This window comes from Micromonospora sp. NBC_00362, from assembly GCF_026342155.1.
Taxonomy (GTDB): Bacteria; Actinomycetota; Actinomycetes; order Mycobacteriales; family Micromonosporaceae; genus Micromonospora; species Micromonospora hortensis.
Genome location: NZ_JAPENH010000001.1, coordinates 3,038,070 through 3,095,740, shown reverse-complemented (window position 1 = coordinate 3,095,740; position 57,671 = coordinate 3,038,070). Strand labels below are relative to the sequence as shown.

53 protein-coding genes and 1 pseudogene (1 of these 54 only partly in view) are annotated in these 57,671 nt (G+C 72.5%); 38 read left to right on the top strand and 16 right to left on the bottom strand.

Annotated elements, in window-relative coordinates; genetic code table 11:
- Positions 1–10 precede the first annotated feature (10 nt).
- Positions 11–472 (top strand): GNAT family N-acetyltransferase, encoded by a 462-nt coding sequence (locus OG992_RS14000; protein ID WP_238684621.1) that lies wholly within the window; start codon positions 11–13, stop codon positions 470–472.
- 148 nt (positions 473–620) lie between these two features.
- Here the strand turns inward: OG992_RS14000 and rpmB are convergent, their stop codons facing one another.
- The gene (gene rpmB / locus OG992_RS13995; RefSeq protein ID WP_011905179.1) at positions 621–812 is read right to left on the bottom strand and encodes a 50S ribosomal protein L28; all 192 of its coding nucleotides are present in this window, start codon (positions 810–812) and stop codon (positions 621–623) included.
- Positions 813–1,099: 287 nt separating this feature from the next.
- Here rpmB and OG992_RS13990 point away from each other — a divergent pair, with 287 nt between their 5' ends.
- Entirely contained in the window at positions 1,100–2,716 is a 1,617-nt protein-coding gene (locus OG992_RS13990) for a DAK2 domain-containing protein (protein WP_266303432.1), read from the top strand.
- On the top strand, positions 2,713–4,911 hold the full coding sequence (gene recG, locus OG992_RS13985) for an ATP-dependent DNA helicase RecG (protein ID WP_238684619.1): 2,199 nt from the start codon (positions 2,713–2,715) through the stop codon (positions 4,909–4,911). Before OG992_RS13990 ends, recG begins: the two co-directional genes overlap by 4 nt.
- A gap of 76 nt (positions 4,912–4,987) precedes the next feature.
- On the opposite strand, the gene OG992_RS13980 is transcribed toward recG, so the two are convergent.
- Positions 4,988–6,172, bottom strand: coding sequence for an LPXTG cell wall anchor domain-containing protein (locus OG992_RS13980; protein WP_266303431.1), 1,185 nt, complete (start codon positions 6,170–6,172; stop codon positions 4,988–4,990).
- 398 nt (positions 6,173–6,570) lie between these two features.
- Between OG992_RS13980 and rsmD the strand changes: the two genes are divergently transcribed.
- The 9 genes and pseudogenes from rsmD (at position 6,571) to OG992_RS13935 (ending at position 14,548) form a co-directional block, all read left to right on the top strand.
- Positions 6,571–7,134: a 16S rRNA (guanine(966)-N(2))-methyltransferase RsmD gene (gene rsmD / locus OG992_RS13975; protein ID WP_266303430.1), complete on the top strand. Its 564-nt coding sequence runs from the start codon at positions 6,571–6,573 to the stop codon at positions 7,132–7,134.
- Positions 7,131–7,613, top strand: a complete 483-nt coding sequence (gene coaD / locus OG992_RS13970; protein ID WP_030335289.1) for a pantetheine-phosphate adenylyltransferase — start codon at positions 7,131–7,133, stop codon at positions 7,611–7,613. The genes rsmD and coaD overlap by 4 nt, the downstream gene beginning before the upstream one ends.
- A gap of 253 nt (positions 7,614–7,866) precedes the next feature.
- Entirely contained in the window at positions 7,867–8,364 is a 498-nt protein-coding gene (locus OG992_RS13965) for a hypothetical protein (RefSeq protein ID WP_238684616.1), read from the top strand.
- A gap of 109 nt (positions 8,365–8,473) precedes the next feature.
- Complete coding sequence (locus OG992_RS13960) at positions 8,474–9,037, top strand: DUF177 domain-containing protein (protein WP_238684615.1); 564 nt, start codon at positions 8,474–8,476, stop codon at positions 9,035–9,037.
- 5 nt (positions 9,038–9,042) lie between these two features.
- On the top strand, positions 9,043–9,216 hold the full coding sequence (rpmF, locus tag OG992_RS13955; protein WP_030335284.1) for a 50S ribosomal protein L32: 174 nt from the start codon (positions 9,043–9,045) through the stop codon (positions 9,214–9,216).
- A gap of 114 nt (positions 9,217–9,330) precedes the next feature.
- The gene (locus OG992_RS13950) at positions 9,331–10,314 is read left to right on the top strand and encodes a phosphate acyltransferase (protein WP_266303429.1); all 984 of its coding nucleotides are present in this window, start codon (positions 9,331–9,333) and stop codon (positions 10,312–10,314) included.
- Positions 10,311–11,018: pseudogene (gene rnc / locus OG992_RS13945) on the top strand (ribonuclease III); the annotation flags it as partial. The gene OG992_RS13950 and the pseudogene rnc, both read left to right, overlap by 4 nt.
- Positions 11,019–11,250: 232 nt before the next feature.
- Positions 11,251–12,108 (top strand): bifunctional DNA-formamidopyrimidine glycosylase/DNA-(apurinic or apyrimidinic site) lyase, encoded by an 858-nt coding sequence (gene mutM / locus OG992_RS13940; RefSeq protein WP_238684613.1) that lies wholly within the window; start codon positions 11,251–11,253, stop codon positions 12,106–12,108.
- A 220-nt stretch (positions 12,109–12,328) separates the two neighbouring features.
- Positions 12,329–14,548 (top strand): MMPL family transporter, encoded by a 2,220-nt coding sequence (locus OG992_RS13935; RefSeq protein ID WP_266303428.1) that lies wholly within the window; start codon positions 12,329–12,331, stop codon positions 14,546–14,548.
- Between the two features lie 154 nt (positions 14,549–14,702).
- Here the strand turns inward: OG992_RS13935 and OG992_RS13930 are convergent, their stop codons facing one another.
- Together OG992_RS13930 and OG992_RS13925 are read right to left on the bottom strand one after the other, a co-directional pair.
- Positions 14,703–15,545: an endo alpha-1,4 polygalactosaminidase gene (locus OG992_RS13930; RefSeq protein WP_266303427.1), complete on the bottom strand. Its 843-nt coding sequence runs from the start codon at positions 15,543–15,545 to the stop codon at positions 14,703–14,705.
- Between the two features lie 116 nt (positions 15,546–15,661).
- Positions 15,662–16,828, bottom strand: coding sequence for a CAP domain-containing protein (locus OG992_RS13925; RefSeq protein ID WP_266303426.1), 1,167 nt, complete (start codon positions 16,826–16,828; stop codon positions 15,662–15,664).
- A 372-nt stretch (positions 16,829–17,200) separates the two neighbouring features.
- Here OG992_RS13925 and OG992_RS13920 point away from each other — a divergent pair, with 372 nt between their 5' ends.
- The 3 genes from OG992_RS13920 to OG992_RS13910 all read left to right on the top strand — a co-directional run bounded on the left by OG992_RS13920 (position 17,201) and on the right by OG992_RS13910 (position 21,978).
- The gene (locus tag OG992_RS13920; RefSeq protein ID WP_030487463.1) at positions 17,201–17,395 is read left to right on the top strand and encodes a hypothetical protein; all 195 of its coding nucleotides are present in this window, start codon (positions 17,201–17,203) and stop codon (positions 17,393–17,395) included.
- A 348-nt stretch (positions 17,396–17,743) separates the two neighbouring features.
- A complete protein-coding gene (gene smc, locus OG992_RS13915) occupies positions 17,744–21,358 on the top strand; it encodes a chromosome segregation protein SMC (protein ID WP_266303425.1) in 3,615 nt (1,204 codons plus the stop codon).
- Positions 21,358–21,978, top strand: coding sequence for an HAD family hydrolase (locus OG992_RS13910; protein WP_238684608.1), 621 nt, complete (start codon positions 21,358–21,360; stop codon positions 21,976–21,978). The genes smc and OG992_RS13910 overlap by 1 nt, the downstream gene beginning before the upstream one ends.
- A 7-nt stretch (positions 21,979–21,985) precedes the next feature.
- Here OG992_RS13910 and OG992_RS13905 read toward each other — a convergent pair whose 3' ends face one another.
- From OG992_RS13905 to OG992_RS13885, 5 genes are all read right to left on the bottom strand, one after another.
- Positions 21,986–22,507: a DinB family protein gene (locus OG992_RS13905; protein WP_238684607.1), complete on the bottom strand. Its 522-nt coding sequence runs from the start codon at positions 22,505–22,507 to the stop codon at positions 21,986–21,988.
- A gap of 44 nt (positions 22,508–22,551) precedes the next feature.
- A complete protein-coding gene (locus OG992_RS13900; protein ID WP_210784405.1) occupies positions 22,552–23,040 on the bottom strand; it encodes a universal stress protein in 489 nt (162 codons plus the stop codon).
- Between the two features lie 15 nt (positions 23,041–23,055).
- Complete coding sequence (locus tag OG992_RS13895) at positions 23,056–24,675, bottom strand: MDR family MFS transporter (RefSeq protein WP_238684605.1); 1,620 nt, start codon at positions 24,673–24,675, stop codon at positions 23,056–23,058.
- A gap of 167 nt (positions 24,676–24,842) precedes the next feature.
- Positions 24,843–25,283, bottom strand: coding sequence for a MarR family winged helix-turn-helix transcriptional regulator (locus tag OG992_RS13890; protein WP_238681244.1), 441 nt, complete (start codon positions 25,281–25,283; stop codon positions 24,843–24,845).
- Between the two features lie 10 nt (positions 25,284–25,293).
- Entirely contained in the window at positions 25,294–27,021 is a 1,728-nt protein-coding gene (locus OG992_RS13885) for an alkaline phosphatase D family protein (protein WP_238684604.1), read from the bottom strand.
- A gap of 182 nt (positions 27,022–27,203) precedes the next feature.
- Here OG992_RS13885 and ftsY point away from each other — a divergent pair, with 182 nt between their 5' ends.
- The 9 genes from ftsY to OG992_RS13840 all read left to right on the top strand — a co-directional run bounded on the left by ftsY (position 27,204) and on the right by OG992_RS13840 (position 38,844).
- Complete coding sequence (gene ftsY, locus OG992_RS13880) at positions 27,204–28,385, top strand: signal recognition particle-docking protein FtsY (protein WP_112603473.1); 1,182 nt, start codon at positions 27,204–27,206, stop codon at positions 28,383–28,385.
- Positions 28,386–28,391: 6 nt separating this feature from the next.
- Complete coding sequence (locus tag OG992_RS13875) at positions 28,392–29,255, top strand: aminoglycoside phosphotransferase family protein (RefSeq protein ID WP_181518597.1); 864 nt, start codon at positions 28,392–28,394, stop codon at positions 29,253–29,255.
- A 276-nt stretch (positions 29,256–29,531) separates the two neighbouring features.
- Complete coding sequence (locus OG992_RS13870; protein ID WP_238684603.1) at positions 29,532–30,941, top strand: ammonium transporter; 1,410 nt, start codon at positions 29,532–29,534, stop codon at positions 30,939–30,941.
- A 25-nt stretch (positions 30,942–30,966) separates the two neighbouring features.
- On the top strand, positions 30,967–31,305 hold the full coding sequence (locus OG992_RS13865) for a P-II family nitrogen regulator (RefSeq protein ID WP_172862163.1): 339 nt from the start codon (positions 30,967–30,969) through the stop codon (positions 31,303–31,305).
- Between the two features lie 16 nt (positions 31,306–31,321).
- Positions 31,322–33,652 (top strand): [protein-PII] uridylyltransferase, encoded by a 2,331-nt coding sequence (locus OG992_RS13860; RefSeq protein WP_238684602.1) that lies wholly within the window; start codon positions 31,322–31,324, stop codon positions 33,650–33,652.
- Between the two features lie 556 nt (positions 33,653–34,208).
- A complete protein-coding gene (locus OG992_RS13855; protein ID WP_266303424.1) occupies positions 34,209–35,372 on the top strand; it encodes a sensor histidine kinase in 1,164 nt (387 codons plus the stop codon).
- The gene (locus OG992_RS13850) at positions 35,369–36,025 is read left to right on the top strand and encodes a response regulator transcription factor (protein ID WP_112678685.1); all 657 of its coding nucleotides are present in this window, start codon (positions 35,369–35,371) and stop codon (positions 36,023–36,025) included. Before OG992_RS13855 ends, OG992_RS13850 begins: the two co-directional genes overlap by 4 nt.
- Before the next feature lie 114 nt (positions 36,026–36,139).
- On the top strand, positions 36,140–37,699 hold the full coding sequence (gene ffh / locus OG992_RS13845; RefSeq protein WP_238686666.1) for a signal recognition particle protein: 1,560 nt from the start codon (positions 36,140–36,142) through the stop codon (positions 37,697–37,699).
- 65 nt (positions 37,700–37,764) lie between these two features.
- Positions 37,765–38,844, top strand: coding sequence for an amidohydrolase family protein (locus OG992_RS13840; RefSeq protein WP_266303423.1), 1,080 nt, complete (start codon positions 37,765–37,767; stop codon positions 38,842–38,844).
- A gap of 679 nt (positions 38,845–39,523) precedes the next feature.
- Here OG992_RS13840 and OG992_RS13835 read toward each other — a convergent pair.
- The gene (locus OG992_RS13835) at positions 39,524–40,120 is read right to left on the bottom strand and encodes a TetR/AcrR family transcriptional regulator (protein ID WP_266303422.1); all 597 of its coding nucleotides are present in this window, start codon (positions 40,118–40,120) and stop codon (positions 39,524–39,526) included.
- 238 nt (positions 40,121–40,358) lie between these two features.
- Between OG992_RS13835 and proS the strand changes: the two genes are divergently transcribed.
- From proS to OG992_RS13775, 12 genes are all read left to right on the top strand, one after another.
- On the top strand, positions 40,359–41,765 hold the full coding sequence (gene proS, locus OG992_RS13830) for a proline--tRNA ligase (RefSeq protein ID WP_266303421.1): 1,407 nt from the start codon (positions 40,359–40,361) through the stop codon (positions 41,763–41,765).
- Positions 41,766–41,814: 49 nt separating this feature from the next.
- A complete protein-coding gene (locus OG992_RS13825) occupies positions 41,815–42,435 on the top strand; it encodes a DUF402 domain-containing protein (protein WP_266303420.1) in 621 nt (206 codons plus the stop codon).
- Between the two features lie 229 nt (positions 42,436–42,664).
- Positions 42,665–43,165 (top strand): 30S ribosomal protein S16, encoded by a 501-nt coding sequence (rpsP, locus tag OG992_RS13820; RefSeq protein WP_091400275.1) that lies wholly within the window; start codon positions 42,665–42,667, stop codon positions 43,163–43,165.
- Positions 43,140–43,400, top strand: a complete 261-nt coding sequence (locus OG992_RS13815) for an RNA-binding protein (RefSeq protein ID WP_186718042.1) — start codon at positions 43,140–43,142, stop codon at positions 43,398–43,400. The genes rpsP and OG992_RS13815 overlap by 26 nt, the downstream gene beginning before the upstream one ends.
- Positions 43,400–43,993, top strand: a complete 594-nt coding sequence (gene rimM, locus OG992_RS13810; RefSeq protein WP_266303419.1) for a ribosome maturation factor RimM — start codon at positions 43,400–43,402, stop codon at positions 43,991–43,993. Before OG992_RS13815 ends, rimM begins: the two co-directional genes overlap by 1 nt.
- A gap of 13 nt (positions 43,994–44,006) precedes the next feature.
- On the top strand, positions 44,007–44,780 hold the full coding sequence (gene trmD / locus OG992_RS13805; RefSeq protein WP_266303418.1) for a tRNA (guanosine(37)-N1)-methyltransferase TrmD: 774 nt from the start codon (positions 44,007–44,009) through the stop codon (positions 44,778–44,780).
- A 143-nt stretch (positions 44,781–44,923) separates the two neighbouring features.
- Complete coding sequence (gene rplS / locus OG992_RS13800; protein ID WP_030335223.1) at positions 44,924–45,280, top strand: 50S ribosomal protein L19; 357 nt, start codon at positions 44,924–44,926, stop codon at positions 45,278–45,280.
- Positions 45,281–45,463: 183 nt separating this feature from the next.
- The gene (gene lepB, locus OG992_RS13795) at positions 45,464–46,333 is read left to right on the top strand and encodes a signal peptidase I (RefSeq protein WP_266303417.1); all 870 of its coding nucleotides are present in this window, start codon (positions 45,464–45,466) and stop codon (positions 46,331–46,333) included.
- A gap of 10 nt (positions 46,334–46,343) precedes the next feature.
- A complete protein-coding gene (gene lepB, locus OG992_RS13790; protein ID WP_238686885.1) occupies positions 46,344–46,979 on the top strand; it encodes a signal peptidase I in 636 nt (211 codons plus the stop codon).
- Between the two features lie 53 nt (positions 46,980–47,032).
- A complete protein-coding gene (locus OG992_RS13785) occupies positions 47,033–47,566 on the top strand; it encodes an NUDIX hydrolase (protein WP_266305203.1) in 534 nt (177 codons plus the stop codon).
- The gene (locus OG992_RS13780; protein WP_238686884.1) at positions 47,560–48,372 is read left to right on the top strand and encodes a ribonuclease HII; all 813 of its coding nucleotides are present in this window, start codon (positions 47,560–47,562) and stop codon (positions 48,370–48,372) included. Before OG992_RS13785 ends, OG992_RS13780 begins: the two co-directional genes overlap by 7 nt.
- Positions 48,369–48,692: a DUF2469 domain-containing protein gene (locus OG992_RS13775; RefSeq protein WP_007075222.1), complete on the top strand. Its 324-nt coding sequence runs from the start codon at positions 48,369–48,371 to the stop codon at positions 48,690–48,692. Before OG992_RS13780 ends, OG992_RS13775 begins: the two co-directional genes overlap by 4 nt.
- A gap of 63 nt (positions 48,693–48,755) precedes the next feature.
- On the opposite strand, the gene OG992_RS13770 is transcribed toward OG992_RS13775, so the two are convergent.
- The gene (locus tag OG992_RS13770) at positions 48,756–49,898 is read right to left on the bottom strand and encodes a sulfite oxidase (protein WP_266303416.1); all 1,143 of its coding nucleotides are present in this window, start codon (positions 49,896–49,898) and stop codon (positions 48,756–48,758) included.
- Positions 49,899–50,141: 243 nt separating this feature from the next.
- On the opposite strand from OG992_RS13770, the gene OG992_RS13765 reads away from it, so the two are divergent.
- Positions 50,142–50,885, top strand: coding sequence for a murein hydrolase activator EnvC (locus tag OG992_RS13765; protein WP_266303415.1), 744 nt, complete (start codon positions 50,142–50,144; stop codon positions 50,883–50,885).
- Here OG992_RS13765 and OG992_RS13760 read toward each other — a convergent pair.
- The 5 genes from OG992_RS13760 to OG992_RS13740 all read right to left on the bottom strand — a co-directional run bounded on the left by OG992_RS13760 (position 50,806) and on the right by OG992_RS13740 (position 56,656).
- Positions 50,806–51,987, bottom strand: coding sequence for an aminotransferase class V-fold PLP-dependent enzyme (locus tag OG992_RS13760; protein ID WP_266303414.1), 1,182 nt, complete (start codon positions 51,985–51,987; stop codon positions 50,806–50,808). The genes OG992_RS13765 and OG992_RS13760 overlap by 80 nt on opposite strands.
- A 72-nt stretch (positions 51,988–52,059) precedes the next feature.
- Positions 52,060–53,172 (bottom strand): tyrosine recombinase XerC, encoded by a 1,113-nt coding sequence (locus tag OG992_RS13755; protein ID WP_266303413.1) that lies wholly within the window; start codon positions 53,170–53,172, stop codon positions 52,060–52,062.
- A gap of 365 nt (positions 53,173–53,537) precedes the next feature.
- The gene (gene dprA / locus OG992_RS13750; RefSeq protein WP_266303412.1) at positions 53,538–54,749 is read right to left on the bottom strand and encodes a DNA-processing protein DprA; all 1,212 of its coding nucleotides are present in this window, start codon (positions 54,747–54,749) and stop codon (positions 53,538–53,540) included.
- On the bottom strand, positions 54,746–56,266 hold the full coding sequence (locus tag OG992_RS13745) for a YifB family Mg chelatase-like AAA ATPase (RefSeq protein WP_266303411.1): 1,521 nt from the start codon (positions 56,264–56,266) through the stop codon (positions 54,746–54,748). Before OG992_RS13745 ends, dprA begins: the two co-directional genes overlap by 4 nt.
- A gap of 30 nt (positions 56,267–56,296) precedes the next feature.
- Positions 56,297–56,656, bottom strand: a complete 360-nt coding sequence (locus OG992_RS13740; RefSeq protein WP_238686877.1) for a YraN family protein — start codon at positions 56,654–56,656, stop codon at positions 56,297–56,299.
- Between the two features lie 391 nt (positions 56,657–57,047).
- Here OG992_RS13740 and OG992_RS13735 point away from each other — a divergent pair, with 391 nt between their 5' ends.
- Positions 57,048–57,671, top strand: the 5' portion of a protein-coding gene (locus OG992_RS13735) for a hypothetical protein (protein ID WP_266303410.1). It continues 603 nt past the right edge of the window; only the first 624 of its 1,227 coding nucleotides appear in the window; the start codon lies at positions 57,048–57,050; its stop codon lies beyond the right edge, outside the window.

Sequence of the window (57,671 nt, the reverse complement as noted above, 5' to 3'; positions counted from 1 at the left end):
CCTGGATACCGTGAGTGAGATCGAGATCCGGGTGGTGCGGTTCGACGCACCGGTGGCGCAGCACCTGATCATCGCCGCACTGGCCGACCTCGGTGCCCGCTACGGTGGCACCGGCGACGACACCCCGGTGGACGCGGCCGAGTTCGAGCCGCCCGATGGGGCGTTCCTGGTGGCCTACCTGGCCGGCGAGCCGGTCGGCTGCGGTGGCTGGCGCAGCCACGGCGCGGACAGCGCGGAGCTGAAGCGGATGTACACGGCCCCGGCGGCACGGGGGCGGGGGGTGGCCCGCGCGGTGCTGGCGGCCGTCGAGCGCTCCGCCCGCGAGCACGGCCGCAAGCGAGTGGTCCTGGAGTGTGGCGACAAGCAGCCCGAGGCGATCGCCATGTACGGCTCCGCCGGGTACGAGCGGATCCCGAACTTCGGCTTCTACAAGGACGCGGAGGGTTGCGTCTCCTTCGGCCGCACCCTCTGACCTGCGCGCCGGGCCCCGCCGGGTCCGGTCTGGCCGACGTGCCAGGCCCCGGCGGGCCGGTGTGCGGCGTCTGCCTGGGAACACGACAGAGCCGGCGGACCCTCTGGGTCCGCCGGCTGAGCCGAACGAAAAGGTGGGTGCTACCGCGTCAGGCGCGGGTGACCTTGCCGGCCTTGATGCACGAGGTGCAGACCTTCAACTTCTTGGTGTTGCCGCCACCGGCCGGGGTACGCACCGACTGGATGTTCGGGTTCCAGCGGCGGTTGGTCCGCCGGTGCGAGTGGGACACGTTGTGGCCGAAGCCCGGTCCCTTGCCACAGACGTCGCACACGCTAGCCACGGGATACTCCTGGGATTGATACGTTCATGAGGTCGCCGGCAGGTGCTGCCCGGGCAACCTGGTCAGGTTACCCGATGACTCGCCGACCCGGCCAACCGGCCCGGTCCGGCGCTCGCCCGTGCTCCGGCTTCCGCCTGGTCGTGGGCCCGCCCGCCCAGCGGTGGGCCGGCCCGGCGGCAAGGGTACCGGAGGCGCTCCTCCCCGCCACGGCCAGCGCCGCCGCGGGCCGGCGAGGACACGCCGGACGAGTCCGACGGGTGTCGGTGCGCGCCAGTAGGCTTCTGCCCGTGCTGGACACCCTCGACGCCGCCGCGGTCCGCCGCTGGTGCGCGAGCGGGCTGGCCGCACTGAAGCGCCACCAGGGCGAGATCGACCAGCTCAACGTCTATCCGGTGCCCGACGGCGACACCGGCACCAACCTGGTGCTCACCCTCACCTCGGCGCAGCAGGCCCTCGCCATGGATCTGGACACTCTCCCCGACAGCGGGCCGACGGCGCACGGGCACGCGCTACGGCTGATGGCCCAGGGCGCGTTGCTCGGCGCGCGGGGCAACTCCGGGGTGATCCTCTCGCAGATCCTGCGTGGTTTCGCCGACCAGGTCGCCGGGGTGCCGGCGGTGCGTGGCAGGGAATTGGCCGCCGCGCTGCGCTCCGGCACCACCGCCGCGTACACAGCGGTCTCCCGGCCGGTCGAGGGCACAGTGCTCACCGTTGTCGCGGCGGCCGCCGCCGCGGCCGAGGGCGCGGACAGCGACGACCTGCCGACGGTGGCCGGTGTCGCGGCCCGGGCGGCGGCCGAGGCGCTCGCCCGCACACCGGAACAGCTACCGGCGCTGGCCCGCGCCGGTGTGGTCGACGCCGGTGGTCGAGGGCTCTGCGTCCTGCTCGACGCCCTGGTCGAGGTGCTGACCGGGGAGCGCACCGCCCGGCCCGCGCCGACGCCGCGCTCCGCCGCCCGCCCGGCGGCCACCGTCGCCCGCGAGACCGGTTCCGACGAATACGCGTACGAGGTGCAGTTCCTGCTCGACGCCCCGGCCGAGGCGGTCGCCGGTCTGCGGCGGGCGCTCGACGCCCTGGGAGATTCGCTGGTCGTCGTCGGCGACGGGCGCGAGCCGGAAGGCACCTGGAACGTGCACGTGCACGTCAACGACGTGGGTGCGGCGGTCGAGGCCGGTGTTGCCGCCGGCCGCCCCTACCGCATCTCGGTCACCCGGTTCGCCGACCAGTCGGAGTCGCCCTCCGGCCCGGTGGTGGCCGGCCGGGCCGCTGTGGTGGTGGCCACCGGCGGCGGCATCGCCGACCTGTTCGCCGCGGAGGGCGCCACGGTAGTGCCGGGCAACCCGTCCACAGGTGAGCTGCTGGACGCCGTCCGCAGCACCGGCGCGGCCCGGGTGGTGGTGCTGCCCAACGACGCCAACACCGAGGCGGTCGCGAGCGCGGCCGCCCGCGAGGCCCATCGGTACGGCATCAAGGTGAGCGTGGTGCCGACCCGCTCACCGGTGCAGGCCCTCGCAGCCCTCGCGGTCCGCGACGGTGACCGCCGTTTCGAGGACGACGTCATCGCGATGGCCGAGGCGGCCGGCGCCTGCCGCTACGCCGAGGTCTGCCATGCCAGCCGGGAGGCGCTGACAGTGGCCGGCCCGTGCCGTCCCGGTGACGTGCTGGCGCTGGTGGAGGGGGAGGTGCACCTGATCGGCACCGACCTCACCGACACCTGCGCCGCGGTGGTCGACCGGATGCTCGGCGGTGGTGGCGAGATGGTCACCCTGCTGGCCGGGGTGGACGCCCCGGCCGGGCTCACCGACGCCGTCCGCGCGCACGTCGCGCGGCGCTGGCCGTTCGTCGAGGTGCACACGTACCCGGGCGGCCAGCCGTTTTATCCGCTCCTGGTAGGGATCGAATGAGCGAACCAGCCACTGTGGACACTCCGCTGAAGAAGCTGGTCGGGGACAAGACAGCCAAGGCGCTGGCCTCGCACCTCGACCTGCACACCGCGGGTGACCTGGTCTACCACTTTCCGCGTCGCTACGACGAGCGTGGTGAGCACACCGACATCCGCTCACTGGACGTCGGTGAGCAGGTCACCGTGTTGGCCCAGGTGCAGCGCACCGCGGTGCGCCCGATGCGTCAGCGGCGGGGCAATCTGCTGGAGGTGACAGTCGGCGACGGCTCCGGCGGGGTGCTGACGTTGACCTTCTTCGGCAACCAGGCGTGGCGCGAGCGAGAGCTGCGCCCGGGCCGGTGGGGTCTGTTCGCCGGCAAGGTCACCGAGTTCCGGGGCAAACGGCAGCTCAACGGCCCGGAGTACGTCCTGCTCGGCGAGGGTGGCGACGGCGAGGCGGCGGTCAGCGACGACATCGAGGAGTTCGCCGGGGCGTTGATCCCGGTCTACCCGGCCGCCGCGGCCGTGCCGACCTGGGTGATCGCGCGCTGCGTGCGCGTCGTACTGGACACCTTCACCCCGCCGGACGATCCACTGCCGAGCGCCGTGCGGGCCAGCCGCAAGCTGGTCGGGCTGGGCGCCGCGCTGACCGAGATCCACCGGCCGTCCAGCAAGGAGGCGCTGCACCAGGCGCGGCGGCGCCTCAAGTGGGACGAGGCCTTCGCCGTCCAGGTGACCCTGGTGCAGCGCAAGCACCGGGCGGCCGACTGGCCGGCCCGGCCCCGCCCGGCGCACCCTGGCGGGCTGTTGGAGGCCTTCGACGCCCGACTCCCGTACGAGCTGACGGCCGGTCAGCGGGAGGTCGGTGTGGAGATCGCGGCGGACCTGGCCACTCCGCACCCCATGCACCGTCTGTTGCAGGGCGAGGTGGGCTCGGGCAAGACGGTGGTGGCGCTACGGGCGATGCTTCAGGTGGTCGACGCGGGCGGGCAGGCCGCGCTGCTGGCGCCCACCGAGGTGCTGGCCGCCCAGCACCACCGGGGCATGCTCGACCTGCTCGGGCCGCTCGGGCGAGCCGGTGAGCTGGGCTCCGCCGAGCACGCCACCCGGGTCGAGCTGGTCACCGGCTCGCTGGGCGCGGCGGCCCGCCGCCGGGCGCTCGGCGAGGTGGCCAGCGGCGCCGCCGGCATCGTGCTCGGCACCCACGCCCTGCTGTACGAGGGGGTCGACTTCGCCGACCTCGGCCTGGTGGTGGTCGACGAGCAGCACCGCTTCGGCGTGGAGCAGCGCGACGCCCTGCGGGCCAAGGCCGACCAACCGCCGCACGTGCTGGTGATGACGGCCACCCCTATCCCGCGCACTGTGGCGATGACCGTCTACGGCGACCTGGAGGTCTCCACGCTCTCCCAGCTGCCCCGGGGGCGGTCGCCGATCACCTCGCACGTGGTGCCGGCCGCCGAGAAGCCGGCCTACCTGGACCGGGCCTGGCGTCGACTGCGCGAGGAGGTGACCGCCGGCCACCAGGCGTACGTGGTGTGCCCGCGAATCGGTGACGGGCCGACCAGCGACGAGGAACCGCCACCCGAGGACGACAACGGCCGTCGGCCGCCGCTGGCGGTGACCGAGGTCGCCCCGCTGCTGGCCGAGGGCCCGCTGCACGGCCTGCGGATCGGCGTGCTGCATGGTCGCCTGCCGGCCGACGAGAAGGACGCGGTGATGCGGTCCTTCGCGGCCGGCGACCTGGACGTGCTGGTGGCGACGACAGTGATCGAGGTCGGCGTCGACGTGCCGAACGCCACAGTGATGATCGTGCTCGACGCCGAGCGGTTCGGCGTCTCCCAGCTGCACCAGCTGCGGGGCCGGGTCGGCCGGGGCGCCGCCGCCGGGCTGTGCCTGCTGGTCAGCGAGGCGGCCGAGGGTTCGTCGGCGCGGGAACGATTGGACGCGGTGGCGTCCACGAGCGACGGTTTCAAGCTCGCCGAACTGGATCTGGAGCAACGCCGCGAGGGCGACGTGCTGGGTGCCACCCAGTCCGGGCACCGCTCGCACCTGCGGTTGCTGTCCCTGCGACGCGACGCCGACCTGATCCGCGACGCCCGCGCCGAGGCGATCACCCTGATCGAGGACGACCCGGAGCTGGCTCACAGCCCGGCACTTGCCGCCTCGGTGGCCGCACTGGTGGACGAGGACCGCGCAGAATACCTGGAAAAGGGCTGACCGCGCAGGTCGTCACATGGTTGAGGGCGCGCCGACCGGGGGGTCGACGCGCCCTCAACTGTCAGAGCGTGTTGGTTCAGGCGGTGAAGCGAACCCGACGACGACGGGCCACCACGAACAGGGCGGCACCGGCGGCCAGCAGCACCGCGGCACCGGCGATGATGCCGCCGGTGGCAGCACCGGTCAGCGGCAGGGCCGGCTCGTCCTTACCGCCACCCTGACCCGGGGCGCACTCGGCCGGCTTCTCCCAGGCGATCGGGCTGGTGTCGTCGAGGCCCTCGGCCGCCGGCGTCACGGTCAGACCCTCGAACGCCTTGAACTCGACGACCACGGTCTTGCCCGGCTCGACGGTCCGCTTCTGGGCCTCACCCTTGTTCGGGGTCAGGGTCACCTCGAAGGCCTTGCCGTCCTCCGGGTTGGCGAAGCCGAAGATCAGCTTGTCGCAGGTGGACTCGTAGCCGGCCTGGGGCTCGCCCGGCTTGACGCAGTCCTCGGGGGTCGCCCAGGTGTAGGGCTCGCCGACCGGCTTGTCACCCTCGCTGACGGTGATCTCGCCGGCCTTGGCCGGAACGACGATGTCCTTCTTGCTGTCGCCTGGCTTGACGGTGTAGGTCTTCGAGAAGCCCTTGGCCTTGACGGTGAGCTTGGCGTCGGTCGTGGCGTCCGCGCCGTTGGCGAGCGTCACCGTGACGGCGCCCTCACAGTCGGAGGCGAAGCTGGCGGTGGGGATGGACACCGCCGGCGGCGGCGTCGGCGTCGTCGGCGGCGTGGTCGGCGTGGCGCTCGGCGTCGGCTCCGGCGACGGGCTGGCCGGCGGCGCGTCCTTCTCGCAGGTGCCCTCGAACGTCACCTTCGCCGTGCGGGCGTCCTTCTCGGGGTAGCCGTCGTCCCAGCGGGCCTTCACGGCGAGGGTGGCCTCAGTGGCCGAGCCGGGCACCCGCTGCACGCCGGTGATCGGCGTGTTGACGTCATACGGGTAGGAGGACTTGTCCGACGCCGCGACGATGTTGGTCACCGTGGTGTTGGCGGGGGTGAGCGCGACGCTCGACAGCTGGAAGCTCTTCGAGGAGTAGTGGTAGACGCTCTTGACGGTCCAGTTCACCACCCACTCTCCGGTGGTGGTGTCGCAGACCGCTTGGCCGCTCGGCTCGGTGTAGTGGGCGCTCGCGGGGCTCGCGAAGACGCCGATGCCGGCGAGGCCGATCAGCGCGCCCGCGGCGATGGCCGCGACGCGCCGGAACGGAGACTTGGGAGGGTTCACGCCTGCTCCTGGTGAGGGGGGTACGGATCGCGTGGCGGGAGGCCGGGAGACATCGTGACCGGGGAGTCACCTGCTCACCGGGGCGTCGCGCGACGCGGTGGCGTTCCCGCGGCGAAAGCGGGGACAGGGGGAGACTGTACTGATGGGTGGTTAATGAGGGGAGTTCAGATCATTGCCATCCGGCAATGTAGTCGATTCGTGATCTTTGATGCACCGATGGTGTCGGTCCGGTCACTGGGGACGGTCTTGTCCGCCGTGGCTCCACGGTGGATGCCGCGCCGTCGGGGCTGCTCAGGTGCTCCCCGTCGTGGCTGGCCGGCCCACTCCTCGGATCTGCGCCGCGCTGACCGGGTCCGCGCCGCATCGCGTAGCGTCGCGGGCATGAGCAGGAGGAAACGGTGACCCGGATCGTGGCCGGGACGCTCGGTGGCCGGCGGATCGCCGCGCCGCCCGGCGCCGGCACCCGACCCACCTCGGACCGGGTCCGGGAGGCGCTGTTCAGTGCCGTCCAGGCCGAGGTCGATCTCGACGGCGCCCGCTTCGCCGACCTGTACGCCGGCTCCGGCGCGGTCGGTCTGGAGGCGCTCTCCCGGGGTGCCCGGCACGTGTTGCTTGTCGAGTCCGACCCGCGGGCGGCCCGGGTGATCCGGGAGAACGTGGCGGCCCTCCGTGCCGGTCCGGCGGCCCGTCTGGTCACCGGCAAGGTGGCGACGGTGCTGGCCGCCGGACCCGACGGTGAGCCGTACGACGTGGTCTTCGCCGACCCGCCGTACGCCGTGCCGGACGAGGAGATCACCGCGCTGTTGGCCGCGCTCGTCGACGGCGGCTGGCTGGCGCCCGACGCCTTGGTGGTGGTGGAGCGGTCCCGTCGCACCAGGGAGTTCGACTGGGTGGAGGGGATCACCCCCGAGCGCAGTCGTCGTTACGGCGAGACCACCCTTTGGTACGGTCGCCGATCATGAGACGTGCGGTGTGCCCCGGTTCGTTCGACCCGGTCACCAACGGACACCTCGACATCATCGGGCGGGCCAGTCGGCTCTTCGATGAGGTGATCGTCGGTGTGCTGGTGAATCAGTCGAAGAGTGGCCTGTTCACCGTCGAGGAGCGCATCGAGATGCTCCGCGAGGTGACCTCGTCGTACGGCAACGTGCGGGTCGAGTCGTTCCGAGGGCTGCTGGTGGACTTCTGCCGGGCCCAGCAGGCCAGTGTGCTGATCAAGGGCCTGCGGGCGGTCAGCGACTTCGACTACGAGTTGCAGATGGCCCAGATGAACATCGGTCTGGCCGGCGTCGAGACGCTCTTCATGCCGACCAATCCGCTCTACTCGTTCCTCTCCTCGAGCCTGGTCAAGGACGTGGCCAAGTGGGGTGGCGACATCTCCGCCCACGTCCCCGACCCGGTCCGCGAAGCCCTCCAGGCCCGCCTGGGCCCCCGCCGCTAAGCGGACCCTGGCGTCCCCTTCCATCCTCGCGATCTTGCACTTACGGTGCCCGCATCGCCCCTTTCGGCGTGGTTTGACGCGACCGAAAGTGCAAGATCGGCGTGGTGGGAGCCGGGGGTGACTATGTCGCGACTCGCCGGGTTGGGGTGAGTGGGGCGGCGGTGGGGCCGGCACGACATGATTGGTGGCGCGGGGAACGGCCGTAGCCCGCATCATGGAGGTCGGCCGACGAACGACAGGAGTGAGGTAGCCGGTGGACCCGCTCGATCGCATCGACGAACTGATCGCCATCCTGGAGCAGGCGCGCTCCGTCCCGATGTCGCGCAACAACTGCATGGTCGACCGGGGTGAGATGATCGCTGCCCTCGATGAGATGCGTGTCGATCTCCCCGCCGACCTGCGTCGCGCCGCCGCGCTCCTGGAGGAGCGCGACAAGATCATGGAAGCCGGCAAGCGCGAGGCGGACCGGATCATCAGCGAGGGTGAGGCAGAACACGCCCGCCTGGTCTCGGTGAACGAGATCACCGTGTCGGCCGAGCACGAGGGCGCCCGGATCATCGGCGAGGCCCGCGCCGAGGCGCAGCGCCTGCGTGAGGAGGTCGACGACTACGTCGACACCGCGCTGGCCAACTTCGAGCAGTTCCTCACCCGGGCGCTGGCCTCGATAGAGCGCGGCCGCGACAAGATGCACGCGCTACGGGAGATCGGCACCTTCGGTGGGGATGAGGCGGAACGCCCGCTACCCTTCTGAGCGGCACCTCACCAGCCGACTTCTCAGGCGGGCGTCGCCCCCGGTTCGACGGGCCGGCGGTCGTCCAGGTAACCTTTTTTGTCGGCCTCTCACCGGCCGGAGTCTAACTATGCCCAAGCACTCGCCATCGACACTCAACCCCAGGGCGCCGCTGGTCCTCGACACGAGGGACCTGCCGCGTCGCCCTGGCGCGTTGCGTGAGGTCCAGCGGGTCGTGCCGGCACCGGCGGACCTCGGTGTGGAGTTGATCGGCGTGCCGGAGGGCGCGGACCTCGACCTCGATCTGAGGTTGCAGTCGGTGTCCGAGGGCGTGCTCGTCTCCGGGACCATCACCGGTCCCGTCCGGGGCGAGTGCGGCCGTTGCCTGCGCGAGATCAACGACTCGATGGGCGTGACGATCCAGGAGCTGTACGCGTACGAGGACAGCACCACGGACGCCACGACCGACGAGGACGAGGTGGGCCGGATGCAGGGCGATCTGATCGACCTGGAGCCGGCGCTGCGGGACGCGTTGGTGCTCACGCTGCCGACCAACCCGCTCTGCCGGGAGGACTGCCCAGGACTGTGCCCCGAATGCGGGGCGCACTGGGACGATCTGCCGGCCGACCACAGTCACCAGCAGATCGACCCGCGTTGGGCGGGCCTGTCGCAACTGACCGTTACAGAGGAGTAAGAACCGTGGCCGTCCCGAAGCGCAAGATGTCGCGCAGCAACACCCGGTCCCGCCGGGCGAACTGGAAGGCGACAGTGGTCGCGACCGTTGCGTGCCCGCAGTGCAAGTCCCCGAAGCTGCCGCACGCCGCCTGCTCCGTCTGCGGCACCTACAACGGCCGCCAGGTTCTCGAGGTCTGACCTGGACGCCGAGTGACGCCCCCGACCCCAGGTCGGGCGGCGCGCGCATCCTGGCATTCGCCCGGTGCTCCGGCTCCCTCCGACGCCGGCCGGCCCAATCCGGCCGGCGTTCCGGTGGAGCCGGGCGCCGCGCGGATCGCCGTTGACCTCCTCGGCGGGGACGACGCTCCCGCCGTCGTGGTTGACGGCGCTCTGCGGGCCATGCGCGCCGACCCTGACCTGCATCTGCTTCTCGTCGGTCCGACCGAGGTCGCCGACGAGCTGATTGCTGCCCTCGATCCGGCGCAACGCGCCCGGATCACGGTGCGGCCCGTTCGCGATGTCGTCGGCATGGCCGACCATCCCAGCGCCGCCCGCTCCGAGAGCACCGTCCGGGCCGCGGTCACCGCCGTCCGGGACGGGACCGCCGACGCCCTGGTCTCCGCCGGCGCCACCGGCGCCACAGTCACCGCTGCCGTACTCGGTCTCGGCCGCTCGCCGGAGATCCGCCAACCCGCTCTGGCGGCCACCCTGCCCGCAGTGGCGGGGCCTGTCGTGTTGCTCGACGTCGGCGGCTCCCTCGAACCCCGCCCGGCCACCCTCGCCCGCCACGCCGTGCTCGGCGCCGCGTACGCGGCGGTGGCCCACTCGATCGCCGCGCCCCGGGTCGGGCTGCTCTCGGTCGGCACCGAGGCTGGCAAGGGCGACCGGGTCCGGCGCGCCACCGACCCCCTGCTCGCCGTCGAACCGCTGCCCGGCGGGGCGCGCTACGTCGGCCTGGTCGAGGGGTACGACGTGGCCCTCGGCGCGCGCGCCGATGTGGTTGTCACCGACGGCTTCACCGGTAACGTGCTGCTCAAGGCCATCGAGGGCGCGTACGCGATGGCCGGCGGCCCACCTGCCCAGGGCGGCGCGCCCCGCGCGGCGGCCCTGCTGGGCGTCGCGGGGACGGTGGTCGTCTGTCACGGGTCCGCCCGGGCCGACGACGTCGCCTCCGGCATAGCTCTCGCCGCCCACCTGTGGCGGCGGCGCGCCACCGATCTGGTCTCCGCGTTGCTCGACAGCGACGCCGCGACGGGTCGCACCGACCGCTCCACCGACACCGAGGTACGCACATGAGCAACGACAAGCGGCGGCGGGCGTCCGTCGGTCACCTGGAAGCCGCCTTCGGAGTGAGCCTGGAACCCGAGCTGCTCCAGCGCGCGTTGACCCACCGGTCGTACGCGTACGAGAACGGCGGGCTGCCGACCAACGAGCGGCTGGAGTTCCTCGGCGACTCGGTGCTCGGCGTGGTGATCACCACGGCGCTGTTCCACAACCACCCTGATCTGCCCGAGGGGCAGTTGGCCAAGCTGCGGGCCAGCGTGGTCAACATGCGGGCGCTCGCCGACGTGGCCCGCGGTCTGGGCCCGGACGGGCTCGGCGCGTACCTGCTGCTCGGCAAGGGTGAGGAGACGACCGGTGGTCGGGACAAGGCGAGCATCCTCGCCGACACACTGGAGGCGCTGCTCGGCGCGATCTACCTCCAGTACGGCCTGGACACCACCGGGATCGTCATCCACCGGCTCTTCGACCCGCTGATGGCCGAGTCGGCCGGTCGCGGAGCCGCACTGGACTGGAAGACCAGCCTCCAGGAGCTGACGGCGGCGCTCGGCCTCGGCGTCCCGGAGTACCGGATCGAGGGCACCGGCCCGGATCACCTCAAGACGTTCACCGCCTGGGTGGTGGTGGCCGGCATCCGGTACGGCGGCGCCGAGGGGCGCAGCAAGAAGGAGGCCGAGCAGCGTGCCGCCGAGGCCGCCTGGCGGACGCTCGCCGAGCAGAACGGTCAGAACGGCGACGACGGCAAGGACGGTCGGGCCGGCGACGGCCGGGGTGGTCGGGCCGGCGACGATCGCCAGGACCAGCCGATCGGTCGGGACGACTCGGCCGACTCCGACGAGCCGTTCGGGCCGTTGGAGCGCGCGGAGCGGGCGGCTCAGGCCGAGCAGGCCGACCACCTGGCGCAGGCGCTGCCGGCCGGGGGCGCCGACGGTCACGAGACGGGTCGGCCGCGTGCCTGAGCTACCCGAGGTGGAGACCGTCCGGCAGGGGGTGGCCCAGTGGGTCGTCGGCCGCCGGATCGCCTCGGTCGAGGTTCGTCATCCGCGTGCGGTCCGCCGGCACGTTCCCGGCGACGTGCACTTCGCCGACGTGCTCGCCGGCCGGACGGTGCTGGACGCCCGCCGTCGCGGCAAGTACCTGTGGCTGCCACTGGACAGCGGTGACGCGATCGTCGGGCACCTCGGCATGTCGGGTCAACTGCTGCTCCAGCCACCCGGGACGCCTGACGAGACCCACCTTCGGGTCCGGTTCCGGTTCAGCGACGACGGTCCGGAGCTGCGCTTCGTCGACCAGCGCACGTTCGGCGGGCTCTCGGTGAGCGAGGGTGGCGCCGAGTTGCCCGACGAGATCGCGCACATCGCCCGCGACCCGATGGACCCGGAGTTCTCCGACGAGGCGTTCGTCGCGGCGCTGCGCCGCCGGCACACCGAGGTGAAGCGGGCGCTGCTCGACCAGACCCTGATCTCCGGGGTGGGCAACATCTACGCCGACGAGGCGCTCTGGCGCGCCAAGCTGCACGGTGGCCGACCCACCGACGCGCTGACCGGCCCGGCCGCGCAGCGCCTGCTCGGCCACGTCCGCGACGTGCTGGCCGAGGCGATCAGCGAGGGCGGCACCAGCTTCGACGCCCTCTATGTGAACGTCAACGGCGAGAGTGGCTACTTCGACCGGGCGCTCAACGCGTACGGCCGCGAGGGCGAGCCGTGCCGGCGGTGTGGCGCGCCGATCCGCCGTGAGGCGTTCATGAACCGGTCCTCGTACAGCTGCCCGCACTGTCAGCCACGGCCCCGGGGTTCCCTTCGGGGATGACCCGGAGCCGGCTCGGGGCGATGCCGGCGGGTCGCGGCGGGTCGCTCCGGGGTGGACCCTGGTGTACGCCCGGATCGGGGTTCGACCCCCGGCGAACGGACCCCCGCGCCCGGTCCGGTGGTTCCAGGGTGGGCCCGGGTCGATCCCCGATGTGACCGCCTCGTCACGCACCTAGCGTCAGCACCGTTGACAGGGGGTTGACGTGACAGGGGGACCCGAGATGGGGAGAAGACCGGTGACGGTGCGGCTGGCGCGGTGGAGCGCCGAGCACCCGTGGCGGGCGATCGCACTGTGGGCCGTGTTCGTGGCGGTGTGCTTCGTGGGTGGCAGCGCCGCCGGGCTCAACGAGGCCACCAGCGGTGACCAGGCGATCGGCGAGGCGGGGCGGGCCAGCCTGATCGTGGACGCCGGTGCCTTCGACGACCCGGCGGTGGACAACGTCCTCATCACCTCCCGGGGTGGCGCGTTGGACCCGGCGGCGGCGAAGTCGGCGGCCGACGATGCGGCGGCCCGCCTGCGTACGGTCACCGGGGTGGCCGGGGTGGGCCAGCCGGTCACCGCGCGGGACGGCTCGGCGCTGCTGCTACCGATCACCATGTCGGGTGACTCGGAGACGGCCTCGGATCGGGTGCAGCCGCTGCGCGACGCCACCGCCTCCGTGCAGGCCGCGCATCCCGAGCTGCGGGTCGAGCAGGTCGGCGGGCCGTCGATCGGCCAAGCCCTCGACGACACGCTGGGTAAGGACTTCAAGCGCGCCGAACTGCTCAGTCTGCCGGTCACCCTGGCGATCCTGATCATCGCGTTCGGGGCGTTGATCGCGGCGAGCGTGCCGGTGCTGCTGGCACTCTCCTCGGTGGCCGCCGCGATGGGTCTGTCCACTCTCGCCTCGCACCTGGTGCCGGCCACCGACACCACGGCACCGGTGATCCTGCTGATCGGCATGGCGGTCGGCGTCGACTACTCGCTGTTCTACATCCGTCGGGAGCGGGAGGAACGCGCCAAGGGTCGGTCCGGTCTGGACGCGGTGGAGATCGCCGCGGAGACCTCCGGGCACGCCGTGGTGGTCTCCGGCTTCGCGGTGATCATCTCGATGGCCGGGCTGCTGCTCGCCGGCGACGTGGTCTTCTCGTCCCTCGCCATCGGCTCGATCCTCGTGGTGGCCGTCGCGGTGACCGGTTCACTGACCGTCCTGCCCGCCCTGCTGGCCCGGCTCGGCCGATGGGTGGACCGGCCCCGGGTGCCGCTGCTCTGGCGACTGACCGCGCCGCGTACCGGCCGGCACGGCGAGCCCCGCACGCCCCGGCTGTGGCCGGCGGTGCTCCGGCCCGCGCTGCGGGCGCCGGTGGCGACGCTTGTCATCTCGGTCGGACTGCTACTCGCGCTGGCCGCGCCGGCGCTCGGCATGAAGCTGAAGTTCCCCGGCATGGAGGACCTGCCCCGCACGACTCCGGCGATGCAGGCGTACGACCGGCTCACCGCCGCCTTCCCGAGCGCCGGCACCAATCACGTGGTGGCCGTTCAGGCGCCCGCCGACCAGGCCGACCGGGTACGCGCCGCCCTCACCGGCCTGTCCACCCGGGCGGCCGGCGATCCGCTGTTCGCCCCGGCCGAGGCCGACGGCCCGAAGATCGAGGTGTCGGCCGACCGGCGGGTCTCGGTGCTGGACGTTCCCACCCCGTACGCCAGTCGCGACGACCGGTCGGTGCAGTCGTTGGAGAAGCTGCGCGGGGACCTGGTCCCGGCCGAACTGCGGGGTATCCCCGGCATCGAGTACGCGGTGGGCGGGAGCGTCGCCGACAGCGAGGACTACGCCCAGCATGTCCGGGACAAGTTGCCGCTGGTCATGGGCTTCGTGCTGGTGCTGACCTTCCTGGTCATGACGTTCACCTTCCGGTCGGTGGTGATCGCGGCCAGCTCGATCGTGCTGAACCTGCTCTCCGCCGGTGCCGCGTACGGCCTGCTGGTGCTGATCTTCCAGGGCGAGTGGGCACAGGGACTGCTCGGCTTCACGTCGATGGGCGCGATCGTGTCGTGGCTGCCACTGTTCCTGTTCGTGGTGCTCTTCGGCCTCTCGATGGACTACCACGTCTTCGTGGTCAGTCGGATCCGCGAGGGCGTCCGGTCCGGCCTGCCCAACCGCGACGCCGTGTCGTACGGGATCACCTCGTCGGCCGGGGTGGTGACCAGCGCGGCGATCGTGATGGTCGGAGTCTTCTCGATCTTCGCCACGCTGAGCACCATCGACATGAAGCAGCTCGGCATCGGTCTGGCGGCGGCGATCCTGCTGGACGCCACCATCATCCGGGGAGTGGTGCTGCCGGCGTTGATGACAATGCTCGGCGACGCCAACTGGTGGGCCCCGCGCTTCCTGCGCCCCCGCCCGGCACCCGCGCCCACTGACCCGCCCGCCCCCACCCCAGAGCTGGTCCCAGTCCCCTAACCAACCGAACCCGCCCCGCCCCGCCCGGCCCCGCCCTCGGCCTCCGCCTCCGCCTCGGCGATCTTGCAGATTCTGTCGCGACAAAGCACGGCTAACCCGGCAATTCGACAACCGAAAGTGCAAGATCGCGGGGCGAGGCCGGGGCGGGGCCGGGTCAGGGGAGGGGGCAGGGTTCGCGGGACGCGTCCAGCGTGCGGTCCTTCCGGATCGACGCGAAGCCGTAGCCGACGGTGGTGACGCAGAAGTCGTCGGTCGAGCCGGTGTACTCGACGTGGAAGACCGGCTTACCGGCGTCGCTGAACGGCAGCAGTTTGGCGCACTGGGCCAGCCGGACGCACTCCTCGTTGACAGCGAAGTCGAAGTCCGGGGCCAGCGCGGCGAGCTGCGGCACGTCATTGACCAGCCCCGGGGAGAGGCTCAGCGAGCGGGCCAGTTCGGCGAGCCGGCGGTTGAACAGCAGTTGGTCGTCGAAGTCGAGCGGAAAGCCGGTGCGCGCCGCGTACCCGTCGGCGTCGAAGAGCGCCACCGCGCCGAAACCCTTGCCCCGGCAGAGCCGGAACCGGTCGGCCAGCACCGGCCGGAGCGCGTCCCAACTCCGGACGTCCAGCCACCGGCTGTCGGGTCGACGCCCGGCCCCGCCCTGGATGACCTCCGGAAACCGGCTGGCGTCCGGGTCGTCGGAGCGGACCGATCCCACGTTGACCTGGCAGATCAGCCGGCGGTCCCGGGAGCGCAGTTCGGCGGTCTGTGCGGCGGTGCTGGCCACCGGGTCGAGGAGGAAGACGTGAGCGTCCACCGCCGGGTCGAGCGGGCCGCTGAGCTGCCACTGCCACTGCCAGTGCCGGGCCTGCGCCGCCGGCCACGCCGTGGGCGCGCCGGGCGGGGTCAGCGCGGGCCGGCACCCGTACGCCGGCACCAGGAGCACGAGAGCGACGCTGGCGGACAGGACGCGACGCACTGGGCGTACGGCGACGCGTCGCCGCGGCCGGATCCGCATCGGCAGCTCCCGGGTCCCGGGCGGCCGGTCGCCGCCCGCACCGGTACGCGGCCCCCACGCTCCGGCCGGACGTACCTCACCAGGTCAACGAGCGCGGGGGCGGGAACGACGCGCGGTCAGCGCGGCGCCGCGAAGACCTGCGTCCAGTACGGTCCGTTGCTGTTGGCGATGCCGACGCCGATCTCGGTGAACGCGCAGTTCAGGATGTTGGCCCGGTGGCCGGAGCTGTTCATCCAGGCGTCCATCACCGCGGCCGGGGTCTTCTGGTTCCAGGCGACGTTCTCGCCGTACGTGCGCCAGGTGTAGCCGACCCGGTCCAGCCGGGTTCCGGCGTTGCTGCCGTCGCTGCCGGTGTGGGACATGTTCTGGTTGTCGGCCTGGTCCTGGCTGTGCCGTTGGGCGGCCGTCATCAGCTTGTCGTCGATGCTCAGCGCCTTGCAGCCGGCCTTGGCTCGCTCGGCGTTGACCAGGTCCACCACCTCGCGGGCCTGAGCGCTGACGGAGCCGCTGGAGCCGTTGGAGCCGCTGGAACCGGTGGAGCCGCCGGTGTTGCTCGGCGCGGTGCTGCGCTCGACGCTGCGGCGCGACGCCGCGGTGCTCCGCGACGATGCCGGCGTGGGCTTGACGACCTTGCTGGGCGACGGGCTCGGAGACGCCGGGGTGGGGACCGTCGACGGGGAGGGCGCGGCGAGGGCGTCCAGCTCCGGTTCTCCGGTCGGCGCGGCAGACGTGGCGAAGGAGTCGTCGACGGCCGTCGGCTGGGCGGCCCCGTCGTCACCGCCGGGCAGGGTGAGCGCGCCGACGCCGAAGCTCACGACGAGGGTGGCGGCCGCGGCGGCGCCCCCGATCATCAGCGGCCGGCGCCAGCGGCGTGGGGAGCGGTGCCGTCCCTCGCTGGGCCGGTCGGTCTCGGCGGCGCCGCGCCAGCCGTCGGTGGTCTCCGGTTCGGTGTCGGTGTGCCAGCCGCCGGGTGACTCGGCGCGCCGTCCGCCCGTGGTGTCCTGGGTCGGGCGGCTGTCGCCCCAGTCGCCGGTTTCGCCCTGCGGCTGGTAGGCCCCCCAGGCAACGGTGCGGGCGTCGGCCGCCTCGGCGGGGGTTGCCGGTTGCCGGCCGTCGGTGGGCTGCTCCCGGTGCCACTCGTCGCCCGGCTGACCGGGCTCGTCGCCGAAGAGGTAGGCCGAGCGGGGCTCCGGGCGGTCGTGCAGCCAGGCCGGCTCGTCGGTCGGTCCCTCGGCGCGCCGGGGGGCGCCGTTCGGGTCCATCGGATCGGTCCAGCCGTACACGCCTATGCCTCCAGGGGTCGGTTGCGGGCCGGGGTGACGCTACGGCGCGCCTACGACCTGCGGCAACGTGGCTAAGAAAGAGTTAAGGGGAAGTCGGACGCCAGGGTGCGGACTTCCGTGAATCCGGGCGTACAGTAAAGGCGTCCGGACAGAGAGTGTCCGTGCCTTGCGGCAGCCCCCCGACAAGTGGACAGGTCGACGTAGAGATGATCTACGGCCTGCGAGAACTTGACGAAGGAGGGGTTTGCGGCTCAATATATAGGTGTCGCCAGTCGCGCCCGGTCATGCCCAGATACAGCCTGGAATGACAGCCGCGTATGAATTGGGCGCGCGTTGGCCGGCCTTTCCGGCAGCGCATATCAAGGAGTCAGCATGGCGAAGGCCCTCTACGGCCACGTAGGTGCAGCGCCCGACCGGCGTCTGCTCGACGAGGTCACCCGACTGCGTTCCAGGGTTCAGGCACTGGAGTTCGAGATCACGCGTCTGCGTGCCGACAATGATCGGCTCGCGGCGGCTGCGGCGGAGGCGGACGATCTGCTCCGTCTGGCCGAGCCGGCGCTGACCTGATCTTCAGGTCGTAAAAACTGAATCGCACCATCGCAAAAATGCGCGCCGACACCTCTGTGCCGGCGCGTAACACTGTCCCGGGCCTTTTCGGCGCCGACGATTCATGATCATGCGGCCGATCGTGCGGGAACAGCGCCGCACAGTTACCGAAAGGCGCGTCGGCGGATAAGCCGATCATGAAAGGCGCTTGTCTTTCCCGCGGTCTCCCGGACGACAGCGCGCCCACTGTCGACGCGACGCGGGGCGGGTCGCGTGCCGGGCCGCTCCCACCGGCGGGTTAGTCTGCGGGTTCACCCAGGTCCCCGCAGCCGGCGACGGTACGGCGGCCACCGGACGAGGATCGAGTAGGTGTATCTCAAGAGCCTGACGGTGAAGGGGTTCAAGTCCTTCGCCTCCGCGACGACGTTGAAGCTGGAGCCCGGGATCACCTGTGTGGTGGGCCCGAACGGCTCGGGCAAGTCCAACGTCGTCGACGCCATCGCCTGGGTCCTCGGTGAGCAGGGCGCCAAGGCTCTCCGTGGCGGCAAGATGGAGGACGTCATCTTCGCCGGCACCGCCGGTCGGGCGCCGCTGGGCCGCGCCGAGGTCACCCTCACCATCGACAACACCGACGGCGCGCTGCCGATCGAGTACACCGAGGTGTCCATCACCCGTCGGATGTTCCGCTCCGGCGAGAGCGAGTACGAGATCAACGGCAACTCGTGCCGGTTGCTCGACATCCAGGAGCTGCTCTCCGACTCCGGCATCGGCCGGGAGATGCACATCATCGTCGGGCAGGGCCGCCTCGACGGCATGCTGCACGCCAAGCCGGAGGACCGCCGGGCGTTCATCGAGGAGGCGGCCGGCGTCCTCAAGCACCGCAAGCGCAAGGAAAAGGCGCTGCGCAAGCTCGACGCGATGCAGGTGAACCTCAACCGCCTCACCGACCTCACTGCCGAGCTGCGTCGTCAGCTCAAGCCGTTGGGCCGACAGGCCGAGGTGGCCCGACGCGCTGCCGCCATCCAGGCCAACCTGCGCGACGCCCGGCTGCGGCTGCTCGCCGACGACCTGGCCACCCTGCGGAACACCCTCGACCGGGAGATCGCCGACGAGACCGCGCTGCGCGAGCGGCGCGAGCGGATCGAGGGTGAGCACACCGAGGTGCAGGGCCGGCTCGGCGAGTTGGAGGCCGCCCTCGCGGAGGACGCGCCGCTGCTCGCCGCCGCCCAGGACACCTGGTACAAGCTCTCCGCCCTCCAGGAACGCTTCCGCTCGATCGAGCAGTTGGCCCGGGAACGGCTGCGGCACCTCAGCGCCACCGGCGACGACGAGCGGCCCGGCCGCGACCCGGACCAGCTGGAGGCCGAGGCGGAACGCGTCCGCGAGCAGGAGGAGGAGCTGCGCGGCGCGCTCACCGACGACCAGGTCCGGCTGGCCGAGGCGGTCGAGCACCGCCAGGAGTTGGAGCGGCAGTTGGCCGCCGCCGAGCGCGAGCTGGTCGCCGCGGCCAAGGCCATCGCCGACCGGCGCGAGGGGATGGCCCGGCTCACCGGCCAGGTCAACTCCGCCCGGGCCCGGACCACCAGCGCCGGCGAGGAGATCGAACGCCTCGCCATCGCGCACGCCGACGCGCTGGGCCGCGCCGAGCAGGCGCAGGCCGACCTGGACGCGGTCGCCGCCCAGTCCACCGAGGCCGACCGGGACAACGCGGACCTGGACGCCCGGCACGCCGAGGCGGTCGCCGTGCAGGAACGGGCCCAGGCCACCGTCCGATCGTTGTCCGACGCCGAGCGGGCGGCGGAGAAGGACGCCGCCACCTGGAAGGCCCGCGAGGAGGCGCTCGCCCTGGGGCTGCGGCGAAAGGACGGTGCGGGGGCGCTGCTCGCCCGCGCCGGGGACGTGCCCGGCCTGCTCGGCAGCCTCGCCGGGTTGCTCACCGTCGCGCCCGGTCACGAGGCCGCGCTGGCCGCCGCGCTCGGCGGCCTCGCCGACGCGGTCGCCGTCAGCGGGGTGGACGAGGCCGTCGAGGCGATGCGGCTGTTGAAGATCTCCGACGCCGGTCGGGCCGGCCTGCTGGTCGGCAGCCCGGCCGGTCCCGGCATGACCGGCTCCGCGGACGCGCTGCGCCCGAAGCTGCCGGACGACGCCCGGTGGGCACCCGACCTGGTGGAGTGCGGCGCCGAGCTGCGTCCGGCGGTGCACCGGGCCCTGCGGGACGTGGCGCTCGTCGACGATCTCGCCGCCGCCGCCGAGCTGGTCGCCAGCAACCCCGAGCTGCGGGCGGTCACTCCGGACGGCGACGTGGTCGGGGCGTACGCGGCGGCGGGCGGGTCGGCCAAGGCCCCCAGTTACATCGAGGTGCAGGCCGCCGTCGAGGAGGCCCGCGCCAACCGGGTCACCGCCGAACGCGCCGGCCTGGAGCTGCGCGATCAGTTGGTCGAGGCGCGCGCCGAGGTGGCGGCCGCCAAGGAGGCCGTGCAGCACGCCGCAGCCGAGAAGCGCGAGGCGGAGAGCCACCGCAACGCCGCCGCTCGCCGGCTGGCCGAGCTGGGCGCGGCGGCCCGTTCCGCGAAGGCCGAGACCGACCGGCTCGGCGACTCCCGCTCCCGCGCCGAGGCCGCCCGGCAACGGGACCTCACCGCGCTCGCCGAGCTGGAGGAGCGGCTCCGGCTGGCCGAGGAGACCCCGGTCGACGCCGAGCCCTCCACCGAGGAACGGGATCAACTGGCGGCCATGGTGCCGCAGGCCCGGCAGAACGAGATGGAGGTCCGGCTCGCCGTGCGTACCGCCGAGGAGCGGGTCTCCTCGATCGCCGGCCGGGCCGACTCGCTCGCGCGGCAGGCCACCGCGGAGCGGGCCGCCCGGGAACGCGCGGCGGCCCGACGGGCCGCCCGCGCCCGGGGCGCCGGCATCGCCCGGTCTGTCGCCGCTGGCGCCCGGGAGGCGCTGACCCGGCTGACCACCTCGATCGCGACGGCCGAGGAGCACCGCGACGCGGTCGCCCTGGAGCGCGCCGCGCGGGAGGCAGAGCTTCAGGAGGTACGCGGCGCCGCCAAGCGGCTCGGCGCGGAGTTGGAGCGGCTGACCAGCCAGGTGCACCGCGACGAGGTGGCCCGGGCGGAGCAGCGGCTGCGCATCGAGCAGTTGGAGGCGAAGGCCGCCGAGGACTTCGGGCTGGACGTGGAGACGCTGGTCGCCGAGTACGGTCCGACTCAGCCCGTTCCGCCGACCCAGGTGGACGTCGCGGCGGCCGAACGTGACGGTCTGCCGGTGCCCGAGCCGGTGCGCTACGAGCGGCCGGTGCAGGAGAAGCGGGCCGCGAAGGCGGAACGCGAACTCGCCCTACTCGGCAAGGTCAACCCACTCGCGCTGGAGGAGTTCGCCGCGCTGGAGGAGCGTTTCAAGTTTCTCTCCGAGCAGTTGGAGGACCTCAAAGCCACCCGTCGGGACCTGCTCACGGTGGTCAAGGACGTGGACGAGCGGATCCTGGAGGTCTTCGCCAGTGCCTTCGAGGACACCGCCCGCGAGTTCGAGCAGGTTTTCACAGTGCTCTTCCCCGGTGGCGAGGGACGGCTGATCCTCACCGAACCGGACGACCTGCTCACCACCGGCGTCGAGGTGGAGGCCCGCCCGCCAGGCAAGAAGATCAAGCGGCTGTCGCTGCTCTCCGGTGGCGAGCGGTCACTGACCGCGGTGGCAATGTTGGTGGCGATCTTCCGCGCCCGACCCAGCCCGTTCTACATCATGGACGAGGTGGAGGCGGCCCTGGACGACGTCAACCTGGGCCGGCTGATCACGTTGCTGGCACAGTTGCGCGAGAAGAGTCAGCTGATCGTCATCACGCACCAGAAGCGGACGATGGAGATCGCCGACGCGCTCTATGGCGTGACCATGCGCAGTGGGGTCACTCAGGTGATCAGCCAACGGCTCAACCGGGCCGACGAGGACGACCAGCGGCACGGCCGCGGCGAGGAGAACGGGTAGTGGCTCGGGAACGCGCGACGGCGCTCCTGCTGGACTTCGACGGCGTACTGCGCCGGTGGGACCCGGCGGTGGCCGCCGTTGTCGAGCGGGAGTACGGCCTCTCCGCGGGGGTGCTCGGTGAGATCGCCATGCAGTGGGGGCGGCTCCAGCCGGTGCTCACCGGCCAGGTCAACCACGCCGACTGGATGAACAGCGTGGCGGACGCCCTGGCCGAATCGGTGGGCAGCCCGGAGCGGGCCCGCGCCGCTGTGGAGCAGTGGCAGAGCTACCGGGGAGAGGTCGACCAGGAGGTGCTGGCGTTCGTCCGGGAGGTCCGTGCGGCGGGCGTCCGGGTCGGGCTGGGCACCAACGCCACCGACCTGCTCGACGCCGACCTGGCCGCACTCGGCCTGGTCGGCGAGCTGGACGTGGTGGTCAACTCCTCGGTGATCGGCGTGCACAAGCCCGCCCCGGAATACTTCAAGGCCGCCTGCGTGGCCCTGGCCACCCCGCCGGCCCGGGTCCTCTGCGTCGACGACGAGGACTGGGCCGTGCGGGGTGCCCGGTCCGCCGGGCTGTCGGCGCACCGCTGGGGCGGCCACGCCGACCTGCGGTACCTGCGGGCGGCCCTGGACTACTGAGCGCTCGTCACTCGCCGGTGACGCCGTCGATGCGTTCCCGGATCAGGTCGGCGTGGCCGTTGTGCCGGGCGTACTCCTCGATCATGTGCACGTACACCCAGCGCAGGTTGAAGGTGCGCTTCTTCGCGCCGACCTCGGTGAACGTCTCGTCGAGCGAGTGGCCGGCGGCGGCCTCGCGGGCCAGCGCCACCTCGCTGTGGAAGGTGGCGAAGTCGGCAGCGGCGTCGGCGGCGCTGACGTCGTGGTCGGCGTCCGGGTTGTCCGGGGTGAAGTACGGGTAGTCGACATGCTCGCCGGCGAAGTTCTCCCGGAACCACCAGGCCTCCACCTCGGCCAGGTGCCGGACCAGGCCGAGCAGGGTCAGCCCGGACGGTTCCACGCTCGGCGTCCGCAACTGCTCCTCGGTCAGGCCGGCGCACTTGAGCAGCAGCGTCTGTCGGTGGTAGTCGAGCCAGCCGTCGAGCATCGTGCGCTCGTCGCCGACGTACGGTTCGGGGGTCCGGGTGATCTCCGGCGCGATCCAGGTCATGCCGCGCATCCTGCCCGGCACCCCGGACATGCCGCGACGGGTTATCAGGGCACCACGACGACCGGCCAGCGGCCGGCGCGGACCAGCCGGGTGGCGACCGAGCCGACGAGCCGGTGTCCGGCCTGCTCGGAGGCGCCGACGACCACCATGTCGGCCTGGAACTCGTCGGCCGCCGCGCACAGCTCGCCGTACGCGTCGCCGCGCCGCACCAGCAGGGTCACCGGAATGCCCCACTGCTCGGCCCCGCGCCGGCACTCCCGGCGCAGCTCGTCGGCCAACTCGTCGTGGGTGCGCTGGACCGCGCCGGCGTCCATGCCGGGCACCAGGGCGGTCAGCCCGCTCGGTGAGCTGACGAAGACCACCACCAGCGCGGCGCCCTGCCGACGGGCCAGGCCCGCGGCGTAGGAGCCGGCCCGCTCGGAGGTTCGGGTGCCGTCGATGCCCACCATGATCACCCGAGGGCCGTCCGTACCGCGCTCGAAGGGCAGCGGTCGGGTCCGGGGGCCGTACTCCTCGCGGTCCGGTGCTCCCACGCCCATGGCTCTACCTCACCTCTGCTCGCCGGTACGGATCACGGGTGCGCCAGCGCCGGCGGCGACTGTCGATTCCCGCTCGACCTGGTCGGAAACCGGGTTGCCGTTGTGCTGGCGCAGTGGCACCTCCTTGATGAAGGCCACAGCGATCAGCGCGATCAGCGCGAACGGGGCGGCGGCCAGGAAGATGTCGCCGGCGCCGTGGCCGTACGCGCTCTCCACCACCGCCCGCAGCGGGCCGGGCAGGGTGTGCACGTCGGGCAGGGCGCCGCCGCTGCCGGAGCTGGAGGCGGGGATACCGAGCTGGGCCAGCCCGTCGGCGGTGTAGTCCTTGACCTTGTGGGCGAGCACCGCGCCGAGGGCGGACACGCCGATCGCGCCACCCAGGCTGCGGAAGAACGCCACCACCGAGCTGGCCGCGCCGAGTTCGTGCGGGCCGACGGTGTTCTGCACGGCGAGGACCAGGTTCTGCATGGTCATACCCAGGCCGACGCCGATCAGCAGCATGTAGACGCTGAGCAGTGTGAAGCTGGTGTCCGCGCGAAGGGTGCCCATCAGCGCGAAGCCGATGGTGAGCAGGGCCGAGCCGATCACCAGGTACCGCTTCCAGCGGCCGGTCTTGCTGATGACCCGCCCGATGACGGTGGAGGCGACCAGCAGGCCGAGGATCATCGGCAGGGTCATCAGGCCGGACATGGTCGGGCTCTGCCCGCGGCTGATCTGGAAGTACTGGCCCAGGAAGATCGACGCGCCGAACATGCCCACGCCGACCGCGATGCTGGCGACGACGGCGAGGGTGATGGTGCGGTTGCGGAACAGCCGCGGCGGGATCATCGGCTCGGCGGCCCGGGTCTCGACCCGGATGGCCAGCGCGCCGAGGACCAGCGCGCCGACGACCATGACGGCGGTCTGCCAGGAGGCCCAGGCGAACTGGTCGCCGGCGAGCGAGACCCAGATCAGCAGCACCGAGACGGCTGCGGTGATCAGGGTGGCGCCCCACCAGTCGATCTCGGCCTTCCGCTTGACCACCGGCAGGTGCAGGGTCTTCTGGAGCACGATCAGCGCGAGGATGGCGAACGGCACGCCGACGTAGAAGCACCAGCGCCAGCCGAGCCAGGAGGTGTCCACGATCACGCCGCCGATCAGCGGGCCGCCGATGGTACCGACGGCCATCACAGCGCCGAGGTAGCCGCTGTAGCGGCCGCGCTCGCGGGGCGCGATCATCGTGGCCATGATCACCTGGGCCAGCGCGGTGAGACCGCCGGCGCCGACACCCTGGAGCACCCGGCAGGCGATCAGTTCACCGGTGCCCTGGGCGAGGCCGGCCAGCACCGAGCCCAGCACGTAGATCCCCAGGGCGAGCTGGACCAGTGTCTTCTTGCTGGTCAGGTCGGCCATCTTGCCCCAGATGGGGGTGGTCGCTGTGGTCGCGAGCAGTGCCGACGTCACCACCCAGGTGTACGCGGACTGGCCGCCGTGCAGTTCGGTGATGATCCGCGGCAGCGCGTTCGAGATGACCGTGGAGGAGAGGATCGCGACGAACAGACCCAGCAGCAGGCCGGAGAGTGCTTCCAGGATCTGCCGGTGGGTCATGGTCACGGCGGTCGCCTGGGGAGGCACTGTCGCCTGGCTCATCGTTTGTTGCCTCCGAGCGGAGTCGAGGTGGAACGGCGGGGCTGGTACGCACGGGCCGCCTGTGAGTTGCCTGAGGCAACCGTATGCCTTGGTTGCCTGAAGCAACAACTTGTCGGACCGGGGCCCTATTCCCCCGCGCGTTGGGAGCTACCGCCCCGCGTTGAGGGCTACTGCCAGGAGTCGTTGAACCGGCCGAGCAGCCGCGCGAATTCCTCGACGTCCCGTTCCGGCCAGCCGTCCAGAGCGCGCAGGAACTCGCCCAGCCGGGCCGCGCGGGCCACGTCGAACCGGCGCTGCCCCTCGTCGGTGAGGCTGATCTGCGCGGCCCGCCGGTCACTCGGATCGGGGTCGCGGTGCACCAGACCGAGGACTTCCAGGGCGTTGATCTGCCGGCTCAGCGTCCCCTTGCCCACGCCCAGCCGAGCCGCCAACTCCGTCAACCGGATCGACCCGCTACGGCGCAACCAGAGCAGCAACCCGTAGGTGTTCGGCTCCAGGTTCGGGTGCACCTCCCGGGCGATCTCCCAGGAGACTGCCCGGCCACGGCGCAGCAGAGCGGTCAACTCGTGCTCAACCGCCCGGATCGGCTCCGGCAGGTGCTCGTCCACGGCGTAGAGACTACGGCGCGGCCGGCTCGCGGTCGCCGGAGAGTCGACGCCGCATCACCGGGCGTAGGTGCCCGTCCTTGGTGGTGCCCTCGATGACCACGTCGGCCCCGCGCCCGTGATGGGTCAGGGTGGCGACCGCGTTACCGAAGTACGGGCCGGCCAGCTTGCGCCAGCGCACCCCCGGCCGGCGTACGCCCGCCGAACGGGCCAGCGCCCGGGTAGCCCCGGCCGGACCGGGCGACCAGCCCAGCCGCATCAGCGGACGGATGCCCGCCGGAACCTGGTTGTGGATCGGCGAACATGTGAGCTGGTGCACCGGAGTGACCACCGCCGGGTCCGCGAACCGGGCCCGCGCCACGTACGAGTGGTGCACGTCACCGGAGAGCACGCTGATCGACGCCGGCGGGGCGTACGCCGGGCCGGCCCCGATCCGCGCGCCGGACTGCCGTGGCGTGCCGGTGCCGATGCGGGCGAACGTCTCCGCGAGCGCCTCGAAGGAGCGCCGGAACGCCGCCCAGTGCTCCAGGTCCAGGGCACGGCGCAGCTTCTCCGCCCCGCGCGCCACCCACGGTCGCCGTGAGTCCGCCAGTTTCTCGTTCCACGCCTCGATGTGGTGGATGCCCTGCGGCAGCAGCCAGGGCAGCGAGGCGCCCACCACCAGGTGGTCGTAGACCCCGTGCGCCTGGTCGAGGAACCAGGCCCACTCGCCGGGCGGCAGCATCGCCCGACTGTTGGGCTCGAGCACCCGGCTGCACCTGTTGTCCAGCATGACCAGCCGGGTCCGGCCCAGGTCGAGTGCGTAGCTCCACTGGTACTGCACCGCGCGCCAGCGCTCGGTGTCGTGCGCCAGGTCGGACTCCTGGTCGACCCGGTGGCCGAACTCGCGCAGCACGCTGGTGGCGTCCTCGGCGGCGGCCACCTTCGCGAAGACCGGATCGGCGACGATCTCGTCGGGGGAGAGGTTGCCCAGGTGCTGGTAGACCCAGTACGAGGCGAGCCCACTGCCGATCCGCTCCTGCCACCACGGCTGCTCGCGCACCTCGGCTCGCCACGCCGCCGAGGTGTTCCAGTCGTCGATGATCTCGTGATCGTCGAAGATCATCACGCTGGGCACCGTGGAGAGCAGCCAGCGGATCTCCGGATCACGCCAGGACTCCAGGTAGAGCTTGGTGTACTCGTCGAAGCTCACCACCTGGTCGGCCGGAGCGCCCTTCGGCCGCCGCCGCCGTCGACGCAGCAGTCGGCGCACTGTGGGCGAGGTGACGTCGGCGTAGACCTGGTCACCGAGCAGCACCAACAGGTCGGGCAGCGGGTTCGACTCCGGGTCGGCCATCAACCGCCGGGCGTACGCGTCCAACGCGTCCGGTGGCAGCTTGCGGGTCGTGGCGTGCTGGGTGGTCTCGCGACACGACCCGAAGATCAGATTGACCGGCTGGTCCCGATCGTCGGCGGCCCGGGTGCGGATCACGCTCGGCGGGAACCCGCTGCTCGGCACCGGCCAGACGATCTCGTCGTCGACCAGCACCTCGTAGGTGGTCTCGCTGTCCGGGGCAAGGCCCTCCACCACCACGAGGGCGTAGTGGTGGTCGTACGCCGAGAAGGTGGGAGCGGTGCCGGTGGCGCCGCTGGCGGTGCGGACGGTGACCACGGCGGGCGCTGCCGTCTCCACCCAGATCGTCGCACGGGTGTCCACCACACGCCGCAGAAGTGGGCCGATGAGGAGGTGTGCGGCGGGCATGCGGCCGAGCCTACCGCCGGTCCCTGGCACCGGCCGGGTGCGGTGGCTGAGACTCCGGGCACCGCTCGGGGTGCGGTGGCTGAGACTCCGAGCACCGGCTCGGGGTGCGGTGGCTGAGACTCCGGCACCGCTCGGGGTGCGGTGGCTGGGACGCCGCCGCCGGCATCTGACAGGATTCCGGCATGGCCGAATATCTCGTCCTCGCTCTGGTCCTGCTCGGTGTGCTGATCGCCGGCACGGTCGGGCTGGTCGTGCCGCGACTGCGGCGGCGGCCCGAGCCCCCGTTGCCACGCACGGAGGTCGACACCAGAGCTGAGGAGGATCTCGCCGGCCCGCCGGTCGAGGCCCCGGAGTCCGATCTGTCCACCGGCGTCCTGGTCGAGCCGCCGCCGGTGCTCGAACCACAGGTCGAGGTCCCCGAGCCGACCGCCGGGCGGCTGGTCCGGCTCCGCTCGCGGCTGTCCCGCTCACAGAACGTGTTCGGTAAGAGCCTGCTCGGTCTGCTCGCCCGCGACCACCTCGACGAGGACGTCTGGGAGGAGATCGAGGACAGCCTGATCACCGCAGACGTCGGCGTCGACGCCACCCGCGACATCGTCGACCGGCTCCGCGAGCGCACCCGGGTGCTCGGCACCCGCTCGGCCTCCGAGCTGCGGGCACTGCTCGCCGCCGAGCTGGTCAACGCGCTCGACCCGAGCCTGGACCGCTCGTTGCGGACCGCCCCGAAGGACGGCGTGCCGGCGGTGGTCCTGGTCGTCGGCGTCAACGGCGCCGGCAAGACCACCACCTGCGGCAAGATCGCCCGGGTGCTGGTGGCCGACGGTCGCAGCGTGCTGCTCGGCGCGGCGGACACCTTCCGGGCCGCCGCGGCCGACCAACTGGAGACCTGGGGCTCGCGCGTCGGAGCGGAGACCGTGCGGGGGCCCGAGGCCGCCGACCCGGCCAGCGTCGCGTTCGACGCCGTCAAGCGCGGCATCGACACCGGCGTGGACACCGTGCTCATCGACACCGCCGGCCGCCTGCAGAACAAGGTCGGCCTGATGGACGAGCTGGGCAAGGTCAAGCGCGTGGTGGAGAAGCAGGGCCCGATCGACGAGACACTGCTCATCCTGGACGCCACCACCGGGCAGAACGGCCTGGAGCAGGCCCGGGTCTTCACCGAGGTGGTCAACGTGACCGGTGTGGTGCTGACCAAGCTCGACGGCACCGCCAAGGGCGGCATCGTGATCGCCGTGCAGCGCAAGCTCGGCATCCCCGTGAAGCTGGTCGGCCTCGGTGAAGGCAAGGACGACCTGGCCCCGTTCGACCCGGCGCAGTTCGTCGACGCGTTGCTGGGGACCGAGGCCACCGGCCGGGACGCGTAGTCTCGGGTGACCACTGACGATCGCGCGTACGCGGGCTGGCGTGACCCCGGCCATCCTTCGCAGCGCCTCGGGAGACCGTACGTGACTTCGCAGGAGATCCCGCTGCACGGCGGCAACGTGAGCACAGTTGTCCGCGTGGGTGACACGGTCCGGCGCAACGCCGGGCCGTGGACCCCGTCCGTGCACGCGCTGCTGCGCCACCTGGAGTACGTGGGGTTCACCGGCGCCCCCCGGGCGCTCGGGATGGACGAGCGCAACCGTGAGGTGCTGTCGTACCTGGAGGGGGAGTGCGGAGAATATCCGCTCGCCCCGCACTGGGTGACCGACGAGGCCCTGGTCACCGTCGCCACCATGCTGCGGATGTTCCACGACGCGCAGTACGGCTTCACTCCTCCGCAGGCGGCGGTCTGGCGCTCGTTCGGGCCCCCACCACCGGACACCGAGGTGATCTGCCACCACGACGCCGCGCCGCACAACGTGATCTGGCGTCCGGACGGCACCCTCGGGCTGATCGACTTCGACCTCGCCTCGCCCGGAGCGCGGATCTACGACGTGGCGTACGCGGCCTGGACCTGGGTGCCGATCTTCGCCGACCGGGACTCGATCACGCTGGGCTGGAAGCACCCGGACCGGCCCCGCCGCCTCCGGCTCTTCGCCGACGCGTACGGGCTGATCCCTCGCGACCGGCACCGGCTGATCCGGACCATCCGCAAACGGATCGTGGATCACGTCGAGGGGATCCGGCGGATGGCCGCCGCCGGCGAGCCGGCGTTCGTCCGGATCGTGCACAAGGGCCACCTGCGTCGGCCGATGCGCGATCTGCGGCTGCTCGACTACGAGCGGCACACCCTGGAGAACGCCCTCCGCTGAGCGCCGGTCGGGCGATGCTCGGCCGGGGCCGTCAAGCGCACCGGTCGATGCCGTTGACCGGTCAGTCATCGACGATCGCCGTCCGGTCGATCCACAATCGTCCATGCTGATGACTGTGCGGAGTTCGTGACACGTCCGAAACAACCCGTCACGAAACGGAAACCCGCACGGGACCCAAAGTGAAACAGCCGGCCGCGAAGCTTCCGCGCAACCGGCCTACGGGCGACGCTGCCCCGGAAAGCCGCGAAGGAGGACTTCACCCTTTAGGAGGCCAGCGTGCCTGAAGCACCGACGATCGACGGCGCCAATACCACGTGGCTGCTGGTTTCGACCGCGCTCGTGCTGCTCATGACCCCCGGACTGGCGCTGTTCTACGGCGGCCTCAACCGGGCCAAGGGCGTACTCAACATGATGATGATGAGCTTCTCGGCTATCGGGCTCATCTCTATTCTGTGGTGGTTCTACGGATTCAGCGTCGCCTTCGGGGCCGACGTGAACGGCTTCTGGGGAGACCCGGGCGCGTACCTCGGCACCAAGACCTTCCTCGCCGAAACCGACCTGTGGGGTGCCACGGCGGAGAACCCCAGCGGCATCGGCGTCCCGCTCTACGTGTTCATGGCCTTCCAGATGGTCTTCGCGGTGATCACCGTCGCGCTGATCAGCGGTGCCATCGCCGACCGGGCCAAGTTCGCCGGCTGGCTGCTGTTCGCCTTCGGCTGGGCCACCCTGGTCTACTTCCCGGTCGCCCACTGGGTGTGGGGCGGCGGCATCATCGGCGGCGACATCCACGCACTGGACTTCGCCGGTGGCACCGCGGTACACATCAACGCCGGTGCGGCGGCCCTGGCCGTGGTCCTGGTCCTCGGTAAGCGGCTCGGTTGGCCGCGTGAGGGCATGAAGCCGCACAACATCCCGCTCGTCGCGCTCGGTGCTGGTCTGCTGTGGTTCGGCTGGTTCGGCTTCAACGCCGGCTCGGAGCTGACCGTCGACTCGGTCGCCGGTCTCGCGTTCATCAACACCCAGCTCGCCACGGCGGCGGCGGTGCTCGGCTGGATCGCTGTCGAGTGGGTCAAGACCCGGAAGCCGACGATGGTCGGTGCCTCGTCCGGCGCCGTCGCCGGCCTGGTCGCCATCACCCCGGCCTGTGGCTTCATCGCCCCCTGGGCGGCCGTCCTGCTCGGCATCGTCGCCGGTGCGGTGTGCGCGCTCGCCGTCAGCCTCAAGTACAAGCTCGGCTACGACGACTCGCTCGACGTGGTCGGTGTGCACTTCGTCGGTGGTTGGATCGGTTCGCTCTGGCTCGGTCTCTTCGCCACCAACTCGGTCAACGCCGCGATCACCGACGTGGTGGGTGCCTCCGACGGCCTCTTCTACGGCGGCGGAGCGACCCAGCTCGGGCGGCAGGCCCTCGCCGGCCTGATCGTCACCGTCTGGTCGTTCGGCGTCGCCTGGGTGCTCGCCTTCGTCATCGAGAAGACGATCGGCTTCCGGGTCAAGGGTGAGGCCGAGGTCGAGGGCATCGACATCGCCGAGCACGCCGAGAGCAGCTACGACCTGTCCCCGGCCGGCGGCGGCACGGGCAGCGCGTTCGCGATGGCCGGCATCGGCACCCCCGGTGGCGGCACGAGTGGTGCCAAGCCGCCGGCGGAGCCCGCCGAGCCGGTCAGCGAAAAGGTCGCCGGTTAACGTTCCTGGGATGGAGGGGTTGGACATGAAGCTGGTGACCGCAGTCATCAAGCCGTACCAACTGGACGCGGTGAAGGAGGCCCTGCACGCCCTCGGGGTGGCCGGGCTGACCGTCAGCGAGGTTCAGGGGTACGGGCGGCAGAAGGGGCACACCGAGGTCTACCGGGGTGCCGAGTACACGGTCGAGTTCCTGCCCAAGATCCGGGTCGAGGTGCTCACCGACGAGATCGACGTCGACAAGGTGGTGGACGCGATCGTTGGAGCGGCCCGCACGGGCAAGATCGGTGACGGCAAGGTCTGGGTCACCGGTGTCGAAGAGGTCGTCCGGGTACGTACCGGCGAACGCGGCCTCGACGCACTCTGACGCGGCCACCACCGACATGACCTCGTTGATCAAGAAGAACGCGTCAGGACCCGCCGACGACGGCGACGCGAACCTCTTGATCAACGAGGTCGTCGGCGTTCCCGGGGGGATCGGGGAAGCGGCCCGGCGGGGGCGGGCCGCCGCGTACGACTCGTTCCTGCGGGGGTTGCTGCCGGCGCGGGACGGGGTGGCGCTGCTGGCCGTCGGGGGGTTGGGTCGGCGGCAGTGTGCCCCGTACGGCGACCTCGACCTGGTGCTGCTGCACGCCGGGGTGCCCGGCATCGACGAGTTGGCCGCCTCCGTCTGGTACCCGATCTGGGACGCGGGCCTGCGGCTCGACCATTCCGTCCGTACCGTCGCCGAGGCGCTCTCGGTCGCCCAGGACGACGTCAAGGTCGCCCTCGGGCTGCTCGACGCCCGGCTGATCGTGGGGGACCAGGCGCTGGCCGACGCGCTGATCCGCACCGCCGCCGATCACTGGCGGCGTACCGCCGTCCGACACCTGCCCGGCCTGCGGGAGGTCACCGAAGCCCGCTGGCAGGCCCACGGCGAGCTGGCGTTCCTGCTGGAGGGCGACCTCAAGGAGGCCGCCGGTGGCCTGCGCGACGTGGGGCTGCTGCGGGCGATCTCCGCGGCCGGCATCACCGACGCGCTGCGCCCCGCCGTACGCGCCGCCCACCTGCGCCTGTTGGACACCCGCGACGCGCTGCACCAGCAGGTCGGCCGACGGGTCGACCGACTGGTCGCCCAGGAACGCGACGGAGTGGCCGCCCTGCTCGGCCTGCGACAACTCCAGCCCGGCGCGTCTGACGCCGCGCGGCGGCCCGGAGCCGTCGTGGAGGACGGCGACGCGTTGCTGCGTCGGGTCGCCGGTGACGCCCGCACGGTCAGCCACGCCCTGGACGACGCCTTCCGGGCCGCCGACCGGCTGCGCTCCGGTCGCTCCCGGGCCGGCAACGGCCGCCCGGCCCGCCGCCCGGTCGCCCGCGACGTGGTCGAGCACGACGGCGAGTTGGTGCTCGCCCGCACGGCGATCGGGGCCCGCCCCGACCCGAGCCTCTCGCTGCGGGTGGCCGCCGCGTCGGCCACGACCCGAATCCCCATCGCGCGGGCCACCTGCGAGTGGCTGGCGGCGTACTGCCCGCCCCTGCCGGCTCCCTGGCCGGCCGAGGCCCGGGCCGCGCTGATCACCCTGCTCGGCGCCGGTCCCGGCCTGGTGCCCGCCTGGGAGACCTGCGACCGGTACGGGCTGGTCGACGGCTGGCTACCCGAGTGGACCCGGCTGCGCAGCCTGCCCCAGCACAACCCGGTGCACCGCTTCACCCTCGACCGGCACCTCGTACAGACCGCGCACGAGGCGAGCCGGCACGCCCGCGAGGTCGAGCGCCCCGACCTGCTGCTCCTCGGCGCTCTCCTGCACGACATCGGCAAGGGCCTCCCCGGTGACCACAGCACAGTCGGTGTGCCGGTTGCCCAGGCGGTGGCCACCACTGTCGGTCTGCCTCCCGCGGAGGTCGAGCTGATCGGCAAGCTGGTCCGGCTGCACCTGCTGCTGCCCGACGTGGCCACCCGTCGGGACCTGAGCGACCCGGTCACCATCGCCTCGGTGGCCGAGGCGGTCGGCGACACCGGCACCCTGGACGTGCTGCACGCGTTGGTCCGCGCCGACGCGGCGGCGACCGGGCCGGCGGCCTGGTCAGACTGGAAGGGCCGACTCGTCGCCGAGTTGGTCGCCCGGGTTCGCACCGCGCTGGACACCGGCGTACTCCCCGAGCCACCCGCACCGGACCCGGAGCTGCTGGCCGGGCCACTGCCGGTCGTCCACCTGACCGGCGACCGGGTGTCGGTCGCGGCGGCCGACCGGCGGGGTCTGCTCGCCACCGTGGCCGGCTGCCTGGCGTTGCACCGGCTTGAGGTGATCTCCGCGGACGCCTCCGCCGTCGACGGGCGGGCCCTTGTCGAGTGCCGGGTACAGCCCCGCTACGGCCTTCCGCCGGACCCGGTCCCGCTCCGCGCCGACCTGCGCCGGGCGGTCGCCGGCGACGTGTCGGTCACCCAACGGTTGCGTGGCCGTGCGCTCGCCAGCCGTGCCGGCGGCGCGGCTCCACGAGTGGTCTGGCACCGCGAGGCGGCCACGGACGCCGTACTGCTGGAACTGCGCGCCGCCGACGCCGCCGGGCTGCTCTACCGGGTCGCCTGCGCGCTCGACGAGGCCGGCGCCCTGGTTCGCGCGGCCCGCATCTCCACCCTCGGCGCCGACGTGGTCGACGCCTTCTATCTGGTGGGCGGTTGGCCGGACGACGCCACCCGAGCCCGCCTGGAAGCCGCAGTCCTAGCCGCCGTCTAACCGCCCCGCCGTTTCCCGCTGCCCCGCCCCGCGTTCCCCGCGTTCCCCGCGTTCCCCGCGTTCCCCGCGTTCCCCGCGTTCCCCGCGTTCCCCGCGTTCCCCGCGTTCCCCGCGTTCCCCGCGTTCCCCGCGTTCCCCGCGTTCCCCGCGTTCCCCGCGTTCCCCGCGTTCCCCGCGTTCCCCGCGTTCCCCGCGTTCCCCGCGTTCCCCGCGTTCCCCGCGTTCCCCGCGTTCCCCGCGTTCCCCGCGTTCCCCGCGTTCCCCGCGTTCCCCGCGTTCCCCGCGTTCCCCGCGGCGATCTTGCACTTTGTGTCCCCGCGTACCGCGCAAAAGCCACATCCTGGCGACACAAAGTGCAAGATCGCGAGGGCGAGGGCGAGGGCGAGGGCGAGGGCGAGGGCGAGGGCGAGGGCGAGGGCGAGGGCGATCGCGGGGGCGAGGGCGAGGGCGCGGGGGTGAGGGTGGATGGGCGGGGTGGGGGTACGTCCGGGGGCGTAGGGGCGGCGCCGCTCGTGGACGGACGTCGAGCGGCACCTGCGCGGGCAGAATGACGGCCATGCGACAGGGCGGGCAGTGGCGGTGGCCGGAGGTGGCGGCGGATGCCGCGCTGGCCCTGGTGCTGCTCGGGTTCGGGTTGCTCGCCACCGGCCTGGCCGGGGACAACCAGCCAGGGTCCAGGCCGGTGGACGCCGCCAGTCGGGCGCTGATCGCCGTCGCCGCGCTCGCCCTGCTGGTCCGGCGGCGCTCCCCCGTCGCCGCCCTCGCCGTGGTCACAGTGGCCACCTCGACGTACCTGCTGACCGGCTACCCGTACGGGCCGATTCTGGTCACGTTCCTGGTCGCGGTCTACACAGTGGCCGTGCGGCTGCCGGTGCGACCGGCGGCGCTCGCCACCGGTGGGGCGTTCGTCCTGTTGTTGGCGCACGTCTTCTTCGGGCAGGGGCCGGCGCCGGGTTGGACGGGAGTGCTGCCCGCGTCGGCCTGGGTGGTCGTACCGCTCGCGGTGGGGGTGGTGGTGCGGGTGAGCCGTGAGGCGACAGCGCGTACCCGTGCCGAAGAGGCCCGCAGACGAGTTGAGCAGGCGCGACGGCAGGCCGACGAGGAGCGGCTGCGCATCGCGCAGGAGGTGCACGACGTGGTGGGGCACGGGCTGGCCGCGATCAGCATGCAGGCGGAGATCGCCCTGCACCTGCTGCCGAAGCGGCCGGAGCAGGCGGAGGTGGCGCTGACCGCGATCAGCCGGACCAGCCGCGAGGCGCTGGACGAGCTGCGGGTCACCCTGGGCGCGGTGCGGCGGGGCGCGGAGCGCGGACCGGTACCCGGCCTGGCCCGGCTCCCCGCGCTGCGCGACCGGCTCGCCGGGGCGGGGCTCGCCGTCGAGGTGCGCGTGGTCGGGGACCCCCGGGAGGTGCCGGCCGCTGTCGACCTGGCCGCGTACCGGGTGGTGCAGGAGGCGTTGACGAACGTGCTGCGTCACGCGGGGGTGGCGAGCGCGGAGGTGACGGTGGGCTACCGCGCCGACGAGGTGACGGTCGAGGTCACCGACCGGGGGGTGGGTGCCGGCCGCCCCGGGACGGCTCCTGCCGACGACGAGGGTGGCCACGGTCTGGCCGGGATGCGGGAGCGGGTCGCGGCGCTGGGCGGGCGGTTGAGCACCGGGCCGCGCGCCGGGGGCGGGTTCCGGGTGTACGCCGGGCTGCCCGTGGAGCCGACGACGTGATCCGGGTGCTGATCGCCGACGACCAGGACCTGGTCCGGCTCGGGCTGCGCGCGCTGGTGGAGAGCGAGGACGACCTGGCGCTGGCCGGTGAGGCGTCCGACGGGCTGCGGGCTGTCGAGTTGGCCCGTCGGGAACGGCCGGACGTGGTGCTGATGGACATCCGGATGCCCGGCATCGACGGCATCGAGGCGACCCGCCGTATCGTCGCCGACCCCGACCTGACCGGCACGCGGGTGGTGGTGCTCACCACCTTCGAGCTGGACGAGTACGTCTTCGACGCGCTGCGCCACGGTGCGAGCGGGTTCCTCACCAAGGACACCAGACCGGCTGAGCTGCTGCGCGCGATCCGGCTCGTCGCCGAGGGGGAGGCGCTGCTGTCGCCGTCGGTGACCCGTCGGGTGGTGCGGGAGTTCGCGACCCGGCCGTCCCGGGTGCTTCGTCCGCACCCCCGACTCGAGGCGCTGACCGATCGGGAGCGGCAGGTCGTCGGCCTGGTCGGTGAGGGCCTGAACAACGAGGAGATCGCCGCACGGTTGGTGGTCAGCCCGGCGACCGCGCGGACCCACGTCAGCCGGGCGATGGGCAAGCTGGGAGCCCGGGATCGGGCCCAGCTCGTCGTGTTCGCGTACCAGTCGGGGTTGGTGTCGGGGTGAGGCCCGGGCCGGGCGACAGCGGCCCTACGGCCGGGCGGTTACCCTAGCGGTGGCCGGACTCCGCAGTGCCGGCCGCGTTGTGCCCGCCGGAACACTGACAAACGGGATGTTCGCGTGTTTGACACCTTGAGTGACCGCCTGTCCGGGATCTTCACCAAGCTCCGCGGCAAGGGGCGGCTCACCGACGCCGACATCGACGCCACCGCGCGCGAGATCCGCCTCGCGCTGCTGGAGGCGGACGTCGCGCTGCCGGTGGTCAAGGGCTTCATCGCGGCCGTCAAGGAGCGGGCGCGCAGCTCCGAGGTCTCCCAGGCGCTGAACCCGGCCCAGCAGATCATCAAGATCGTCAACGAAGAGCTGATCACCGTGCTCGGCGGCGAGGGCCGACGGCTCCAGTTCGCCAAGCAGCCGCCGACCGTGATCATGTTGGCAGGCCTCCAGGGTTCCGGTAAGACGACCCTCGCCGGCAAGCTGGCCCGCTGGCTCAAGGGCCAGGGGCACCAGCCGCTGCTGGTCGCCGCCGACCTTCAGCGTCCCAACGCCGTCGGGCAGCTCCAGGTGCTCGGTGGCCGGGCCGGTGTCGAGGTGTACGCCCCGGAGCCCGGCAACGGCACCGGTGACCCGGTGCAGGTGGCCCGCGCGTCGATCGAGCACGCGAAGCGCTCCGCACGCGACATCGTCATCGTCGACACCGCCGGCCGGCTCGGCATCGACGCCGAGATGATGCAGCAGGCCGCCGACATCCGCGACGCGGTCTCGCCGGACGAGGTCATCTTCGTCATCGACGCGATGGTCGGTCAGGACGCCGTCCGCACCGCTGAGGCGTTCCGCGACGGCGTCGGCATCACCGGTGTGGTGCTCTCCAAGCTCGACGGCGACGCCCGTGGTGGTGCCGCGCTGTCGGTCCGCGAGGTCACCGGGCAGCCGATCCTCTTCGCCTCCACCGGTGAGAAGCTGGAGGACTTCGACGTCTTCCACCCCGACCGGATGGCCAGCCGGATCCTCGGCATGGGCGACGTCCTCACTCTGATCGAGCAGGCCGAGCAGGCCTTCGACTCCGATCAGAAGGAGAAGATGACCGCCAAGCTGATGGGCGGTGAGCAGTTCACCCTGGACGACTTCCTCGACCAGCTCATCGCGGTGCGGCGGATGGGCCCGATCGCCAACGTCCTGGCCATGATGCCCGGCATGGGGCAGATGAAGGACCAGCTCGCCGAGCTGGACGACAGCCACTTCGACCGGGTCACCGCGATCATCCGGTCGATGACCCCGGGCGAGCGGACCAACCCGAAGATCATCAACGGTTCCCGCCGGGCGCGCATCGCCAACGGCTCCGGGGTCACAGTGATGGACGTCAACCAGCTGCTCAACCGCTTCGCCGACGCGCAGAAGATGATGAAGCAGATGGGCGGCATGATGGGCCTGCCCGGCGGTGGCCGCCGCAAGGCGACCAAGTCGCCGAAGAACAAGCGCAAGGGCACCAAGGGTGGCGGTCGCCCGCGTACCGGCGCCGGCGCCGGGATGCCCGCGGGCTTCCCGGGGGGTATGCCGCAGCTCCCGCCGGGGATGGACCCGAACGACCTCGCTGGCGGCCAGGGCCTGCCGCCCGGCTTCAAGCTCCCGAAGATCGACTTCAACAAGCTCGGCAAGGGTGGCGACAACCGCCCCCGCTGACCTCCGTGCGGGTCGAGGACGACCTGCTCGCCCCCGACGGGGAGTGATCGGGTAGGACTGTGCGCATGGCTCTTCATGTGCGCGGCGTGCTGCTCCCCGACGACGAGGTACGGGATCTCTGGCTGGTCGGCGACCGGGTGACCTTCACCCCGGTGCCCGGCGCGGAGACCGTCGTCGACGGTGGCTTCGTGCTGCCGGGGCTGGTCGACGCGCACTGCCACATCGGCATCGCCCGAGGTGGCGCCCCGATCACCTCGCTCGACCAGGCCCGCGCGTTGGCCCACGTCGACCGGGACGCCGGGGTGCTGGCGATCCGGGACGCCGGCTCGCCGTACCCGTACCCCGAACTCGACGACGAGCCGGGCCTGCCGCGACTGGCCCGCGCGGGCCAGCACGTCGCCCCGCCGAAGCGCTACCTGCGCGACATCGGCGTGGAGGTCGACGCGGCCGAGGTGGCCGCCACCGTGGCCGCGCAGGCGCGGGCCGGCAACGGCTGGGTCAAGCTGGTCGGCGACTGGATCGACCGGGGCGTCGGTGACCTGGCGCCAGCCTGGGACGCGGACACCCTCACCGCCGCCGTGCGGGCCGCGCACGACGCCGGGGTACGCGCCGCGGTGCACACGTTCTCCGAATCGGCCGTCGAGATCATGGTGCGGGCCGGGGTGGACTCGGTGGAGCACGGCACCGGGCTCAGCCTCGACCTGATCGACGAGATGGCCCGCCAGGGCACCGCCCTGGTCCCCACGATGATCAACATCGCGACCTTCGGGGGCATCGCCGAGCAGGCGCGGGGCAAGTTCCCCGGGTACGCCGACCACATGCTCGCGCTGCGCGACGGCTTCCCCGAGGTGGTGCGTGCCGCGCACGAGGCCGGGGTGCCCATCTACGTGGGCACCGACGCCGGCGGCGGCATCGATCACGGGCTGGCCGCCGAGGAGATGCTGCTGCTGCACGAACGGGCCGGCATGGCGCCCACCGACGTACTCGCCGCCGCCTCCTGGGGCGCCCGTGCGTGGCTCGGCTTCGCCGGCCTGGTCGAAGGCGGCCTCGCCGACCTGACCGTCTACCCCGAAGACCCCCGTAGTGACCTGCGCGTGGTCCGCGCCCCGTCGCGCACGATCCTCCGCGGCCGCGTCATCCGCTGACCCCCGCCGGCGCCCCGCCACCCGGTGTGGCGCCGGCCGAGCCTGACCGTGCGGACCGTGCAGGCCGTGTCGTGCCGGCCCGGCCCGCCGCCCGGCCCGGCCCGGCCCGCCGCCCGGCCCGGCGCGGCCCGGCGTGGCGTGGCGTGGCGTGGCCCGACCCGACCCGGCCCTACGCGGCGCGAGGCGGCCCGGCCCGGCGCAAGATCGTGCTCGATCCAGGTTGTAGTGGCATCCCCGAACCCCGAGGCCCCTACATCCAGGATCGAGCGCGATCTTGGTGTTCGGCGAGATCAAAACCCGCGCAACATCGGGGATGTTGCTGTCTCCCGCGCGCCTGAGGCAGCAACATCCGGCAAGTTGCTCGGATCTTGGTGCGGGGTGCGGGGTGCGGGGTGCGGGGTGCCGGGTGCGGGGTGCCGGGGTGCGGGGTGCGAGGTGCGGGCTGCGGGAGTGCCCGGGCTGCGGGGACGCGCGGGCGGGCGTGTGGGGTGCGCGGGGGTGCGGGGTGCCCGGGGTGCGGGGACGCGCGGGCGCGCGGCGTGCATGGTGCGGGAACGCGCGGGTGTGCGGGAACGCGCGGGGCGCGGCGTGTGCGGGGTGCGGGGACGTGCCGGGCGGGTGTGCGGGGTGCCCGGGCTGCGGGGACGCGCGAGCGGCCTGCGCGGTGCCCGCCGCGGGGTCAGGGGGCTGGGCGGGCGGCGGCGCTGAAGAGGTGTACGGCAAGGTCGGCGAGGGACGTGGCGGTCTGCTCGATCGGTTCACGGGGGAGCACGATGTGGCTGACCACCAGGCGGACGATGGTGTCGGCGGCGAAGGCCAGCGCGGCGTGGTCCGCTCCGGGCAGGTGGTCGCCGGCCCAGTCGATCAGAGCGCCGGACGCCTCGGTGAGCACCATCTCGGCCCGGGTGGTGAGGTACGGCAGTAGCTCGTCCGAGCCGCCCCGGGCGCTGGTCAGGATCGCCTTGATCAGCGGGTTTTCGGCCGCGGTGGTGAGGGTGTGCGCGATAGCCGCGTACGCGCCGGCGCGTACGTCGGTGCCGTGGGCGAGCAGAGCGGTCCGGACGGCGCCGACGAACCGGTCCACCTCGGCGCGGGCGAGCGCCTCGGCCAGCCCTGCCTTGCTGCCGAACTCGTTGTAGACGGTCTGTCGGCTCACCCCGGCGGCGTTCGCGACGGCACCCATCCGGACGCCGTCCCATCCGGTCGCGACTGTCAGCGCGCGGGCGGCGTCGACGATGCCGGTCCGGACCGGCGTAGGGCTCCTCTGCTCAATCATGGTGGTCGAAGTGTAGGCCGGCGTGTCGGCCGGACCGGTCGGCGATCGGGCTGGTCGGCTGCCGGTGTCGGGTCACCCGGCGCACCCGGTTCGGGGCCCGGTGTGCCAGATCGGGGGCCTCGGGCTCGGGGGTGCGAGCCGCTCCGGCGTGCCGATCGAGGAAGGTCCTGACGGCGGATGCCGACGATGCCGCGCCCGAGCGCACCACCCTGACGAGCGGCGCATAGGATGTGCGGTCATGGCACGCGTGCTCACTCCCCGTGCGGAGGATTTCCCCCGCTGGTACCAGGACCTGATCGCCAAGGCGAAGCTGGCCGACAACGGCCCGGTTCGCGGCACCATGGTCATCCGACCGGCCGCCTACGCGATCTGGGAGCGTATGCAGGCGGAGATGGACGCTCGGATCAAGGCGGCGGGTGCGGAGAACGCGTACTTCCCGCTGTTCATCCCTGAGAGCTACCTCAAGCGCGAGGCGCAGCACGTCGAGGGCTTCTCGCCGGAGCTGGCGGTCGTCACCCACGGTGGTGGCAAGCCCCTGGCCGAGCCGGTGGTGGTGCGTCCGACCAGCGAGACGGTCATCGGCGAGTTCATGGCCAAGTGGATCGACTCGTACCGGGACCTGCCGCTGCTGCTCAACCAGTGGGCGAACGTGGTCCGGTGGGAGCTCCGTCCGCGGATCTTCCTGCGTACCAGCGAGTTCCTCTGGCAGGAGGGGCACACCGCGCACGCCACCCGTGAGGACGCCCGGGTGTACGCGCGGCGGATCCTGCACGAGGCGTACGAGGACCTGATGGTCAACGTGATCGGCATTCCGGTGGTGGTCGGCCTGAAGACGACGCGCGAGCGCTTCGCCGGGGCGACGGCCACGTACACCTGCGAAGGCATGATGGGCGACGGCAAGGCGTTGCAGCTGGGCACCAGCCACGAGCTGGGCCAGAACTTCGCCAAGGCGTTCGACATCAGCTACTCCTCCAAGGAGGGCGGCCGGGAGCACGCCTGGACGACCTCCTGGGGCACGTCCACGCGGATGCTCGGCGGCCTGATCATGGCCCACGGCGACGACAACGGCCTGCGCGTGCCGCCGAGGCTCGCGCCGATCCAGGCGTACGTCATGATCGTCAAGGACGGCGACGGCGTCGGCGAGGCGGCGGCCAAGCTGCGCGACGGCCTGCGCGACGCCGGTGTCCGGGTCGCGCTCGACGACCGGACCGACACCCCGTTCGGCCGCCGGGCCGTCGACGCCGAGCTGCGCGGCTATCCGGTACGCGTCGAGGTCGGCCCCCGTGACCTGGCCGTGGGCAACGCGACGGTGGTGCGTCGGACCGACGGCTCGAAGACCCCGACGCCGGTGGCGGACGTGATCACCGCGGTGCTGGCCGCCCTGGAGACCGACCAGCAGGTGCTGCACGACCAGGCGCTGGCCAACCGCGAGTCCCGCACGGTGGAGGTGGCCACCCTGGCCGAGGCGATCGAGGCCGCCGCGACCGGCTGGGCGCGGGTGCCATGGTCGGCGATCGGCGTCGCCGGTGAGGCGGAGGCGAACGGCCAGGGCGTCACTGTGCGCTGCCTGTTGCGCGCCGACGGTTCGGTACCGGACTCGGAGGACGAGCCGGATCTCGTCGCCATCCTCGCCCGCGCCTACTGAGGTGCGGCCGGGCAACCCCGTCGACCGGTTCGCGCCGGGTCGGCTGATCATGCATCGGAACGTGCGGCACGGCCGGATCGGGTGGGTCCGGCCGGCCCGCGTGGTCAGCGACGACGATCGAGGGTTGCTGGTCTGGATCGCCCGGGACTCGCCGGTGGCCCACGAGGTGACCGAGGCCGGGTTGGGGATGCGGGCGATGCCGTTCGCCGAGTGGATCTCGTCGACGTACCGGTTGGCGGAGGGACGTTGGAACGGCCCGCCGCTGTTGAAGTTCCTGCCCACCGGGGCGGCGCACTCCGTCTGGTGGTTCCGGGACGCCCAGGGCCGGTTCGCCCACTGGTACGTGAACCTCGAGGAGCCCGGTGTCCGCTGGGACGACGGCTCGGTTGCCGGCGTCGACGTGGTGGACCAGGACCTGGACGTGGTGGTGTGGCCGGACCGCAGCTGGGAGTGGAAGGACGAGGGCGAGTTCGTCGAGCGGCTCGCCTTCGGCGCCGACTACTGGGTGACCGACGAGAAGGCGGTCCGCGCCGAGGGGGAGCGGGTGATCGCGCTCGCCGAGGCTGGCGAGTTCCCGTTCGACGGCACCTGGTGTGACTTCACACCCCCACCAGAGTGGGGCGTACCGGACAAGCTTCCGCCGGGATGGGACCGTCCGCCGGTGCGTTGAGTCGTGTTCCAGCTCACCCACGATGCGGTGTCCGGGTCCGATGCGTGCGATCGGCAGCGGATCTGGCAGAATGGGTCGCTGGTATCCGGCGCGCGTCCGGCGCCCTCTAACCCGGGCACGTCGCCAGTCCACCGAGTAGTCTCCGGCCCAACCCCACGGGTCCGGTCGGCGCTCACCCATGCACACCGCCCGCCTGGGCCGGTGAGATCGCAACAGGAGCGAAACAACTGTGGCCGTAAAGATCCGGCTCCTGCGGATGGGCAAGATCCGCAACCCGCAGTACCGCATCGTCATCGCCGACTCCCGCACCAAGCGTGACGGTCGGGCGATCGAGTTCGTCGGGATTTACCAGCCCAAGGAAGACCCCTCGATCATCGAGGTCAAGTCGGAGCGGGTCCAGTACTGGCTGTCCGTCGGCGCTCAGCCGAGCGAGGCGGTGCAGCGGCTGCTCGAGCTGACCGGTGACTGGCAGAAGTACAAGGGCCTGCCGGCCCCGCCGCCGCTCCTGGTCGCCCCCGAGCGGGCCGACCGCAAGGCGACGTACGAGGCTGAGGCGAAGGCCGCCGCCGGGCTCGCCCCGGAGACCCCGGCCAAGCCGGCCAAGAAGGCCGCCAAGGCTGCCGAGGCTCCGAAGACCGAGGCTCCCGCTGAGGCTCCGGCGGCCGAGGCTCCGAAGACCGAGGCTCCGGCCGAGGCGCCGGCCGCTGCCGACGCCGGTGAGCAGGCCTGACATGCCACTGCGTCCGGCGTTGGAGCACCTGGTCAAGGGCATCGTCGACCACCCGGACGACGTCCGGGTGCGGCTTGTCGATTCCCGTCGGGGCAAGCGGCTCGAAGTCCGCGTGCACCCCGAGGACCTTGGCACTGTGATCGGGCGGTCCGGCCGGACCGCCAAGGCGCTGCGCCAGGTGATCGGCTCCATCGGCGGGCGCGGGGTTCGCGTCGACATCGTCGACTCGTACTGATGCAGCTCGTCGTCGGCAGGATCGGCAAGCCGCACGGTGTCCGCGGTGAGGTCACCGTGGAAGTGCGGACCGACGAGCCCGAGGCACGGTTCGCCCCCGGCACAGTGCTGCGCACTGAGCCGGGGGCGACACCCCCGCCTGCGCGCAACACCGTGCTGGGCACCGAGCCGGGGGCGACACCTGCGGACGAGCCCGGGGTGCCGTTCCGGGTTCCCGCGGAGCTGACCATCGAGGAATCCCGCTTCCACCAGGGTCGGGTGCTGATCGCGTTCGAGGGCATCCCGGACCGCAACACCGCTGAGGCTCTGCGCGGGACGCTGCTCGTGGTGGACAGCGCCGACGTGACCCCACCGGACGACCCGGAGGAGTTCCACGACCACCAGTTGGTCGGGTTGGCTGTGGTGACCCCGGCCGGCGAACACCTGGGCGAGGTCGCCCGCATCGACCACGCGCCCTCGTCCGACCTGCTGGTGCTGCGGCGCCCCGAGGGGCGTATCGCGTTGATCCCGTTCGTCCGGGCGATCGTTCCGGAGGTCGACCTGGCCGGCGGACGTGTGATCGTCGACCCGCCAGCCGGCCTGCTCGACCTTTAGGACCAGCCCGCACATGCGCGTCGACGTCGTGTCGATCTTTCCGGAGTACTTCGCCCCGCTGGAGCTGTCGCTGATCGGACGGGCGCGGGCCAACGGCGTACTCCAACTCGCCGTGCACGACCTGCGGACCTGGACCCACGACGTGCACCGCACCGTCGACGACACCCCCTACGGTGGCGGGCCGGGAATGGTCATGCGCCCCGAGCCGTGGGGTGAGGCACTGGACGCCCTCGCGCCGGTCGACGCCCCACCGCCAAGGCTGCTGGTGCCGTCGCCGGCCGGTGCCCCCTTCACCCAGGCCATGGCGTACGAGTTGGCGGCCGAGTCGCATCTGCTCTTCGCCTGCGGCCGCTACGAGGGGATCGACCAGCGGGTCCTGGCGCACGCCGCCACCCGGATGCCGGTCACCGAGGTCTCGCTCGGTGACTACGTGCTCTTCGGCGGCGAGGTCGCGGTCCTGGTGATGCTGGAGGCGGTCACCCGGCTGCTGCCGGGGGTGCTGGGCAACGCGGGCTCGTTGGACGAGGAGTCGCACGCGCACGGGCTGCTGGAGGCGCCGATCTACACCAAGCCGCCGAGTTGGCGTGGGCACGACGTGCCGGAGGTGCTCCGCTCCGGTGACCACGGCAAGATCGCCCGCTGGCGGCGTGAGGAGGGTCTGCTGCGCACGGCCGCCCGCCGGCCGGACCTGCTGGCCGCGTTGCCGGCCGATCGGCTCGACAAACGGGACATCGCGGCCCTGGACCAGGCCGGATTTCAACCTCCGCCGGGGGATGTGGCAAAGTAGGGGGGTTGCCGCATCCGTCCGCGCCCGCGGTCGGCTGCGAGGATCCCCGACCGGGGTCGGTCCGCCGATCACCACCCGGGAATCAGAATCACCCACCCGCGCACCGAGTGACGGTGCGCCGTGAGCCTTACGAGGACGCAGCGATGAACATCCTGGACGCCCTTGACGCCCAGTCGAAGCGGACCGACCTTCCCGACTTCCGGGCCGGTGACACCGTCAAGGTGCACGCCCGCGTCGTCGAGGGCAACCGGTCCCGTGTCCAGATCTTCCAGGGCGTCGTGATCCGCCGCCAGGGTGACGGTCTGCGCGAGACCTTCTCGGTCCGCAAGGTCAGCTTCGGTGTCGGCGTCGAGCGGACCTACCCGCTCAACGGCCCGGGCATCGACCGGATCGAGGTCGTGACCCGCGGTGACGTGCGTCGCGCCAAGCTCTACTACCTGCGCGAGCTGCGCGGCAAGAAGGCCAAGATCAAGGAGAAGCGGGAGAAGCAGCCCAGCTGACTTCCCGCTCGCCACGCCGCCCGAGCTGCGCGTATGCCGTACCGACCAGAGCGCATTACCCTGGTCGATACGGGCGCAGCGAGGCGGCGGTCCCGCCCAGGTGGCGGGTAGTTGTCCACTACCGCCCGTGGAGCCTCGACGAGGCTCCCGGGCGGTGGTGTTTTCTGCGGACCGGGGAGTGGCGTGGTGCAGACGCTTGACGAGGACGGCACCGTCGATCCGTGGCGCCGACGGGCTCGCCGCACCCGCCGGCAGATGCCTCTCTGGCAGGAGTTGCCGCTGCTGCTGGTGGTCGCGTTCTGCCTCGCGGTGCTGATCCGCACCTTCCTGCTCCAGGCGTTCTTCATTCCGTCCGGCTCGATGGAGGACACCCTCCTCGTCGGTGACCGGGTGCTGGTCAACAAGGTCGTCTACGACGTTCGTGACCCGCTGCGCGGCGAGGTGGTGGTCTTCCGGGGCACCGACCGCTGGGCGCCGCAGGTCGACGAGCAGCCGAAGCCCGGCGTCGGCGGCCGGCTCGCCCGTACCGTCGGCGACCTGGTCGGGGTGAGCCGCCCCGGTGAGAAGGACTTCATCAAGCGGGTGATCGGTCTCCCCGGTGACCGGGTCAAGTGCTGCGACAGCCAGGGCCGGGTGACAGTCAACGGCATCCCGCTCAACGAGTCGTACGTCCTGCGGGACTCACCCCTGGACCTGCCACCCAACCCGGCGGAGTGTCGCTCCCGGCGCTTCGACGAGATCGTCGTGCCACCCGGTCAGATCTTCGTGATGGGTGACCACCGCGAGGTCTCCCAGGACGCGCGTTGCCAGGGGCCGGTGCCGATCGACAACGTGGTCGGGCGGGCCTTCATGGTGGTCTGGCCGTCGTCGCGGTGGAGCGCGCTGTCGGTGCCGTCGACGTTCGAGGACGTCTCCGGGCCGGCCACGGCGTCCACCGCTGCGCCTCCGGCGCGACCGACCCCGCAGGGCGGTGTGCTGCTGATGCTTCCGTTGGCAGCCGCGCTACGGGGTTCCCGCGCGTTCCGGACGGTGGCGTCCAGCCGGGCAACGTAGGCTCCTTGGCGTGATTGACGAGCAGACCGACAAGCCGCGCAGCTCCTTCTGGAAGGAGCTGCCGATCCTGCTGGGTGTGGCGATCCTGGTCGCGGTGCTGGTCCGCGCCTTCGTGCTGCAGACCTTCTTCATCCCATCCCCGTCCATGGAAAACACTCTCAAGATCGATGACCGGGTGCTGGTCAACAAGCTTGTCTACGACTTCCGGTCACCGCACCGCGGCGAGGTGATCGTGTTCAAGGCTCCGACCGCGTGGAGCGGCAACCCCGATGGTGAGGACTTCATCAAGCGGGTGATCGGCATCCCCGGCGACCACGTGGTCTGCTGCGACCCCGAGGAACGGCTGATGATCAACGGCAAGTCGCTGGACGAGCCGTACATCTTCTCCATGGACGGGATTCGCGACAAGGCCGCCGACCAGGAGTTCGACATCACCGTGCCGGAGGGCCGGCTGTGGGTGATGGGCGACCACCGGTCGGCCTCCGGCGACTCGCTGGAGCACTGGCAGCAGTCCGGGCAGAACATCACCGAGGCCACCATCCCCGAGGACGACGTGGTCGGGCGGGCGTTCACCGTCTTCTGGCCGGTCAACCGGGCCACCTGGCTGACGGTGCCCGACGGGTTCGACGGCATTCCCAAGCCGTAGGCCGACGGGGCGTGGGCGATCCGTCGTCGGTCTGGCAGGCTGGTGCGGTGACCGTGAGCGCGAGGAGTGAGCCTGCGAGCCCCGCAGCCGCGAGCAGTGGCGACCGTGCCTACACCCCTCGACGCGCGGCTCGCGTGCTGCTCGTCGACGCGGCCGGCCGGGTCCTGCTGTTCGAGGGCTTCGATCCGGCCCGACCCGGGCACCGCTACTGGTTCACTCCCGGCGGCGGGCTCGATCCGTCGGAGTCCCCGGCGGCGGGCGCGGCCCGGGAGTTGGCCGAGGAGACCGGCCTGCGGCTCGACCCGGCCCAGTTGGGCGAGCCGGTCTGGTCCGACGCGACCGAGTTCTCCTTCGACGGCATCTGGTACCGCCAGGAGCAGGATTTCTTCCTCTTCCGGGTGGACTCCTGGCGGGTGGACACCACGGGCTTCAACGACATCGAGCGACGCAGCATCGCCGACCACCGCTGGTGGGTTCCGGCTGAGCTGGCGGCCAGCGGCGACCGGTTCTACCCGCCCGAACTGCCCGCCCTGCTGACCCGACTGGGGCAGTCGAGCACCGCCGGCCGGGGAGAGGCGTCGTGCTGACCCCGCCGCGCACTGTGGTGCGCCGCGAGGCGGGCCTGTACGCCCTGGAGCGGGCGTTGCAGCGCCGTGGCTTCCGGCACGTCGCCGGCGCCGACGAGGCGGGCCGCGGGGCGTGCGCCGGTCCGCTGGTCGCCGCCGCTGCGGTGCTGCCCGAGGGGCGGCGCGGCGAGATCGAGGGGCTGGCCGACTCGAAGCTTCTCACCCCGGCCAGCCGGGAACGGGTGTACGCGGAGGTCGTGGACCGGGCGCTCGCGTACGCCGTGGTGGTCATCCCGGCCGAGGAGGTCGACGCCCGGGGTCTGCACGTGTGCAACCTGGCCGCGATGCGCCGGGCGCTCGCCTCGCTCACCACCCGCCCGGAGTACGTGCTGACCGACGGGTTCGGCGTGGACGGCCTGGGTGTGCCCGGGTTGGCGGTGTGGAAGGGCGACCGGGTGGCCGCGTGTGTGGCGGCTGCCAGTGTGCTGGCCAAGGTCACCCGGGACCGGCTCATGGTCGAGTTGGACGGGGTGTTCCCGGCGTACGGCTTCGCCGAGCACAAGGGCTACATCACCCCGGAGCATTCGGCGGCGCTGCGGGAGCACGGGCCGTGCCGGGAGCACCGGTTCTCGTACGTCAATGTCGCCGCGGTCTCCGGCCGCGACGGCCGGCCGCCGCGCGCCCGACGGCCCGGCGGTCACGGCCTGGATGAGCCGATGGAGCGCTCGTGGGCGTCAGGGGGTACCGTCGGCGTGGCGTTGGGCGAGCAGCCTCGGCCTCCGACGCCGGTGGGGGAAGATGTGGCCATGGAAGGCGGAGTGCGATGAGCGCGGAAGATCTCGAGAAGTACGAGACCGAGATGGAGCTGCAGCTCTACCGGGAGTACCGCGACATTGTCCGCCAATTCTCCTACGTGGTGGAGACGGAGCGTCGGTTCTACCTGGCCAACCAGGTCGACCTGCACGTGCGTAACTCCGACGGCGAGGTCTACTTCGAGGTCGAGATGCACGACGCCTGGGTGTGGGACATGTACCGTCCCGCCCGCTTCGTGAAGAACGTCCGGGTGATGACCTTCAAGGACGTCAACGTCGAGGAGCTGGAGAAGCCCGACATCTCACTGCCCGCCGACTCCGGCTTCGGCGGCTGAGCGCACCCGAGCCGCCGGGCAGTGCCACGGGCCCCCCACCCGTGGCGTGACACCCGCCGCCGATCACTCGGCCGGCACCACGACCTCGACCCGCTGCACCATGTTGTTGGCGAAGCCGCCACGATTCCATTGTTGCTCGACCGACTGGGTTCGCCCGGACGCGTCGGTAGCCCGCGCGCCGAGCACGTACCGGCCGGGGGTGGCGACCCACTCGTGCCGCCAGCGCCGCCAGGCGAAGTCCCCCGCGTCCGTCGGGTCCAGTTCGGCCGGCGTCCAGCTCTGGCCCCCGTCGGTGGTCACCTCCACGGCGACCACCGGAGCGTGCCCCGACCAGGCCCGACCATCCAGCGTGCACGGGCCCTGTCGCAGCACTCGACGGCGGGACATGAAGTCGGGGAAGCCGGGCGGGCGGACCAGCGCCCGCGGCTCGATCCGGGTCACCGGCACGCCCGGGTCGTCGGCGTCGCGGCGTACCCGGTAGGCCACCGCGTTCTGGTACCCCTCGAACGGCGCGGTCCGCAGCTCGATCGAGTGGACCCACTTCACGTGCGCCATGCCGTACCAGCCCGGCACGATCAGCCGCAGCGGCGCGCCGTGCTGCGGCAGCAGGGGAGCGCCGTTCATCTCGTACGCCAGCAGCACCTCCTCGCGCAGCGCGTCGGCGACCGGAAGCGCCCGCTGGTAGTCCTGCTCGATTCCGCGCTCCACGCCGTGATCGGCGCCGGTGAAGACGACGTCCACCGCGTCCGGGTCGACGCCCGCCTCGCGCAGCAGCGGAGCGAGGGGGGTGCCGGTCCACTCGGCGTTGCCGACCGCCTCGACAAGCCACGGCTGGCTGACCGGCCGGGGGTGCAGAAGGGCCCGCCCGTTGCCGGCGCACTCCAGTGTCACCTGCCGGGTGACGCGGGGCCGCTCGCGCAGGTCGGCGAGGGTGAGCGTCAACGGACGGTCCACAGCGCCGCCGATGGTCAACGTGTGCGTCGCCGGGTCGAGTTCCGGGATGTCGTAGTGGATCAACAGGTAGTGCAACCCGGCCGGTGTGACGTCGTAGCGCAGCGCCTCCAACGGGATGCCGTGGTTGCGGGCCGCGAGCTGCAACTCCTCGGCGCTGATCGTCTCGTCCGGCTCCGCGAGCCGGGACGGGCCGCTGACGTCGGCCACGGTGGGCCCGGTGGAGGACGGCGTCCGGTCATCGAGAGTGGTCATGCGGCCTCCCCGGCACAGACGGCGGCACCCGCCGTACGCGGCCCAGCCTAGGCCCTCCGTGGCGGCCCGAAAACGGCACCGGAGGTACGGCGGCGTTCGCGCGACGGCCGTGGACAGCGTCCCGCCGTTCCCGGCATAGCAGATCATCGAGGGCATCGGGTGGTCGTCCACAGCACCTCCGGTTGTCCACAGCCCCGTCGGCAGGGCCGGCGGACGACCCCGCCTCGGCAGCAGGCTGGCGTCATGCGAGAGCCATCCGTCCGTTCGATCCGCCGCACGCTGCTGCTCTGCGCCGCGCTCCCGCTCGCACTGACCGTCCAGCTCTGCGGGCTGGCGGTGCTGATAGCGGCGGTGCCCGGCCAACCACCGACCCCGACCGTGCCGGCCGCGGCCCTGGCGGAGCCGGTCGCGGCCCCGAGCGTGCCGGTCGCTGGCCTGGCCGTGCTGGCAGTCGACCCGGTGCCCGCCGGGCGGTTCCGCTGGCCGGTGGACGGGCCACCCCGTCCGGTGCGCCGGTTCGACAGGCCGCCGCGACCGTGGCTGCCCGGCCATCGCGGCGTCGACCTGGCCGCCCCCGCCGGAGCGGTGGTCCGCAGCGCCGGGCCGGGCACAGTGCTCTTCGCCGGCCTGGTGGCCGGTCGACCGGTGGTCACCGTCGGGCACGCTGACGGGCTACGAACCACCCACGAACCGGTCCAACCCGCCGTACGCCCCGGCCAGCCGGTCACCGCCGGCGCTCCGCTGGGCGAGTTGCTGCGCGGGCATCCGGGGTGCCCGGCCGAGGCGTGCCTGCACTGGGGCCTACGCCGGGGCGAGGAGTATCTCGACCCGCTGGCCCTGCTCGGCCTCAGCCCGGTGCGTCTGCTCCCGGCCGGTCCGGTCCCGGTGTCCGCTTCCGGCCGTCAGGTCAGCGCTGGGCGAGCAGTGCCGGCAGCCGTGCGCCCAGCCGTTCGTACTCGTCGGCGGCGTTGTAGACCTGGCCGGTGAGTCGCAGCCACCCCCGACCACTCCAACTCATCACCGCCACCTCGGCGGCGAGCCGCTCACCGATCCGCGCCTGCAACGCCCGCGCCGCGTCGATAGTGGTGCCCGTGCCGGCCGGCAGCGGGATGAGGCGCAGCGCCACCCCCGGCCCACCGGGGTCGGGCAGATCGGCGGGGGCCACCCCCAGGGCGTCCCCCACCACCCGCTGGCCGTACGCGGCGAGCGCCGCGTTGTGCGCCCGCACCCGGTCGACGCCGAGACCGCGCATGGTGAACAGGCCCGCCGGGGCGGCCAACCAGGGCGTGTAGTCAAGCGTCGCCTGCCACTCGAGCCGGGCCGGGAAACCCGACTCCTGCTCCCAGGACACCACCAGTGGCTCGATCCGGTCCCGCCACTGCGGTGCCACAGCCAGCAGGGCCGTCCCGCGCGGGGCGTACGCCCACTTGTGCAGGTTGCCCACCCAGAAGTCCGCGCCGATGCTGGCAACAGTGGTGGGCAGCATGCCCGGGGCGTGCGCGGCGTCCACCAGGACCGGCACGCCGTGTTCGCGGGCCACCGCGACGATGGCGGCGGTCGGAAAGAGCTTGGCGGTGGCCGAGGTGAGCTGGTCGACGACGAGCAGCCGGGTCCGCCCGGGGCGCAGTCCGGCGCGGATGCTCTGCACGATCTGCTCGTCGGTGGCGGCCAGGGGGATCGGCAGGACCCGGCTGACCGCGCCGGTGCGACGGCACTCGCGCTGGATGGCCAGGCTCACCGCCCCGTACCCGTGGTCGGTGCTCAGCACCTCGTCGCCGGCCTTGAGGCCCACCGACTGGAGCACCACGGCGACGCCGGTGGTGGTGTTGCCCACCAGGGCACTGCCGTCCGGGTCGGCGCCCAGGAACCCGGCCAGGTGCCGGCGGGTGTGCGCGATCCGGTCGACCAGCCCCTGCGTGAAGAAACGCAGCGGGTTCGCCTCCATCTCGTCGCGCAGCCGCTGCTGGGCGCGCTGCACGCCGATCGGCACCGCGCCGAACGAGCCATGGTTGAGGTGGCTGACCGCCGGGTCCAGGGAGAAGAGCAGACGGGCGCCCGGGATCGGCTCAGGAGGATTCGGGACGCTCACTTGATGATCGTAACCGCCTCGCTCGCGCGCCCTCCGACCCTTGATCAGGCGCGGGCGCCTAACGGCCCTTGATCAGGCGCGCGGGTGCGCCTGCCGGTACGCGGCACGCAGCCGTTCGACCGAGACGTGGGTGTAGATCTGCGTGCTCGCCAGCGACGAGTGGCCGAGCAGCTCCTGCACCGCACGCAGGTCCGCGCCACCCTCCAGGAGGTGGGTGGCCGCGGAGTGGCGTAGATCGTGCGGGCTGGTCCGGGGCAGTCCGGTGGTCTCTGCGTACGCACCGACGATCTGACGCGCGGTCGTCGGGTTGAGCCGACCACCCCGGGCACCCAGCAGCAGCGCGTCGCCCGAGCGGGCGCCCACCATCGCCGGGCGGCCCTGGCGCAGCCAGTCGTCCAACGCCCGCTGGGCGGGCACCCCGTACGGCACCGAGCGCTCCCGCCCGCCCTTGCCGAACACCCTGATCACCCGCCGGCCGTGATCGACGTCGCCGACGTCCAACCCGCACGCCTCGCTGACCCGTACGCCGGTGGCGTAGAGCAACTCCAGCAGCACCCGGTCCCGTAGCGGCACCGCCTCGGCCGCTTCCGCTGCACCCGACGCCGGCCCGGCCGCCGCGTCCGTCCGCACTGCGTCGGCGCGCGCCTGGTCCGGGAGTTCTGGGTCGGCGCGCGTCTGGTCCGGGAGTTCTGGGTCCGTGCGCGTCTGGTCCGGGAGTTCTGGGTCCGTGCGCGTCTGGTCCGTGGGCGGTGCCTGCCGGGACGGTGCCTCGACCAGAGCGGCGGCCTGGTCGGCGCGCAGCACGCTGGGCAGTTCCCGGTGCGCGCGAGGGCTGGCCAGTGCGGCGCCCACGTCGGCGGGGAGCAGCCCGGCCCGGTGTGCCCAGGCGCTGAATGCCCGCGCCGACGCGGCCCGCCGGGCCAACGACGTGCGAGCGGCACCCGTGGTGCGCTGCCGCGCCAGCCAACTGCGCAGCACCGACAGGTCCAGCTCGGCGAGGTCGACGCAGCCCATCCGGACGGCGTGGTCGAACAGCGAGACCAGATCGGTGACGTACGCGCGGACGGTGTGCGCCGACCGGTTACGGACCCGGGACAGGTGCTCGGCGAAGTCGTCGATAGCGTCGCGCAACGCTGGCGGCAGTGCCTGGTGCATGGCCCGGGTGCCCCGGTCCGCCCGGCTCATCGTGGCCGCGCCGACGTGCCGGCCGGTTCCTCGGCCCCGGCACCCTCACTGACGGCTGACACGGCACCAGCCTACGGCCGGCCCGCCGCCGCCACGGGACACGACGGCGCCGGTGTCCACCCCCGACTATCGGCGGTTGTTCCTCTTGCTCAGGAAGACGAGCAAGCCGACAACGAGCACGGCGGTCACGACGAGACAGCAGAGCACGCTGATGTGCCACGGCTTGATTGCACCCATGACCGGGCACGGTACCGGCAGTACCGGCTGGCCGGGACCCCGACCGCGAGCGGCCGGCCGGATTCCGGCCGTGAGAGGTACGGGCATCCGGACGGCCACCCCGGCCGGGGTGGCGGTCACGCATCCGCTCAGGTAACAGCTCGACCGGACGCCGCCGCTCGCTCGGGTTTGGCGGGTGGGGCGAGGGCGTAGCCGTCATCGCGACGGACCACCATGGACAGCTCCTCCAGCAGAGACAGCTTGCGCAACGCGGTCCGTAGGTCGACGCCCGCGCGGGCGGAGAGCCGGTCCACGCCCATCGCGCCTCGGCGGGGCAGAGCCTCCAGCAGCGACCGCGTGTCGTCGTCCAGCGCGTCGGTGGCCCGCTGCGGTCCACGCGCTGGCGGGGCCAGGTCCGCGCCGATCCGACCCACCTCCTCCAGCACGTGCGCCACCCCGGTGACCAGCCGGGCCTTGTCGGGGAACTCGCGCAGGAACTCGTGGGCACCGACGGACATCGCCGAGGTCACCGGGCCCGGCACCACCATGGCCACCCGATTGGCGTGAATGGCTCGCCGCGCGGTCTGCGTCGCGCCACTGCGCGCCGACGCCTCCACCACGACGGTGCCCCGGGTGCCTGCGGCGATCACCCGGTTGCGGATCAGGAACCGGGGCCGCAGCGGCTCGGCACCGGGCGGCCACTCGCTGACCAACAGCCCCGTCTCGGCGATCCGGTCGAAGAGGGCGGCGTTGCCCATCGGGTACGGACGGTCCAGCCCGCAGGCGAGCACCGCGACGGTCAGACCGCCCGCGGTGAGTGCGCCCCGGTGGGCGGCGGCGTCGATGCCGAACGCGCCACCGGACACGACCGTCCAGTCCCGCTCGGCCAGGCCGTACCCCAGCTCGGTCGCGACGTGCTGCCCGTAACCGGTCGCCGCCCGCGCCCCCACCACGGCCACCGAGCGATCCAGAGCCTCACCGAGCGGCCAGCTCCCGCGTACCCAGAAGCAGAGCGGCGGGGCGGTCTCACCGTCCACCCGGCGGCTGACGTCCGGTAGCCGCATCGCGGCCAGGCTGGCGACCTGGGCCGGCCACTCCTCGTCGTCCGGCGTGACCAGCCGGGCACCCAGGCGGTCCCCCCGTTCCAGGGCTTCCGCGGCCACCGCTCGCACGTCGCCGGCCGCCGAGCGTGCCGCGACAGTGGTGTGCAGCCAACCGCTCGGGCTGCCGCCGTCGAGCAGCAGATCCAGTGTCGCCACCGGGCCGTGCCGTTCGACCAGGTGATGCACCGCGCGCGTGCCCGGCTCCGCCAACCAGGTCAGGGCGACCCGGGCCAGCCTTCGTTCCTCCTCGGCGCTCACGCCGCCTCCCCCGTCCGTAGTTGAAGTGCCTCCCGGACGTCGTCCTGGTCAGGTCGGTCGCGACCGTCCAGATCGGCGATGGTCCAGGCCATCCGGATCACCCGGTCGAAGCCGCGCGCCGACAGCGAGCCGGAGTCGAGCCGGCCCCGCAGCTCCACGGTGACCCGGGCCGGCAGCCGCCACGGCGGTCGGCGCAGGTGCGGCCCTTCCACCTCGGCGTTGAGCCGTCGGCCGAGGCCGGCCCAGCGGCTGGCCGCCGCCTGCCGGGCCGCCGCCACCCGGGCGGCGACCGTCGCCGAGGGCTCGACATCGCCGTCGGTCGCCATCAGCTCGGCCGCCCGCACCGGCATCAGCCGCACCTGGACGTCGATCCGGTCGAGCAGCGGCCCGGAGAGCCTTCCCAGGTAGCGGCGGCGAACCAGCGGCGAGCACTCGCAGTGCGCGTCGCCGGCCGGCTTCGCGCACGGACACGGGTTGGCCGCCAGCACCAACTGGGTGCGGGCCGGATACACGGTGCCGCCTCCGCTGCGGCTCAGCTGGATGCGGCCGTGCTCCAGCGGCTGGCGCAGCGCCTCCAGCGCACCCTTGCTGAATTCGGGAGCCTCATCCAGGAAGAGCACCCCGCGATGCGCGAGCGACACCGCGCCGGGTCGGGCCAGCCCCGAGCCGCCCCCGACCAGCGACGGCACTGTCGCGGTGTGGTGCGGCGCCTGGAACGGTGGGCGCCGCAGCAGCCGACCACCCGGCGGCAGCAGCCCGGCGACCGAGTGCAGCGCGGTGACCTCCAGCGCCGCGTCGTCGTCCAGCTCGGGCAGGATCGACGGCAGCCGTTCGGCGAGCATCGTCTTGCCGGCGCCCGGTGGGCCGAGCAGTGCCACGTGGTGCCCGCCGGCCGCGGCGACCTCCAGGGCGCGCCGACCCAACTGCTGCCCGGCGACGTCGGCGAGATCCGGCCCACCGGCCGGCGGCTCCGGGATGTCCGCCGGTGGTTCGATCAGCGGCGTTCCGTCCCGAACGAACGCGACGAGCCGGTGCAGGGTGTCCACCGCTCGCACCCGTACCCCGGGGATGACGGCGGCCTCGGCGGCGTTGCCGACCGGGACGATCACCCGCGCGATGCCGGCCTGGGCTGCGGCGGCGACCATCGGGAGTACGCCGCGCACCGGCCGGACCGTCCCGTCGAGCCCCAACTCGCCGAGGACCACCACCCCCTCCAGTGGGAGCAACGGCAGTTCACCCGAGCCGCCCAGCAGCGCTGCGGCGATGGCCAGATCGAAGGCCGACCCGAACTTCGGCAGCGTGGCGGGCAGCAGGTTGAGGGTGATCCGCCGGTTGGGCCAGCGCTGGCCGGAGTTGACAACGGCCGCGCGGACCCGGTCACGGGCCTCGTGCAGGGCGGTGTCCGGCAGACCGGAGATCACCACCGCCGGCAGGCCGGCGGCCAGGTCGGCCTCCACCTCGACGAGGTGGCCGGTCACCCCGACCAGCCCCACGCAGAGCACCTTCGCGTAGCTCACGGCGCGTCACCGATCTTCCCGATACGCATGTCAGAACGCGCCCTTGAGGTGGTCGACCTGCGCTGGACCGGCGTGGGGCAGCCGTACCGACAGCACGTCGAAACGCACCTCCTCGGCGGTCGTACCGGTCTCGGTCAGCCACCGCGCGGCGAGCCCTCGCAGCCGGCGGGCCTTGGCCGGCACGACCGCCTCGGCCGGGGTACCGAAGCTCTCACCCCGTCGGGTCTTCACCTCGCAGAAGGCGAGCACGGGCCCGTCCCACGCGATGATGTCGATCTCCCCGGCCGGGCAACGCCAGTTTCGGGCGATCGGGCGCAGCCCCGCCTCGGTCAGGTGCCGGGCCGCACATTGCTCGCCGTACGCGCCAACCGCCTGGTTCCGCTTCGTCATGGCCGGCACGGTGCCCTCCGGAGGGTGATCGCCGCGACCCGGCAACGGCCCACCTGTGGACAACGGGGGTGCTGTGGACAACCGGATGATCACGCCCGCCCTGTGCTACGGCCTCCCACCGAACCCGCGCAGCAATCGCCCAGGCGGCCCAAGGACACCCCCTGCGCCGATCTTGCAGTTTCGGTAGTTGAAATGAGTGGTATGCCCCCTATGCCGGCACAGTAAGTGCAAGATCGCGCAAGATGGCCCACGCAATGGCGCTCACGAACAGGTGCCAGGTCTGTGGCCGTGCAACCGGTACTGAATCGTGCGACCGCGCTGGCTTGGTCGATTGACGGCGTCCGCCGGGCTGAAATGGCGCGGGCGTGGCCGGTCGCATACGGTGCCTGACGTGGACGGACGACGGAGTTTTCCGGAAGATCAGGAGTCGCGCTGGTACCCCGACGAGCGGGGTCGCGGTTACGGCGATTCGGAGTGGCGCGGCGCGGGCGAACCGCGGTACCGGGACGGCGAGATCCCCGAGCAGCGTGGTGCGGAAGACGGCCGCTCCGTCGAGGACACGGGAGTCGGCCGCCGCCGCGAGCCGGACTCGGGACGCTTCGGCGCCGTCGACGCGGGCCGCTTCGGTACGCCCGAGCCGGATTCGGGTCGCCTGAGCGCCGTGGACGGGGGTCGCTTCGGTGCGCCCGAGTCGGACTCGGGTCGCCTGAGTGCGGTGGACGCGGGCCGCTTCGGTACGCCGGAGTCGGACTCGGGTCGCCTGAGCGCGGTGGACGGGGGTCGCTTTGGTACGCCCGAGTCGGACTCGGGTCGCCTGAGCGCGGTGGACACGAGCCGCTTCGGTACGCCGGAGTCGGACTCGGGTCGCTTCGGCGCCCTGGACGATCAGACCGGTCGGTTCGGGGCGAGCGAGGCTGATTCGGGCCGTTTCGGCGCTGTCGACCCGTTGGGCGGCGCGCGGCCGGAGGCGGACGGTTACCGGGCCACCCGATCGCGTCGGGCGGACCGGGACCCG

Coding starts and splice junctions, on each gene's coding strand:
- recG (WP_238684619.1), top strand. CDS start 2,713: ATGAGCGAACCAGCCACTGTGGACACTCCGCTGAAGAAGCTGGTCGGG.
- coaD (WP_030335289.1), top strand. CDS start 7,131: ATGAGACGTGCGGTGTGCCCCGGTTCGTTCGACCCGGTCACCAACGGA.
- OG992_RS13960 (WP_238684615.1), top strand. CDS start 8,474: ATGCCCAAGCACTCGCCATCGACACTCAACCCCAGGGCGCCGCTGGTC.
- OG992_RS13935 (WP_266303428.1), top strand. CDS start 12,329: ATGGGGAGAAGACCGGTGACGGTGCGGCTGGCGCGGTGGAGCGCCGAG.
- OG992_RS13930 (WP_266303427.1), bottom strand. CDS start 15,545: ATGCGGATCCGGCCGCGGCGACGCGTCGCCGTACGCCCAGTGCGTCGC.
- OG992_RS13920 (WP_030487463.1), top strand. CDS start 17,201: ATGGCGAAGGCCCTCTACGGCCACGTAGGTGCAGCGCCCGACCGGCGT.
- OG992_RS13905 (WP_238684607.1), bottom strand. CDS start 22,507: ATGACCTGGATCGCGCCGGAGATCACCCGGACCCCCGAACCGTACGTC.
- OG992_RS13895 (WP_238684605.1), bottom strand. CDS start 24,675: ATGAGCCAGGCGACAGTGCCTCCCCAGGCGACCGCCGTGACCATGACC.
- OG992_RS13885 (WP_238684604.1), bottom strand. CDS start 27,021: ATGCCCGCCGCACACCTCCTCATCGGCCCACTTCTGCGGCGTGTGGTG.
- ftsY (WP_112603473.1), top strand. CDS start 27,204: ATGGCCGAATATCTCGTCCTCGCTCTGGTCCTGCTCGGTGTGCTGATC.
- OG992_RS13865 (WP_172862163.1), top strand. CDS start 30,967: ATGAAGCTGGTGACCGCAGTCATCAAGCCGTACCAACTGGACGCGGTG.
- OG992_RS13860 (WP_238684602.1), top strand. CDS start 31,322: ATGACCTCGTTGATCAAGAAGAACGCGTCAGGACCCGCCGACGACGGC.
- OG992_RS13855 (WP_266303424.1), top strand. CDS start 34,209: ATGCGACAGGGCGGGCAGTGGCGGTGGCCGGAGGTGGCGGCGGATGCC.
- OG992_RS13840 (WP_266303423.1), top strand. CDS start 37,765: ATGGCTCTTCATGTGCGCGGCGTGCTGCTCCCCGACGACGAGGTACGG.
- OG992_RS13835 (WP_266303422.1), bottom strand. CDS start 40,120: ATGATTGAGCAGAGGAGCCCTACGCCGGTCCGGACCGGCATCGTCGAC.
- proS (WP_266303421.1), top strand. CDS start 40,359: ATGGCACGCGTGCTCACTCCCCGTGCGGAGGATTTCCCCCGCTGGTAC.
- OG992_RS13825 (WP_266303420.1), top strand. CDS start 41,815: ATGCATCGGAACGTGCGGCACGGCCGGATCGGGTGGGTCCGGCCGGCC.
- rimM (WP_266303419.1), top strand. CDS start 43,400: ATGCAGCTCGTCGTCGGCAGGATCGGCAAGCCGCACGGTGTCCGCGGT.
- trmD (WP_266303418.1), top strand. CDS start 44,007: ATGCGCGTCGACGTCGTGTCGATCTTTCCGGAGTACTTCGCCCCGCTG.
- rplS (WP_030335223.1), top strand. CDS start 44,924: ATGAACATCCTGGACGCCCTTGACGCCCAGTCGAAGCGGACCGACCTT.
- OG992_RS13775 (WP_007075222.1), top strand. CDS start 48,369: ATGAGCGCGGAAGATCTCGAGAAGTACGAGACCGAGATGGAGCTGCAG.
- OG992_RS13770 (WP_266303416.1), bottom strand. CDS start 49,898: ATGACCACTCTCGATGACCGGACGCCGTCCTCCACCGGGCCCACCGTG.
- OG992_RS13765 (WP_266303415.1), top strand. CDS start 50,142: ATGCGAGAGCCATCCGTCCGTTCGATCCGCCGCACGCTGCTGCTCTGC.
- OG992_RS13755 (WP_266303413.1), bottom strand. CDS start 53,172: ATGAGCCGGGCGGACCGGGGCACCCGGGCCATGCACCAGGCACTGCCG.
- OG992_RS13740 (WP_238686877.1), bottom strand. CDS start 56,656: ATGACGAAGCGGAACCAGGCGGTTGGCGCGTACGGCGAGCAATGTGCG.